The sequence below is a fragment of the Affinundibacterium flavidum genome (assembly GCF_014284175.1).
In the GTDB taxonomy this organism is placed as follows: Bacteria; Pseudomonadota; Gammaproteobacteria; order Burkholderiales; family Burkholderiaceae_D; genus Undibacterium; species Undibacterium flavidum.
Genome location: NZ_JACOGA010000027.1, coordinates 1 through 45633, shown reverse-complemented (window position 1 = coordinate 45633; position 45633 = coordinate 1). Strand labels below are relative to the sequence as shown.

Here is a 45633-nt window from a genome sequence, read left to right as displayed (position 1 = left end):
TCTACCTGATCAACCACTGACAATTTAAAGGCTAAGGTGTAATCTCTTTGACTCCTGCGTTCTGTCGATTTCATTGACGTTCCTTTCCATTACGAAGAAAACTGTCAATCTATTTCAGGACGGGTCACGGTAATTGAACAAAGCTGCATTACGCTTCGCAATGCTTTTGTTCTAATTTTTCCAAGACCCGGAAACATAACCACACGCCGGCCACGCCAAAAAAGATCACGCCTAAACCATACCCAGCAATCACGCCGCGTGCACCGAACCATTGCCCGCCCAACCAAACAAAGGGAATGACACCGATGGTCGAACGTCCCCAGTTGAGCATGGTGGAATATAAGGGATAGCCGAGATTATTAAAGGCTGCATTCGCCACAAACAGGCTACCGTTAAACAGAAAACTGCCGGCGACGAAGATGCAGAAAAATACGATCACATCCGCTGCGATACCTTGTGCGCCAAACGCCCGTGCGATCAAGTGGCTGGAAATTGCCAGCAAAAACCAAACGATCAGCACATAAAATAAAGTCAGCTTCAAGCTATCGCGCATCGTTGAGCGCAGGCGGTCAAATCGCTTCGCACCAAGATTTTGTCCTAGGATAGGGCCAATCGCGCCCGATAGCGCAAATAATCCAGCAAATGCCATCGGGATCAAACGCGAAACCACCGCCCAACCAGCCACTGCCTGATCGCCATACTTGGCGATGAAAGAAGTGACCGCGGCATTTCCGACAGGGGTGGCGATATTCGTTAAGATAGCTGGAATACCAATCGTGCCAAAAGCTTGCATGCCACGTTGAAAAACTTGTTTACATGGGGCGAGATAGAAATGATGAATCCGCAGTACGCTATACGTACCGATACCGCATAAGACTGCACGTGCGCAGACATTGGCGTATGCCGCTCCATCCAATCCCCACTGAAATACAAAAATAAATAAGGGATCTAAAATGGCGGTGGCAATTGCCGCACCTAAAGTGACAAACATCGCCCGCTTACCATCTCCCAAAGCGCGCAATATGGAGCTAAGCCCCATCCCCAAGCTAATCAAAGGAATCGATGGCAATACGAATTGGCAAAACCGTTTCGCCAGACTGGCTGTTTCTGCTTGCGCACCCAGCAGGCTGAGTAAGCCATCAAGTAGCGGATAAGTCACCAATGTGAGCACCAGACTGATGCCACTGATTAATATCAAAGAAGTCGCAGCGAGTTGCTTACTCAGATTGATATCGCCACTGCCGATTGCTCTTGATACGGTCGCTGTGGTGGCGATCGATAAGCCAATCGCAATCGACGTGTGAAAAAATAATAAGGTACTGGCATAACCAATGGCCGCCGCTAGTTCGGGTTTGCCTAACTGCGAGATATACAGCAGGTTTAATACGTCTACTAAGAAAACGGCAATCAAACCGATGGAGCCGGTCGCTGTCATATTGATGACATGTCGCATGGTCGAGCCATGGACAAATTTGCCTTGAATTGTGTGAGTACCAGTCATGAATCAATCTGCCTAAAACATCTGAACAAACGGCAGTGTAGCGGATTAATCCAAATTTGTTGCACGAACTGGCGGAATCACACCTACTTTGCGTCCCCGCTGTAGTGCTTGATTGATGCGCTCTAGCAAGCGTTGATTATCAGAATTGATACGCATTGCGAAATGATTGCTAACGATGGATATGGGGCGGGGCAGTACGCAAAACGGTTGCGAAGTGTCAGTATCGTTTGGCAATTTTTGTGACGCATAGTTACGGTTGATCTGGGCTTGCATATCCTGGTAGCTACTAGTGATCCCGTACCAAACCAATGCATCCATGCGTTTTGCCATTAATTTTTGTAGGCGTGAAATCCCCGCGCCCGTGTCATTTTCAATTTTGAATAGCGTATTCATTTGTGCATCGAATTCTTCGCCAGCACTGGTGCCAAGCACGACGCCGATCAATTTACCTTTGAGATCATTCAAACTATCAAACTTAAATTTGGCATCGCAGCGCGTAATTAACCAATTACCATTGGCATTAATGGGGTCAGAAAATATAAACTTTTTCTTACGTTCTGTCGTGATAGACATACCCATCAATACGATGTCGCTGGCGAGTGCATTGTCCATGGCGCGTTTCCACGGTACCCGTTTGACGTCAAATTGCAGATTCAAATCTTTTGCAATGTAGCGTAGCAATTCGAGATTTGGTTTTGCCAAAGGCACGGGCTTCCCATCGCGATCAAATTCTTCTATGGTCTGGAGATAGACGGTCTCCTGCGCTGCAGCATTATTGATAGACAGACCGAAAATCGTCGCGGCAATGACTACACGGTAGAGTGATATGCCGAATTGCCAGAGAGGAGACTGTGAACGCATAGGAATGTAAGTTGAGAACCACTTAACTGTTTTTGCCAGTTTCTCAAGCGATCTTTCTTATCAAAAATTCTTGTTGAATTTCTTGGTTGAGCTTGACGCTAAGCCGCGTCAATCTAAGTCATGCGTACAAGCTCAGTTTCTGAATCGATTGTAGCAAAGGCGTTTGCAGAAAACTGAGTTTTTCTTCTTCTCCAGCAAGTTTGCCTACAGATACTTCATATTTCACGACAATCTGTTGTTTCGTTCGCTGTCAAAATGACCCGAAGTTTGGAAAGATTCCGCCGATTTCGGGATAGATAGTTTTTGCTTTTAATTTCGGAATATAGTGGCAACTATTTTATATTTTTCAGTGTCAAAACATTGCCCCATATTTCACTCAGCGGTTCATTAAGGACAATCTATGCCAGCTTTACCGTCTCGCTTCACTCTTAATTTAATTACGTCTAGCCTGGTCTTCGCGACGGCGACCTCATTCACCGTGTCACTGGCGCATGCACAAAATAGTCCAACTGCGGCGAGCGCGGGTGTTTCGGCGAATGCCGGATTCGCTCAACATACGGCGGGCATGAAGAAGCAAAGTGGCTTGTTTGAGTTATGGACTCAGCCTGAACAAGCAAAAATTTTGATGGCGGTGCCCGAGTTAAACAAGGCATTTTTGCTAGTCAGTTCTCTACCATTTGCTTTGGGGTCGAATGATATTGGTTTAGATCGTGGTCAGGTCGGTAGTAGTAAATTGGTGCATTTTGAACGGCATGGTAAGCGTCTATTTTTGATGCAGGAAAATACCCACTTTGTCGCGGATTCGGTCAATGCGGATGAACGTGCATCGGTACGTGAGGCTTTTGCTGGCGCAGTGTTGTGGGCGGGCGATATTTTGGCGAGTGAAGATGGGCGTCACCTCGTGGATTTTTCTTCTTTTTTGCTTGCTGATCGGCATGGCGTTGTGGATAGTTTAACGCGTAGCCGTCAGGGTAATTATGCGGTGGATGACAAACGCAGCACGGTTTTGAGTCAACAAGCGAAAAGCTTTCCGGATAATACGGAATTGGAAGCGCTGCTGACTTTTGCTGGCAGTGGTGAAGGCCAATACGTGCGTCAAGTGGCAGCCGATGCCAAGAGTTTGCGCATACATCAGCACATCAGTTTGATACGTCTGCCAGAAGGCTATACAGCGCGCAGCTATCATCCGGGTTCGGGCGGCATCGACAGCGAGCGCATGGACTTTGCTACACCACTAGCCGATAGCATCAATGTGCAGTGGCAGTTGCGACACCGTTTAGAAAAAACTGATCCGTCAGCAGCAATCAGCCCGGTCAAGAAACCTATTGTGTATTACCTCGATCGTGGTGCCCCAGAACCGGTGCGTTCTGCATTGCTGGATGGCGCGCGGTGGTGGAGTAGTGCATTCAAAAAAGCAGGTTTTAAAGACGCCTACAGAGTCGAGTTATTGCCCGAGGGTGTCGACCCTATGGACATCCGTTACAACACCATTATGTGGGTGCATCGCGCTACGCGTGGCTGGTCTTACGGCAATGCGGTTTCCGATCCACGCACGGGTGAAATTATTAAAGGCGCAGTGACGCTGGGATCGCAACGAGTACGCCAAGATATTTTGATTGCGGAGAGTTTGCTCGCGCCGTACGGCAAAGCCAGTAGCGCAGAAAAGAAAAACGCGGCAGAACAAATGGCCTTAGCGCGTTTGCGTCAATTAGCCGCCCATGAAGTCGGACACACCTTGGGTATTGCGCATAATTTTGCACCTAGCCGCCAGGGAAATGGTTCGGTGATGGATTATCCGCATCCTATCGTTAGCTTGAATTCTCAAGGTGAGCCAGAATTAAAGAATGCCTATGGTGTTGGGGTGGGACCGTGGGATGATTTTGTGATCAAGCATTTGTATGCAAATTTCCCTGGGCAAGATGAAGCACAGGCTTTGGCTAAACTACGACAAGAAGCGAAAGCAGCAGGTCTGCAATATGTCGCCGACAGTGATTCGCGCTCGTCGGGTGCTGCGCATCCCAATGGTTTGCTATGGGATTTTGGTGCAGATTCGATTAAGACCTATGATCAATTAATGCAAGTGCGTCAACGTGCATTAACGAATTTCTCAACCGCCGTGTTGCCGCCTCAGCGTCAATTAGGCGAATTAGAGGCGCGTCTGGTGCCCGTGTATTTGCTGCATCGTTATCAGTTAGAAGCAGTGGCTCGTTTGATTGCGGGTGCTGACTATGAATACGGTTTAGCGGGCGATGCCAATGCAGGCAGAGTGCAAGCCGGCAGCAAGCCGGTTGCAGCTAGTGTGCAGCGTCAGGCATTGCAGAAAATGACTAGTAGTCTGCGTGCAGAGAATCTCGCTCTGCCGCAAAACGTCTTAGATATTTTGACGCCGCCATCGGAGGGCTATAGCCGTACACCAGAATATTTTTCTGGACGGATGAATGTGATTTTTGATGCGCTGTCGGCAGTAGAAGCGGGTGCTGCGCAAAGTAGTTTATTTTTATTTGATGCCGCGCGCTTTAATCGTCTGGCTTGGCAACATGCACGTGATACCCAACAGTTAGGCGTACAAGAAAGCTTGCAGATGGTGTTTGATCAAACCTGGAAACGTGACGCCATTCCGGCTTCCATCGTGGCTGGTGAAGCGGTACAGTTAGCCGCCAATTGGGTAGTGCTTGATGCCGTATTAAATCTGATCGATAGCGGTCGTTTGCATCCGCAAGTGCAGGCGGAAGTGCGTCAGAGCGTCCATGAACTTGCAGTATGGCTGCAAAAAAATCCGGGTAAAGGCAGTAATGCCAGCAGTCGTCGCCAGGCTGCAGAATTTGTCTTGTCGTATCTGCGTGAGCCGGGTAGCGTGAAGTTGCGTGCCTTGCCAGCGATACCACCGGGTGCGCCGATATAGTTGGATCAGGGGACAATCTGAAGGAGATTTGGCTATCGCGAAAATTCAGGCGTAGAATGGAATGAATAGTTCTAAACTTGTCTGGGAGCTCAAATGTCTGTGATACAGTTGGTATATGCCAGTCGTTTAGTCGGCGATGAATCGGTGTTGACGTCTATTCATAGTCATGCTGTCAGAAACAATACCGCACATATGATTACCGGGCATTTGTTGTATGCGAATGGCCGGTTTCTGCAAGTGTTGGAAGGCGAACCCAAACAAGTTCACCAAACATTTGAACACATCAAACACGATAACCGTCACCAGCACGTGACTTTATTGTTAGAGCAAACAATAGAGGAACGTGCGTTCATGCACTGGAATATGGGGTTTCGTCATCTGAGCGCCGATGAGCTGGATCAAATGCCAGCCTACAAGGCGTATTTTCAGGATGACTTTAGTGCCTTTAAAATTCAGCCGCAGATTGCTTTGGAAATTTTGCGCCATTCTTGCCGCTGAGTTTCGCTTAGCCCACACTATTTGTTCTGGATAAGTGCGATGTACGATTTTATTTTGAGAGATCGCTCGTGCAAACTGTCTTGCGCTTGCCATTTAGATAAATTCTCTTGTGCATTTTAGAGAATCTCACCTAGCTAAATCGTCGCCATTTTTAGTCAGCTTGTGTATTCTTGTCCGATCTTGCTATTTGTCTTGCTTTTTGAATAGGGTCGTATATGTCTAACGCACATTTTCCACACTTGCTGGAACCTCTGGATTTAGGTTTCACCCAATTGCGCAATCGCGTCATGATGGGATCCATGCATACAGGTCTGGAAGACCGCTTTTATCAATATGGCAAACTGGCAGAATATTTTAGAGAACGCGCACGTGGTGGCGTAGGCTTGATCGTCACTGGCGGGATTTCACCAAATCGTCGCGGCTGGCTGTTACCTTTTGGTGGCACGATGAATAGCCTCGGCGATATTTTTAATCACCGCAAAGTGACGCGCGCTGTGCATGAAGAAGGCGGCAAGATCGTAATGCAGATCCTGCATTCTGGGCGTTATGGTTATCAGCCCTTCATCGTTTCGGCTTCCGACAAAAAAGCACCGATTTCCAAATTCAAACCGAAAGCATTGACTGAAGCGGGCATAGAAAGCACGATACGTGACTATGTGCGTTGCGCGAAGTTGGCACAAAAATCTGGTTATGACGGCGTTGAAATTATGGGTAGCGAAGGCTACTTATTAAATCAATTTTTGTGCGTGCGGACGAATCATCGCACAGACCGTTGGGGTGGATCTATAGAAAATCGTATGCGCTTGCCGGTGGAAATCGTCCGTCGTGTACGAGCTGCAGTCGGGGCGAATTTTATTATCATGTATCGTCATTCGATTTTAGATTTGGTCGAAGGCGGGAATAGCTGGGACGAAGTGGTCGCGGTTGCACAGGCTTTGGAAAAAGCGGGCGTGACGATTTTTAATACCGGCATAGGCTGGCATGAAGCAAGGGTGCCGACGATAGTCACCTCGGTGCCGCGGGCGGCATTTGCAGCTGTTTCTGGGCGCTTAAAAGAAGCGGTGTCTATTCCCGTTGTCGCATCGAACCGGATCAATATGCCTGCGCAGGCAGAAGACCTGATCGCCAATGGTGTCGCCGATATGGTCTCGATGGCACGTCCGTTCTTGGCGGACCCTGAATTTGTGAAGAAAGCTGCCGAAGGTCGGGTTGATGAAATCAATACCTGTATCGCTTGTAATCAAGCTTGTCTCGATCATACTTTCTCCAATCAACGCGCCAGTTGCTTGGTGAATCCACGTGCTGCGCATGAGACTGAGTTGCAGTATCTGAAAAAGACCGTCGCGAAGCGTGTCGCCGTGGTGGGAGCAGGACCAGCGGGATTATCTGCTGCTACAGTGGCAGCAGCTTGTGGACACGATGTCAGCTTGTTTGATAGTGCTGACAGTGTTGGTGGACAATTCAAGATTGCGATGCAAGTCCCGGGCAAAGAAGAGTTTAAAGAAACCCTGCGTTACTTCAGCAAACGTTTGGAAATCACCGGGGTCAAACTGCATTTGGGCAAGCGCGTAACGCGGGAAGAATTGCTAGCACAGGGCTTTGATCATATTATTGTCGCGACTGGCATCACGCCACGCACGCCGAAAATTGAAGGCATCGATCATCCGAAAGTGATGTCCTACCTTGACGTGCTCCTACACAAAAAAGCGGTCGGAAAAAAAGTGGCGATTGTTGGTGCCGGTGGTATTGGTTTTGATGTGGCGGAGTATTTGTTACACGACGCCAATACACCATTACCGATACCGCTAGAGACTTGGCTAGGCGAGTGGGGTATTGATCTGCAAGCGAAACAACATGGTGGTTTGGTGCAGCCAATTGCACCGCATCCAATTCGCGATATCTACTTATTGCAACGCAAAGCCAGCAAGGTCGGTGCAGGCTTGGGTAAAACTTCTGGCTGGGTACATCGTGCGACTCTTCAGCGCAACAAAGTCAAGATGATGGCGGGAGTTGAATATCATAAAGTTGATGATCAGGGTTTGCATATCAGCATAGGCGGACAAGCGCAGATACTTGACGTGGATCATGTGATTTTGTGTGCAGGTCAAGAGTCCTTGACGGAATTGATGCCGACCCAAGAGAGTGCATCAGGCCCACGTTTTCATAAGGTAGGCGGCGCTGCTTTAGCGTCCGAATTAGATGCTAAGCGGGCGATTAAAGAAGGTGCCGAATTAGCTGCGTCTTTGTGAGGCGTGAAGTCAGGTTCGCAGTCAGCTTTTAAAAACAAAAAAGCCAGTCAATCGACTGGCTTTTTTGCACTCCTGAATCAGAAATTATTTTGCAGAAGCTTCCGCGGATGCTGAAGCAGATGCTTTGACTTCTGGTTCTTTAAATTTCGCACCACCGGCATTGGCCATGTGCACTACTGCGCGCGCAACTTCGATGTTGTCGAGGTCAGGATTGCCACCTTTAGCTGGCATCGCACGTAAACCTTCGACCGCATGTTTCACGACAGTGTCATAGCCTTGTGCAATACGTGGACCCCAAGCACCTGCATCACCAAATTTCGGTGCACCTGCTGCGCCAGTGCCATGACAAGCTGCACAAGCTGCTTTATACACGGCTTCGCCAGTTTGCAAGACTTTAGGACCATTTGCATCGACAAATGTAAAGCCTTCGTTTGCTACTGGGCTGATACGTGCTGCAATCGCTTCTGGCGTTTGGCTATTAGAGCCAGCGCCAACTGAGTTGCTGCTGGAAACAAATTTAACCAACAACACAATAATCAAAATAGGGACGATAAATCCGGCAAGAACGGCAACGATCAGTTGCTTAGGCGTCTTAATCGATGATTCGTGTTCGTCGTGGGCGTCGCTCATGGTTTCCTCAATGCAAAAATAATGTGAAGTTTGCTAGCCACGTATTAGGTTTGGCTTGGCGTAAAACATCAGATTATAGAGCTAAAGCGTGTGTTTTGGAATGAAAAATAGGCGTTCGCGTGGCTAGTGACCAGGTAAATATCCAAGAAATCAACAAAATTGCCAAGAATTGCTAAAGAGCTTGCACATAATTTGCGGTAGAATACGCGCCTCTTTTTGTATTTCTCATAGCGCCAGTAGCTCAGATGGATAGAGTACAGCCCTCCGAAGGCTGGGGTCGCACGTTCGAATCGTGTCTGGCGCACCAAATCTCAATTAGCTTGTGATGTCGTTATTTAGTTCTGGCGACACTTACTTCACCTGCAGTTTCATTTCTCTAACTCAATTGTGCTTAGGCCACCTGGGCTGATGACACGATGATGTTGCCAATATTTTACGGAAATTTGATATGAATGGTGAGCAATTTCACTAATGGCCGCGAATCATATTTTGGATGAAATACAAATTGATACTTCTGTGAAAATTTCCATAAATAAATTAAATTTTTCGCCAATTGCACCGATAAGTACTATACGGGTTAATCCGCTTGGGTCAATTCTTTTAATGATGACGAGTAGCAAACCAGATAGGTATTGGTGAATGAAATGAGTATCAATCAAGTTACCGCGGCTGTTTCACGTATCACGAATGTGACTAGTGCCGCTGCGCCTACCGATGCGCGCGTTGTGATTCGAGAGAATTTAAGCGTGGAAAAAGTGCATCAAGCGGATGCCGGTCATCAAGCTGGAGATGCGGTCAGTGATGCGGATTTGAAAAAATCGGTGGAAGCGATTAATCGGTTTTTCAACGAAAACAATAGCGTCAATTTAAACGTCGATCAGGAATCTGGCAGAGTAGTAGTGCGTATCGTTGATAGAGAAACCAATGAATTGATTCGTCAAATTCCCAACCAAGAAGTATTAGAGTTGGCAAAATCATTAGATCAAAAGAACGGTATGCTTTTGAATGAACATGCCTGAGTGTAGTCTCAGTACACGTGAAATCTAATAACATCTGGCTTGGATTGTGAAGCGCGAATTGTCGCAGTCTAAGTTGAGATGCTCAGCACACATGCTCGTTATTATCACAATCGGTGCTTAAATAAGTGCCATCAAAATTTGATCCGATCATCAAAGCACGGCAAAAATCCAAAATAGTTGTTATCCTTCGTTACTCTTCCAAATTACCCTTAGAAAATAGCCAGACTAGATAGCTGTTGATTGCTTGTCTGCCGTATTTCTATTCTTAGCATCCACTTAGTATTCAATTAATCATGACCGAAATTTCCCGTAGCCTAGACCCACAAGATTGGAGTGATTTACGCGCCAATGGACATCGTATGCTCGATGATATGTTGGACTACATAGAACATATTCGCGAACGTCCAGTTTGGCAAAACATTCCAGATCAGGTGCGTGGAAAATTTCAACAAGCTTTGCCGCAACAAGCAAGCGATCTGGCTGAGGTACATCAACGCTTCATGCAAGAAGTTTTGCCCTATGCCGTTGGTAATTCTCATCCGGGTTTTATGGGCTGGGTGCAAGGTGGTGGCACCCCGGTCGGCATGTTGGCAGAAATGCTGGCGGCTGGCTTAAATGCGAATCTTGGCGGACGCGATCAAATGCCTATAGAAGTAGAAAAACAAGTGACGCAATGGATGCGTGAATTGTTTCAATTTCCTGACAGCGCTAGCGGTTTATTTGTGACTGGGACTTCGATTGCGAATTTTATTGCCGTGCTGGTAGCGCGTACCAAAGCCTTAGGTCTTGCGAGTCGTCGACAGGGGCTTGCTGCTAGTCCGCAGCGCTTGGTGGCATATGCTTCGATAGGTGCGCATGCCTGCGTATCACAAGCGATAGATATGGCGGGTATAGGAATAGACGCTCTGCGTTTGATTCCGGTGAATGCGGCTTTTGAGATGGATATTGCGCAGCTGGAAGCGGCCATTGCGGCAGATCGCGTCGCTGGTTACACGCCGTTTCTGATTGCGGGTACCGCTGGTACTGTCGATGTCGGCGCGATTGATGATTTGGACGCAATTGCGAATGTAGCGCAGGCACAAGGACTTTGGTTTCACATTGATGGTGCCTATGGCGCATTAGCGATGTTGTCGGCCGAGATTGCACCGCGTTTGAAAGGCATAGAGCGCGCAGATTCTATCGCTTTCGATTTTCATAAATGGGCACAAGTCCAATATGATGCCGGCTATATTTTGGTGCGCGACGGGCAATGGCACTTCGATACCTTTGCAACACCCACCAGTTATTTAAAACGAGAAACCCGTGGCATCGCAGCTGGAGAGCGTTGGCCTTGTGATTTTGGTCCAGATTTATCGCGTGGTTTTCGCGCTTTGAAAGCTTGGTTCACAATACAAGTGTACGGCGTAGAACAACTGGGTAAGATGATAGAACATACTTGCGAACTTGCGCAGTATCTTCAACAACGCATACAGCAGGAAGCCGCTTTGGAATTATTAGCGCCGGTGAACTTGAATATTGTTTGTTTCCGCTATCGTGCGAATCAGCAAAGTGATGCGGATGATCTCAATCGCGATATTGTTTTTGAATTGCATGAATCAGGGATTGCGGCACCATCGACGACGAAAGTCAATGCGCAGTTAGCGATACGGGTAGCGTTGGTGAATCATCGCACTACGCGTGTTGATATCGATAAAATGATCGATGCTGTACTGCGATTTGGCGCTCAGTTGACGCAACAAAATCAATCATAAGTAGCGTATCGATTACAAACACATTTTGTGCCGGTTATTGACGATGCTTTTAAAACAGGGTGAGCTGCTCATCGCTGGGCTTGTCGCTGACGCTGATCCCCAAACCGATCAAGCGCACGGGGCGCTTGCGACGCTGGTAGCCGATCTGTAACAGATCGGCAAAAACTTGTTGATCAAGTTGACTGGCGCGACATTCGACCGTGGTTTGTTTGAAGTCATTGAAACGAATTTTGATATTCAATTTATTGATTTGTGATGTTTTACCAGTGCGCGCGACTTGTTTTTCCAGTTCGGCATAGAGCACTGGTAGCTCCGCGATGCAGTGCTCAAAATCGCGTAAGTCATGCGTATAGGTTTCTTCAACACTGATCGATTTACGCTCAGAACTGGCGACGACCGCGCGTTCGTCGATGCCACGGCAGAGTGAAAACAAACCCGCACCCAATTTTCCAAATTGCTGTAACAGATCTGGCAAGGACCAGTGTAATAAATCCGCACAAGTCTTAATGCCGAGTTGATGGAGCTTGGCTGCCGTGACTTTGCCGACACCAAACAATCTATCGACTTCTAACTGCGCCACAAAACCTTCCACTTGCTCAGGCAAGATCACATATAGTCCATCTGGTTTGTTCCAGTCACTGGCAATTTTGGCGAGAAATTTATTCGGAGCGACACCCGCCGAGACCGTGATGCCGACATCTTGAAAGATACTATGTCGTATTTCTTGCGCGATTCTGGTCGCACTGCCTTGCAATTGCGGCGTCAGGCTGACATCCAGATAGGCCTCATCCAAGGATAAGGGTTCAACCAAATCGGTATAGTCGCGATAAATGCTCAAGATCTGGCGTGACGCGACTCTATATTTGTCCATATTCGGACGCATGACGACTAAGTCTGGGCAACGCTTCAGGGCTTGCGAAGTTGGCATGGCAGAACGCACGCCAAATTTACGCGCAGCATAATTGCAAGTCGCAACCACGCCGCGCTGATCTGCTCTACCGCCAATGGCTAAAGGTACTTCGCGCAGACGCGGATCATCCCGCATCTCAACAGAGGCATAAAAGCAATCGCAATCACAATGGATGATTTTGCGTTGTACCGGTTTCATAGCGGAAATAGAAAATTCAAATACTGGTTATTTATCCAGTATTTTAACCGATGCTACAGCCCTCGCATATTCTTAGTATGCCTGGTATGCCAATTTAAACCGTCAACAGACCCTAGTACTTGTAACCAAAGCCAAACGTGATCAGGCTGCTAGTGCGTTTAAAGTTATTACTGGGTTTGCTGGTATAGCTGACAGCGGCGCTGGCATTGAGCGTCCAGCCATTCGCAACGACAGTCGCAAGGCCGATATCGAAGGTGCTTCGGGTACCGATGTCAGCGCTACCGGGATAAATAGACCAGCGTTGTTTGATGCTCGACGTGGCGCTCAACTTATGGGTAGACTCTTCACCGAGCAGCAATTCCACACCTTTCTTGCTACTCGGTGAGGGAGGAATAGTGGTACCAAATCGGGTGTCAGAATAGCCGATACCGGTAAACAGATCAAAAGAAGTTTCGTCGCTCTTAATCAGCTTAAAACCTGCACCAGCATTCAATGAATAGCGTGAATCGATGTTTTGAATCTTGTTGGTCTCCAATTCACTACCGCCAAAGAAGAAGCGTGACTCCGACAAGTTGTAGTCATAGCGACCACCCAGACGCAATAATTGTGCCGTGGTCGTTTTAATTTGATTCGCCGTGTTACTGCCATAGTTCATCACGGTGTAGACGCCTAATTTGTCTTCTTTGCTAGCTTTCACTGCATTCGCACTTAGATTGAATGTTTGCGCGATATTCGCGCTGGACGCGTAAGTGCCACCAACGGCCACACCGCCATGCCACAAACTATCCTGTAGTGTTTGTGCTTGCACCGAGCCGGCACCAATGCAGCCTACAAGGCTCATAGCGAAAAATGAAAGGGATAGACGAGATGTAGTGTGCGACATGAAAAAACTTCCTAAATTGAGGCGGTGTTGGTCCGCATTATGTTGGTCGGAATTATATAAGCGAACCTGAAGATTGAGGCGAGCGTCTTTCAGGCAAGATTTACTTAACGATGCTTGCGGTAGGCGAGTTGACATAAGTCGCACGCGAAAGTTCAGTAGTCAGCTTCCAGATTAGACTGGATGGTGAATTCGTCTTGTGTGTTCAGTGCAAAGAAAGAATGAAATAGCATTTAGTCTTAGCGACACTTAGACTTTTCTGTTTTACAATGTACCAACAGCTTCTATGTGGACCGCATAGAGATTCATCGTGAGAATTTAAAAAGAAAAGTGGTGATGCGATGTTGGAATATTTAAAGATTCTTTTGAGCCTGAGCTTACTGTGCTTAGGCGGTTGCGATCGCTTGGGATTACCTGATCCGGCAAAGGAAGCTGCGGCGCACGAAGCCGATGCACGAGCAACGGGTAGTGCCTGCCGTCATGCCGGGCGCGGAATTGAAGATTGCTATGCGCTCAATCCAGATGCTGCACGTGCTGCAGTGTATGCAGGCTGGAAGGAAATGAATGACTATATGCGTGAAAATAACATTGCCGAAGTTAAACCCAGTGTGAACGCCAGCAATTCTGCGGAAGCTTCCGCTGCCGCCTCGGCAGCATCTGAGCATGGCTCTGCTTCTGCAAGTGCCAGTGCAAAATAATATAAATCCAGGAGATAACATGCATCCAAATGCCCAACTGATTGAACAGTTTTATCAAGCGTTTCAAAAACTTGATGCGGCTGCGATGTGCGCTTGTTATACCGATGATATTCAGTTCTCAGATCCGGTATTTACCGACTTGCGTGGAAATGACGCGGGCGATATGTGGCGCATGTTAACTTCACGTGCCCAAGATTTTTCTTTGGTATTTGATCAGGTCGAAGCGAATGATACGGAAGGCAGTGCACATTGGGTTGCCAGCTACTGTTTTAGTCAGACTGGTCGCCATGTGGTGAATGACATCCACGCTAAATTTACATTCAGGGATGGAAAAATTTGTCGACATCGTGATCATTTCGACTTGTGGAAATGGAGTCGTCAGGCGATGGGGTGGAAAGGATATTTGCTCGGCCGTTTGCCCTTGGTGCAAAATAAGATTCGCCATCTGGCGGCCAAGAATTTACGGAAATTTTCTGAGAAAAAATAATTAGATAATTGCATGTGATCGTGATTTAGGTGTAGGGGGGAACAGTGGCAGTATTTCATCTCAACTCCTAAGTTGCCAGATCTACTAGTCTATTGCTGGCAGAGTGAACCAAAACAAGCTACCACGTCCAATTTCACTTTCAAAACCGATGGTGCCACCCATTTTTTCCACGAAGGATTTGGCGATACTTAGACCCAAGCCGGTGCCGCCTTGTTGTCGTGTATCTGAGCCATCTGCCTGTGCGAATCGTGTAAAAATGTGCTGTTGGAATTCAAGTGGAATACCGGCACCTTGATCTTCAATTTCAATTTTCCAATGCAGTGCCTCTCTGAGTAAACGTATTTTGACGACCGCGGCTTTGGGTGAAAATTTGGCAGCGTTTGACAGCAAATTGGCGAATACTTGCATTACACGTTCTGCATCGCCGCTCGCATTGGCTACTGTATTGGCTACGGCATTGGTAGCATGATTGCTGAGCAATTCGTAGCGGATGTTTAAGGCGTTGGCGTAGTTGGAATTTGCTTCAATCGCTTGTTGTGCGAGTGCATGTAAATCAAAAATTTCCGATTTGAATTCCATTTTTCCAGAGCTGATTTTCTCCATGTCGAGTAAGTCGTTCACCAGTTTTCCCAGACGTTGACTATTTCTATGCGCGATCTGAATCAGATGTTGAATTTTCGGCGATAAATTTCCAGCTGCACCATGTTCAAGTAAGCCCAACGCACCACGTATCGATGTCAGTGGTGTGCGCAGTTCGTGACTCACGACCGATAGGAATTCAGCCTTAACTTTGTCGGCTTTCTTCTGCGCCGTGAGGTCTAAGACAAACCCCACCCATTCAAAACTCGATCCTTCTAATTGTGCCAGACCTACCATCACGGGCACTTTGCTGCCATCGTGATTTTGTAGCTCTGCTTCAAATGGGTTGGTATGTCCGTGCTGTTGTAAACTCTGGAGAGCTGCTTGATGGGCTTCTATATACTTAGGTGAAGTGAGTTTCAACCAATCGACATGTTGACCGATTAATTCATCTCTTCGTACTCCTAATAGATTGAGGAAAACATCGTTGACCAATGTCAGGTGGCCGCTCATGTCGCCCTGGAATATGCCTATTAAACTAGAGTTGATTAAGCGACGCAGGCGCGACTCGCTGAGTTTAAGTGCTTCTAACATTAGTGACTTGTCGTGTACAGCTTGCTCCGCTAGACCTAGGGCATCGACTAAATCATTTTCAACTTTCTTGATTGCCGTAATGTCGCGCACACTGAAAACTCTGCCGACTAAGCGGTCACGTAAGAATTCTGGTTTGGATACACAGATGAAGTGGCGACCATCGATTAGGCTTAGGCTATTTTCGCTTTCCGCCTCGGGAAAGTCTTTTAGATGCGCGAGTACAGCAAAAAAATCATCAGAGTATTGCAGCTTACTCAGCACATGCTGCAACATCGAGCTTTCTTCACGAGCGACTATGAGTTCATCGCTCAAATCCCACATCGCCACAAAACGACGATTTAGATTGATGACTTTGCCATGTAGATCGACCGATAAAATTCCTTCTGCGGTAGCTTCGAGAGAGCTTTGTAGTTGTGAGGCAAGTTGGATTTGATCCTGCATCATGCGCCGACGACTGGTCAAATCTTCCGCGTGTATGATCCAATAAGCCCCGGTTTGATCATTGAAACCAGAGACCCGCTTTTCTATAGGGATGATGCGATTGTTCGCTGTTATCCACTCACTTTCGGCGACTCGGTCTCCATCAAGAGGAGGATTTAAGCTGAGGTCATCCCAAAAAAACAAATCTTGCAAGGCGCATTCTATGTTGCTGATATTTTCACCAATTAACTCGTCACGTGAACGGCCAAGTAATTCAGCACAGCGTTGATTGACCTCGATGATTGATAGGTCAGCAGCCAAGACGACCATAATAGCCCCGCTCGCATATTGCAGGAGATGATGCAACATGTGTTGATTAAGCATGGGGTGGGAATTAGTCATTCGTCGCGATCAATGTATTGTGAGTCTATTTGGCGCTTAAGGCGTGTTTTTGTTTTTATTCACCACGGGATTTTTGGTTTTTGAATCGATGTAGTAATTAACCCGTTTGCAAGGGTTGAGGTAATTAAATATTGCCTTAGGTAATACGCCTGGGCGAATGCTGGCACTAATAGATAGATCACTTCCTTCTTCGGCCAAATCCAGAATGATGGCATCTTCTTTGGGAATTTCAGCGTCATACACCAAGACCCGTGGCCGTAAAGGATTGCCGATATTGACATTCATGACTAAGCCAATGGCTTCATTAGATAAACGCACTATTGTGCCCGGCGGGTAGACACCTAAGCTCTTGATCATGGTTGCCATCACCGCAGGGTCGAATTGCGCACGACGGTGGGCATACATGGTTGACAGCGCTTCATGTGGTGTGAGTGAACGATTTGGATCGGTATGGTTGCATAAGTTATCGTACACATTGGCAATCGTGACGATACGCGTCGGCAGACGTATGCTGTCGCCTCTCAATTTTTGTGGGTAGCCGCTGCCGTCGATATGTTCATGATGATGCGCTATCACTTCAATTACTTTGGCTGATAGGCCTGCTTTCTTCCCGACATCAATGCCGTAGTAGGGGTGGAGCTCGTAAAAATGTTGCTCTGGTTTTGTTAGTGGCTCAGTCTTATTCAGAATTTTTTCTGGAACGTTGACTTTACCTAAATCATGAAACAGCGCGGCCATGCCAATTTCTTTAATTTCTGTCTTGCTGCATTTCATTTCATTCGCTAGCATCATTGCCAAGACCGACACATTCAATGCATGGAAATATAATTCTTCATTGGCATTACTTTGCTGAATCAAATGCATCACAGTGTCACTGGAATCGATAAACACCTCAGCGATATGATCGATCAGTTTTTCGGCTTCTTTTATGGTTGCTTCTGGTTGTGAAAAAATGGACTTATTGATGCTACGTACTACCGTAGCTGCATGCACAAATTTTTCTTCGCAACGCGCGAGTTCTTCTCTTTGTTTTGTCAGTTTTTCAAATCGTGCACGCTTCGCTTCGACGATACTATCAAATACTTTGCCTTTGGGTGCTGGACTAACGATGGCTTGGTCGACGCGATTCGCTGCATTGCTCGGCGTCATGTCTGACTTTGACGGGAAGTAACGGATATGCTTTATATTCAGTGCGAGTAAGTCATTGAGTTGTTGCTGATTCGTGATTTTGAAAGCATTCATCGAAAAAGAATGCTCGAACCAACTCAAGTCGAGTTTGATGAACATACCAATTTTGACTTGATCTATTGCAATCAATTTCGAGTCGTCGGACATGTCGCTATCATTCAGAGGGCATACTAAATAGAGTATCAATTGACGATAGCACAGGCATTTTTAGATTGCAAAAAAACCGTGTCGACCTGTGCATATCGTTTGCCTTAACTCAAAGAAAAGCTCTTGATCAAGGTGTGATCAAGGCTTGATTAAGGTTTGACTATTGGGATAGTTTTTCTTGTTTGGCCTTTTTAACCATATCTCGCACATCGGCCAGTAATTGTTTGGCATCATAAATGATGCCGTCTTTCACCGTGTATTTCACCCCGCCGACCTGATTGAGCTTGCCTGATTTATCCAAACGCATATGACCAGTACCATATAGCACTTTGAAGTTCGCCAGCGGGTTTTCATCCAAAATCGCCAGATCTGCTAATTTGCCGGGTTCTATCGTGCCTATACTTTGTTGTAATCCTAAGGCTTCTGCGCCCGATAAAGTGGCGGCTTTCATGACCTCTAGCGGATGGAAACCGGCTTCGCGTAAGAGTTCTAATTCTTCGATAGTACCGAAGCCATAGACTTTGTAAATGTATCCAGAATCAGAGCCGACGGTCACACGTCCACCACGGTTCTTGTAGTCATTCACGAAGCGCATCCACATCCTGTAGTTTTCTTTCCACGCGACTTCTTCTTCCGTACCCCAATCAAAAAAGAAGGAGCCATGCGAGTCAGGGTTGGCACTAAAGAACTTGCTCAAAGTCGGCAAGGTGTATTCGTCTTGCCAGTCGGCACGGCGTGCACGCATCAGATCGCGCGTTGCCTGATAAATGGTGAAGGTAGGATCGATGGTGAAATCGAGTTTTAATAATTCGTCCATCACGGCATTCCATTTGGCACTACCCGGTTTGGCAGCTTGCGCCCATAAACGACCTGCTTGCGCAAAGCGTTGTTGCTCGTTTTGGTAGTTGTAATCAGCTGGATAATTTTGCACGGTTTGTCCATCGAATAAAGCTTCGGGTAGCCCATACCAGTGCTCCATCGAAGTTAAGCCCCAACGCGCAGTATTTAATACGTTGACGCGAGCCACATCGATTTGCGCATGGTGACAAGCCGAGCGCATACCGACTTTTTTGGTTTCCTCTAAGGCTGCTTGCAAAATATCAGGACGGTAGCCAAAACATTTCAGGCCATCGGCGCCTTTTGCTTTCATTTCGCGTACCCACGCTCGCGCTTGTTCTGGGTCGGTGAATGGTTTGTTTTGCCCTTGTCCAAAAAATGGATAAGCAAGAATCCGCGGTGCCGTGATTTTATTTTCCGCACTGCGTTTTTTTTCGCTTAAGCAGAATTCTAGGCCGTTGCCGCAAGATGGATCACGTATTGTGGTGATGCCGTGTCCCATCCATAGTTTGTAAACATATTCGGCGGGCGTGCCTTGTTCGGCACCACCAATGTGACCGTGCATATCAACTATGCCTGGCATCACATAATGACCAGCGAGTTGTAGTTCTGTCCCACCTTCTTTGAGCTTTGGTCGGCCGCTGCGCACCGATGATGTCGGCGTACCAACGATTGCAACCTGCGTTATCTTATTGCCTTCAATCACAATGTCTGCCGGCCCAAATGCAGGGGCACCAGTACCATTAATTACAGTAACTTCACGTAAAATCAGCTGCGTATAAGGGCCTTGTCCGTCGTGTCGCGCTGGTGCTGGTGTGACTTTGAAGCTATGGTCGTCGGCAAGTACGGCGGTGCTACTCAGCAAGCATAAGGCAGCTAGTAGGTGTTTATAATTTTTATTCATCGTAGGATCTCCAGGATTTTTCTGAGGCGGCGTTGATGCGGCGCAGAAGTATGGAGTATCAAGCAGAAGTTTAGTTCCATCAAGAAATATAGGTGGGAGCACTATCTGGCTTTCCGGCTTGCAAGAACGATATGAGTAGTAGGTGAAATCCAGACGATAAGCTCACATGCTTCGCAAATTAGAGTAATATTTGAGACTTATTATTGTTTTTTTTGAGCTCGACGAGTCATGCCTGAAATTATTCCCCTCTTAAATACTGGTGATAGTGCCAAACGTGTTGATATTGTTATCGTCGCGGAAGGTTATACGCAGGCTGAACGTGATAAATTTGTTGCTGATGCGAATACCTTTATTACTACGCTTCTAGGGCCTGAGAATGCGCGCCTAAATGCGCCTTTTTCAACGTATAAGGGATTGTTTAACGCCACTGCTCTATTTTTTGCTTCCGCACAATCTGGTACCGACCAGCCCACTAGCAATGTGGAAGTGAATACCTATTTCAATGCTAGTCAACATGGCAGCGATGGCCGATTATTGTATGGTGATGGCTATAAGGTCGAGACTGAGGTGCAGAGTGCACTGGCAACAAATGCGCATGAATTAGTGATCGTGTTGGTGAATACACCACTATATGGAGGCGCGGGCGGATCAATTGCTTGGGCTTCTGCAGGTGATCGTCGAGCCTCTGAGTTAGCTTTGCATGAAATCGGTCACAGTTTCGCAGGTTTGCAAGATGAATATGTCGATTCAGCTGTTGCCAGAGATTTTCCTTTGAGTGCATGGTCATTTCGTGAAAGTGCTCATGTGACTGATTCACTCAGTCGCATTCCATGGCAGGATTGGATGGGATATTCGGACGGTGAGTTAGGAGTAATCGGTACCTATGAAGGTGGATATTACCGATCAAGCGGAGTCTGGCGTGCAACTCAAAGCTCTAAAATGTTGTATTTGGATGTGCCATTTAATGCACCTGAAAAAGAAGCGTTTGCATTGAAATACTATCAGGCGATAGGCGACTACTTATCCGTGACGTCTAATTTCCCTGGATTTTATGCTCCAGTGACGCCGAATGATGCTCTGTTTTCATATACATGGAAGTATGCAGATAGTGTGCTCAGTACGACGACGCAAGCCAAGAGTTTTGATGCCTATGGCTATTCTTATGGCTCTTATAATTCCGCTACTGGCGTAACTTTGACGACCATCGACAATACCGGGACTATCCGAAAAAACTTGCTTAGTACGCAGCAAGTCGAAACGATTAATTTTGGTGATACCTTAAAACAAATCAATGCTGTGAACTACATGGTTAGCGGCAGTGATGCGAATCAAATTTTACGATTTGCTGACGGTGATAATTTGATTGAAATTCAAAATACACTATCCCCAAATAAAATTTATTTTGATGGTGGTGCAGGAAGAGATGTTTTGAAATTCTCCGAATCACTAAGTACCATCTCAAAATTGCATGTAGATCGCTTAGATAGTGGAACTTATTTGCTTGGCATGCAACAGCCGGCCACGTGGGCTGTGCGGAATATCGAAAATCTACAATTTCAGGATTTTTCGATCAATTTGAATATTCATCAAAATGCCCGCACGATTGATAAATCCAGCCTGAAGTCCTTAGAAGACCTGTATGTCGCATTCTTTAATCGTATTCCTGACGCTGATGGGCTAAATTATTGGATTGATCAGCTTAAGGCTGGCAAATCTCTGGTGAATATTGGTGATTTGTTCTATGGGGCCGCGTTGTCTACACCAGAACTAACTGGCTATAGCTCAGACATGACATCCGAAAAATTTGTCAATACCATCTACGTCAATGTGCTGGGACGATTGGATGGTGCAGACCCTGAAGGCTTGGCTTATTGGCAGGAGCAACTCAGTAGTGGTAAGGATACGCCTGGCAGCTTGGTGTATTCGATTTTGAATCTCGCCCATGGATTTAAAGGATCCTCCACGTGGGGCTGGGTTGCCGATCTGTTAGATAACAAAGCAGCGGTTGCAGAAAAATTTGCAGTTGATTGGGGATTGAACTATCTCAGTACGGAGACTTCCATAATTAATGGAATGGCAATTGCCGACTTGGTGACTGCCACGGACACGCAAGCTGCTTTGACTTTGATTGGCGTAACCGAAGGGCAAATTATTTTTGGGTGATTGCGCATAAGCTAGTGTTGCATTTGTTGAAGTAGTAGAAGCGAAAGGCCGCAAGAAACTGAACCCCAAAAATTAACTACCGATTTTTGGGGTTTTTTAATGTGCTTCTTTATTTTCTATGTGCTAATTGACTTAGATGCCTCTAATACGACCAACTTCTTGAAGTTGGCGACCATTATTTTCTTTAAATGCGATTATCAATTCGGATAAAAATCATATCAAATTTTGATTGTTGTAACTTTGAACACCGGTGGAGCTCGCGCTTCAGTGCTAGGTTGTGACAAATTGAGGATCCTTATGAATCTAGGTGGCGAATAACACGAAGTCTATATAAACCATCGGATCAACGTTAGATTAACTAAGAAATACTCTATTAAAAGCACAATCTTAAGTGCATTTTCCGAGCATCACCGATACGTCAATTTATGATGTAACTATAATTGTTCATTGCGAAATAATTCTTTACGTACCCTTAATTACTTATCTATGCCTACAAGAGCCTACTAGATTGATAAATTGGGCTTATGACGCGAAGCAACTTCAGTTTAATATTTCGTATGCGCCCGCTTTGATTTGAATTTCATCAATAGTAAATATGGCGACCTATTTCGTTTTGATCCATTCAATTGAATATTGATTGAGACGGAGCTCCATCTTCGCACCGCGTATCTAATGTAATTTAGGTAAATCTCTCGATAGCAAAATTTCACCTAGCCACTAGGTTTATTCGGGCGTGCGCGTATTTTTCTGACCTGCACACTGAATCGGCTCACATAGCGCAGGTGTGACAGGCCACCGAAGAATGACAAAATCTGTTCTTTTGAAGCCAATTGAAGTAAGTACTGATTTCGTTTGGCAGTTATTGTCCAGTTTGATCGACGTGGCCTTATTAATTTATAAATAATGCACAGCATGAGGTAAAGCTGCAATTGAGGTCAACGCGTGGCGACCAAATCTAGGGAGGAACTCAAGAAAAGAGCCAAGTGAAAAAGTTTTTGTAGCGAAAAGGTAATTTAACATGACATTTTTGTTGTCTTTAAAATCTATCGCAATCGAAAATACTATGTATATAAAATCATTTTTTTTGAAATTAACGATATTAATTTACCATTTTTAACGGTGTGCTTTGCAAGAACGAAAATGTGTTTGTTGAAACGTTAATTGATGGCAATTGGCAATAAATAGACATTTGAATAAAAATTTCAATTTAGCAACATGTTGTTTTTTTGCACGCGTTTAGATGGTTAAAAGTTGTATCAATTAGTTATTTTTGTAAAAGAGCTTCCTTCGAATTATTGGTTTAAAATTCAATAAAATTGAAATTTTCCGAATTTAAGACGGAATTTTTATTGAAATAGATGTGAAAATAAGGAGTTGACGAGAAAAAATATCAACTAAGGAGATATTTTTTTTATATATATCTGAGTTCGGTAAGACTTTGATTTTCTATGACTTTGGAATCAAATTGACAGCATGGAGCGAAAAGTGTTCTCATCTTGGAGCGAATTTTTTTTCATACTAATTGATTTTGATCCTATTAAATGCAATAAAATTTTCGCAACATGAGTCTCCTTGTGAACTCAATACATATTTTTGTTTGATTTAGCAAAAAGAGAGTGGCCGTATGTTCAGAGAAGTATCGATTTCGCAAGCGGACTCGTTATAACTTCAATAAAACATGGTATCTAGTTAATAAATTTAAAAGGTAATTACATGTCGAAAAGAAATATGATCTTCAAGAAGAATTTAGTCGCGCATGCATTGATGCTTGCGTTTGGTGCAGGTGTGATGACTGTTGGCGTAACACCTGCTGTTATGGCGCAATCTAGCGCAGCGGGTAACATTTTTGGTCAAGCTCCAGCTGGCTCAACTGTGTCTATCGTTAGTCCAGATACAGGTTTGAAGCGTACTGCTGTTGTTGATGCTAGTGGACGTTTTAACGTGACGGCAATGCCAATCGGTCGTTACAACGTTGAAATCTCTAGTGGCGGCAAAGCTTTAGGCACTACATTGGTTGAAGTTGTTGCTGGTCAAGGTGTAGATGCATCTGTGTCTTCAACTGCATCAGCAGGATCGACAGCTGGTGTGCAGTCAGTGCAAGTTACTGCACGCCGTACCAAAATCGATATTTCCAATACAAATAATGGTGCAACTTTTACAGCTCGTGAATTGGCGGCAATTCCGGTCGCAAAAAGCGTTTCAGCCATTATTCAATTGGCACCAAACACAACACGTGGCGATACACGCTATGCAGCGGGTGACAGCTTCGGTGGTGGCGCCCCTTCAGAAAACGCGTTTTACATCAATGGTTTCCCGGTTACAAACCCACTGACACAGTTGGGTGCATCAGAGTTGCCATTCGGTTCTATCGCGCAAGCTCAAGTATTAACTGGTGGCTTCGGTTCTGAATTTGGTCGCTCTGTAGGTGGTGTGGTTAACATCACAACTAAGAGTGGTACGAATAATTGGGAAGTTGGCGCGACAAGTACAATTCGCACCAATGCCATGAGTGCCCGTGCAAAAGATGGTTACTATGCAGTGACTGGTGATCCATTGAATAAATTGACCGACGGCAAACTACGTTTGAGCCGCCAAGACAATGAAAGTAACAGCACATTGTTAGGCGCCTATGTTGGTGGACCATTGATCAAAGATACTTTGTTCATGTTCTTGTCGGTTGAGCAAACAAAGACTAACACTGAAGGTGCGAATGCTGCATTCAACGGCTCCACTAAGACATCGTCTACAGGTTGGTTAGAAAACAAAAATACACAAAATCGTTTCTTAGGTAAATTTGACTGGAATATCAATGATGATCATCGCTTAGAATTGACGATGATTGGCGACGATTCCAAGTCTAAACAGAAAACCTATGATTACACTTTCTTGGACGCTAGTGGTACACCAGTTTACAAGCGCGGAAGTAAATTATTTTTAGATGCAGAATATCGTAATGATTCAGGTAATTCACCGACAGTTGGTGCTGATGTTAGCATCTTACGTTATGTTGGTAATTTAACTAATAATCTGACGATGACTATTTCTACTGGTCAAAGTAAATCTAACCACGCACAACTTTTTGTTGCCGGTGGCTCAAGTCTGCCTGCAACCGCAATTGGTGCAAATGCTCAGGTTACAGGTGTAACTTATCCAGCAAACCAAAACCCATTGAATTTCTCAATTAGCCCAAAAGGGGCTGCTGATGAAGTTAAATCTAGCCGCTTCGATCTTGAATATAAATTGGGTGACCACACTATTCGTGGTGGTTTGGACGTAAATAAACTGTCTTCAGTCAATGCTGGTCAAATTACACCAGCGGGTGCTTCTTATACTTACTTGTATATCAAACCACCTGCGAATGGCGGCTCTGTTGATTTGGGTGATGGACATCAATATGTATTAGCTGGTAAAGGTGGCTATGCACCACAGGGTTATTATGTACAGAAGACGGTTTTCTCCACATCAACTAGTGCAGCATCTGATCAATCTGCACAATACATCGAAGATAAATATCAAGTTACGAAGAACTTGTTAGTTACTGGCGGTTTGCGTTTCGAGACTTTCTCTAACCGCAATGGTGACAACGAAACATTTATCGAACAAAAGAACAAACTTGCTCCACGTCTTTCTGCAGCATGGGACGTTAATGGAGATGCAAGTTTCAAAGTATTCGGTAGTGCAGGTCGTTACCACGTACAGATTCCAACCAATGTAACAATCCGTGGTGCGAGTCGTGCAACTAATACTGTGCAATATTTCTCTTACACAGGTGTTGATGCAAACGCACAACCATTGGGCTTAGTGGCTTTGGGAGATCCAACTTCAGCGAACAATGAATTGGGTCAACGTAAAGATGCACGTACGATTTCTGCTACTAACATGGAACCAACCTTCCAAGATGAAATTACTTTGGGCTTCGAAAAAGCGTATTCACCAGAGTTCAATTTCGGTGTTAAAGGCACGATTCGTCAATTGAAAGCAACTGCTGATGACTGGTGTGATCAACGTCCAGTGGATGCTTGGGCATTGCGTAATAAAGTTGATACTTCACATTGGGACTATGGTCTGGGTTGCGTAATCATTAATCCAGGTAAAGATGTGGATCTGTTGGTTGATTTCACAAATGGAGATGGCAAAGTAGGTAAAACTTTGACACCAGTGCATTTGACAGCAGCTGAAGTTGGCCTGCCAAGAGCAACTCGTTTGTACAAAGCAATCGACGTGTTCGCAGAGCATCCGCTGCGTAATGGCTGGTATGGTAAAGTCAACTATACTTGGTCACGTAGCACAGGTACAACTGAAGGCCAAACTAACTCTGATACAGGTCAAGCTAACGTCAGTATTACGGCAGTTTGGGATTTTGCTGAGTTGATGCAATATGCAGATGGTTTGTTACCAAATAACCGTACTCATCAATTGAAAGCGTATGGCTTCTACCAATTGGCTCCGGAGTGGACAATGGGTGCTAACTTCTTGGCAGCGTCTGGTCGTCCTAAGAGTTGCTTAGGTCGTGGTCCTACAGCAGAAGCAATTGCTATGGGTTATGGTTCTGCATTCCACTACTGCAAAGATGCAAGCGGTAAAGCTCAACCAGCGCCACGTGGCTCTTTCGGTACTTTGCCAACCGACATGCGTCTGGATATGAACATCGTGTATAAACCAGCGATTTTGGACGGTATTGCTCTGAAACTGGACGTGTTTAATATTACAAACCGTCAAGTTGCTCAGCAAGTTGAAGAGCGTCGTGAAACAGCTGCAGGTATTCGTTCTGACTATGACCGTGTGATTAGCTACACAACAGCTCGTCGCGCAGCATTGACAGTTGAGTACAACAAGAAGTTCTAATTTATGTTGAGTGCCGTGAAACGTAATTTCGTTTGACGGAAGATGGTTGAGCTAGCTTAACCATCTACACATCTACATACTGAAAACCCTCGCCCTGTGCGAGGGTTTTTTGTGCGTGAAGCATAGACGTATTCCTAGCGATGAACATCTCTGCAGTGAGTTGGTGCTGTTTGGACTAGACTCGCTGCATGGAACGAAATTGAAATCAAGCCTAACTATTACAAGCCCGGAACTAAAGATTGATCAAACTAAATATGTATATCCGGCTGCAACATGAATGGCGTGAAGTCAATATCATTGAATGCACGGTAACAGTGTTCGCCTGATTGACGCGGTGCTCATGATCGCTTTGACTGACTTGGCGTGACTCGATGCTCTTTAGCCTGAATATCTCAACCCAACCAAAACTGATCCACGCGCCATCTTACATAGCCGCCGAATGCACTATGAGACTGGGACATGAATATTGCGGTGGCAGTTCGGGTGAATATGCTAAATGAATTGGATAAATGCTGGAATTATCAATTTCCGATGATCTCGGATGTGAGTTTTAACTTTCTTTGCTTTGCTTGCGACGTGAAGGATCAAAGTAAAAAAGAGCTGAGGTGTTTCCTTCAGTGAACTTGCGATGAGATCGCAAGAATTAAAATATCATGTAGTTCTTGCTGGAAGCGATTGATACCTGTGCTTGGCAACCAGCTATCTCAACGGCAGTATAGTCATCGGATATTGTCAGCGTCATCATGAGTGGATGATATTTTCAATGAGATGCGCGTAGCAACTGACTAGCTACTACGCGCACGATTGAGCGCTTTGGATGCAGAAAATCGGTGGTTTATCCAACTGCCGATTGTTCAGCGTTATCAATCAAGTCAGTAGTAGCTTCGCTCTGGAAGACAGCTAAGTCAGTTTCGCCCAAAATTTTACTGGTAAGTGTGCCTGCAACTATCGACCCACTCACATTCAATGCAGTTCTTCCCATATCAATTAGTGGTTCAATAGAAATGAGTAAGCCCGCCAGAGCTACGGGTAAGTCTAATGAAGACAAGACGATCAGTGCAGCAAAAGTTGCACCGCCGCCGACTCCTGCAATGCCTATGGATCCAATGGCAATGATGCCGACCAAAGACGCTATGAAAGAAAATGTCATTGGATCGATTCCAACTGATGGCGCAATCATGAACGCTAGCATGGCGGGATAGATTCCTGCGCAACCATTTTGACCCATCGTCGCACCAAAAGAAGCGGCGAAATTGGCGATTCCTTCGGGTGTTCCTAAGCGTTGATGTTGAATCTGTACACTCATGGGAATCGCACCAGCGCTGGTGCGTGAAGTGAAAGCAAAAACTAACACAGGGAAGATTTTTTGCAGGTATTTTTTAGGGTTGAGTCCACAGCCTGTGACAATACCCAAATGTACCGCAAACATAATGAGAATTGCAGCATAAGACGCTAATACAAAATTAATCAGATTGAAAATATCGTCGCGATTCGACTTTGCAACTACTTGTGTGATCAAAGCAAAAACGCCATACGGCGTAAGACGCAAAATGAGTGTGACTAAGCGCATCACTATGGTCTGAGCGACTTCAATAAAGTGACTAAACGATTTAAAAATTTCAGGTTTTTTGTCGGCGATACCAGTTGCCGAAATGCCGATCAGAATTGCAAAGATCACTACCGCAATCGTGGAAGTTTTACGCGCTCCTGTCATATCGAGGAAGGGATTTTCTGGAATAAAGCTAAGTAACATGCCAGGCAAGCTAATCGCTTTTGCACTCGCAAGAGTACTTTCAAGGTATTGTCCGCGTGCAAATTCTACTGTCGTAAAATTGAGACCTAAGGTGGTTAGTCCAAACAACTTGGCCATAAAGAAGCCAATGAGCGCAGCGATTATTGTCGTAGTGAGTAAGGTGCTAATGGTAAGTGTGCTGATTTTACCTAAGGAACTAACATTTTTTAGCTTCAGAATGGCTCCGATAATTGATACCAGAATCAAAGGAATGACGATCATCTGTAGTAGCTTCACATAGCCAGTGCCAACTATGTCGAGATACGTATTTGTACTACTGATAATTGGCGAATCATTCCCATAAAAATATTGAAATGCGGCTCCTAATAATATCCCTAGACCTAATCCGGCAAACACGCGCTTAGAGAATGAAAAATGTCTATTTTGCAGCCAATACAATCCGCCACAGATACAGACAGCGACACTCAGGTTGATGATCAAGGGGAGAATTGGAATGCTCATTGATGTGCTTTTATAGATTGATGGGAGTGGGCATTCTAGCCCATAAACTTGATCAGATGCTACGTAGAATTTGTTGTTTGTTTATTCGGAAGCTTGCGAAAGAAAGCGTCGCTCTTGATTTAGCCCGGGGGCATTTTCTCAGCGAAATTAAGGAGGTTTTGAAATGCAGCACTGAAGTAAAGCTCATAGCTATCCTTTTCGACATAACCAAGATGCGGAGTTAACAACACATTTTCTTTACCGAGCAAGGAGTGCTTGGTACCTATTGGCTCGTTTTCAAACACGTCGATCGCAGCAAAACCTGGATGTCCCTGCGTCAAGGCCTGTTCGAGGGCATCGGTTTGGATGAGCTCGGCACGACTAGTGTTGACGAATAGTGCATCTTCCTTCATGGTCAGTAAATCATCTAAGTGTACGCAATGGCGAGTGTCATCATTGAGACGTAGGTGAAGAGAAATGATGTCAGAAGATTCAAAAAACTGTCGCTTGGAATCACATGCATTAAAACCATCTGTGATTGCTTGTTGGCGACTAATTTCACTTCCCCAGACCTGAATCGTCATTCCAAAAGCTTGAGCGAATTGAGCCACCAAGCGCCCTATACGACCATAGCCCCAGATCCCTAACCGGCGCCCTTTTAAAACTCGGCCTAAGCGGTTGTGCTGTGGGTAAAGGGATGCCGTCTGCCAGACACCATCTTGCAGTAGTTGTGTGTATTGCGGGATCTTTCTTGAGGACGCCATAATCAGAGCCCAGGCCAGCTCTGCTGGTGCAGTTGGGTCACCCACGCCCTCCACTACTGTAATGCCAAATTCCTTGGCGGCGATAAGATCGACATTCCCAGAAACTTTTCCAGTTTGAGAAATGAGCTTGAGATTCGGTAATTTACTAAGCAACGCACGATTCAGCATCGTTCTTTCACGAATTAATACCAGTGCATCGAAGGGAGCCAGACGTATGGCAAGTTGCCCGAGCCCCACGGCACGGTTATTAAAGACTTTGACCTCGTGTTCATGCAACATTCGAAAACAATCGAGGTCACGTACGACGTCTTGATAATCATCTAAGATCGCTATCTTCATTTGGCTGGTCTTTATGGTTTTAGTAAGTATATTTTCAAAAACAATTCCATTTTGACATGAATTGTGACGTAAAGTTCGCCAGATCGCGGCAGGTCGGTGTAGAATACGCTGCACGTAGCTTTTTGAATCTTCCGTTCCGTGCTTCTTTACCGGGCGAAAGCTTGGATCTCAGACCCCTTCTTTACCTTGTCTGTCTTCCTGATTCCGACAAAAAATGCCGCTATCGTGCTAGTTGTGTTGGAGCTCAGACTGGAACCAGAATAATACCAGTTGCTCACATTACTTGCCTCCCTAGCCGTTCTTGCCGTGCCGCTACACCGATTTTTTTATTGAAATGGCATTGGAGTTAGTATTATGAATCAACCTAGCATGCAAGGTGTTGCAGCACTCAATGTGCCCGCACACGTCAAGCACCAAAAATTAATTAATTGGGTCGCCGATATGGTGGCGCTCACTAAACCGAGTCAGGTTTATTGGTGCGATGGTAGTCAAGAAGAATATGACCGCTTATGCGCTCAAATGGTCGCCGCTGGCACCATGAAAAAGCTGAACGAAGCGAAACGTCCAAACAGTTATCTGGCTTGTTCCGATCCATCGGATGTGGCGCGCGTCGAAGATCGCACGTATATCTGCTCAGAAAAACAAGAAGATGCAGGTCCAACCAATAACTGGATGGCACCAGCAGAAATGCGTCAGACTTTAAATCCTTTATTTGATGGTTGCATGCAAGGTCGCACCATGTATGTAGTGCCATTTTCGATGGGCCCATTGGGTTCACCGATTGCACATATCGGTGTGGAATTGTCTGACTCACCGTATGTTGCAGTCAATATGCGCATCATGACCCGTATGGGTAAGGCCGTGTTTGATGTGTTAGGTACAGACGGCGATTTCGTACCTTGCGTACACACAGTTGGCGCGCCTTTAGCTGCAGGTCAAACAGATGTGGCTTGGCCATGCAATACCACCAAATACATTGTGCATTATCCAGAAACGCGTGAAATCTGGTCTTTTGGTTCTGGTTACGGTGGCAATGCCTTATTGGGCAAAAAGTGTTTCGCCTTGCGTATTGCTTCGACTATGGGTCGCGACCAAGGCTGGTTGGCTGAACACATGTTAATTCTGGGCGTGGAATCACCAGAAGGTAAAAAACATTATGTGGCCGCGGCATTCCCTTCCGCTTGTGGCAAAACCAATTTTGCGATGTTGATTCCGGCTATCAAAGGCTGGAAAGTGACTACTATCGGTGACGATATCGCTTGGATCAAACCAGGTGCGGATGGTCGTTTGTATGCGATCAATCCTGAAGCGGGATATTTCGGTGTCGCACCAGGTACGAATACGGCAACCAACTCCAACTGTATGTCGTCGTTGACTGCGAATACCATTTTCACGAATGTTGCTTTGACCGATGATGGCGATGTATGGTGGGAAGGCATGAGCAAGCAAGCACCAGAGCATGTGATTGACTGGCAAGGCAAAGACTGGACTCCAGAAATCGCTAAAGAAACGGGACGTAAAGCAGCGCATCCTAACGCGCGTTTTACCGTCGCAGCTACGCAGAATCCTGTACTCGATCCTGCCTGGGATGATCCGGCTGGTGTACCAATTTCTGCCTTCATTTTTGGCGGTCGTCGTTCGACTACAGTGCCTTTGGTCACTGAAGCGCGCAATTGGGTCGAAGGCGTGTACATGGCAGCGACTATGGGTTCTGAAACGACTGCTGCTGCGGTTGGTCAACAAGGCGTGGTGCGTCGTGATCCATTCGCCATGTTGCCGTTCATGGGTTACAACATGAGCGACTATTTCCAGCACTGGTTGAACATGGGCGAAAAAATTGCGGCACTGGGCGCGAAACAACCCAATATCTATTGCGTGAACTGGTTCCGCACGGATGCTAACGGCAAATTCGTATGGCCTGGTTTCGGCGATAATATGCGTGTCTTGAAATGGATGTTAGAGCGTATCGATGGCGCGACGACTGGGGCAGAAAATGTCTTTGGTATTAGCCCGAAATACGAAGATTTGACGTGGGACGGTTTGCATTTCACTTCAGAACAATTTGATCTAATCACCTCCATCGATAAAGATGCATGGAAAGCAGAATTAGATTTGCATACAGAATTGTTCGATAAATTGAAATATCGTTTGCCTGCAGCCTTAGAAGCAACGAAGGCGACTTTAGCGAGTCGTTTAGCTTAATTTTTTGAGGTATTTATGAAAAAGCGCGACACGATGCTCATCGTGTCGCGCTTTTTTTGTGCATCGCAACCATTTTGCTTAAATCTGGGATAATCTTGTCTTTCATCCCCATCTCCATTGCTTAAGCGGAAAGGCTGCTGATGAATTTCCTGACCTTAGATCTGAATTTGCTACGTGTGTTTGATACCGTGATGGTTGAGCAAAATCTGACTCGCGCCGCTGATAAATTAGCGATGACCCAACCGGCTGTTTCTAATGCCATCAAACGTCTGCGTTATTCCTTAAATGATGAACTCTTGATTCGCACCGCGTATGGCGTCAAGCCGACTCCGCGCGCGGAGATTTTATGGCCATCAATCCGCGAGGCCTTATCAACTCTTGAAGCAGCGATTGCGCCAACTAGTTTTGATCCCTCTAAAGCGGTTGCAACTTTCCGGATGGCGATGGCGGACTCGACCGCGGCATTATGGATGCCCACCTTGATTACCGCATTTGAGCGTGAAGCACCGCATATGAATGCACGTATGGTGCCATTGACGACACGTGAGCCAAGGCCATTATTAATTCAGGGGGACATCGATATTGCGGTTGGTTTTTTCCCCGGCGTCGTGGCGCAACTTTCTGGCGGTCAAGGCGCAGCTCGTAGTCCGATCCGGCATGAGCGTTTGTATTCGGGGCATTATGTCTGTGTGATGAGCAAAAATCATCCGCTTGCCAGTCAGGAATTAACGTTGGATAACTATTGCGCAGCGAATCATTGTCTGGTTAGTTTTTCTGGCCGTGCGCATGGTCTGATCGATGATGAGCTGATGACAATGGGGCGTGAGCGACGAATCTTACTCACCGTGAACCAATTTTTTACGGGTGGAAAAGTGGTAGCAAATTCGGATTTGTTGACTGTGTTGCCGTTTCACTTTATCGCCTCAACGGGTATGAGTGATTCTTTGGTGTGGAAGGAGCTTCCATTTGAAACGCCTGATGTTCACGTTGATATGTTATGGCACGAGCGTGACGCGCGTAATCCAGCGCATAAATGGTTGCGCGACCATTTTGTGAATATGACGCATGAAATGTTCGCGCCCTTGGCTGAGATGAAGAAGTCTGGTAATCCCATTTAAATTGATTGAGTGAATGACACATTATGTTTACAGGTATTGTACAAGGTGTTGCAAGCATCAAAAAAATCCATGATCGGACAGGATTGCGGACCATACAACTAGCATTCCCTGAAGGTTTTGATCACCAATTGGAGATCGGTGCCAGTGTGGCGACAGATGGCGTCTGCCTAACGGTTACCAGACTATTCGACAATGCCGCAGAATTTGACATCATGCAGCAGACTTTAGCGATTACTACCCTTGGTAGCTATGCAGAGAATGCGCAGGTTAATGTAGAGCGTGCGGCCAAAGAGGGCGCTGAAATTGGTGGGCATCCGCTATCTGGTCATGTTGATTTTGTTGCGCAGCTCGTGCAGATTCGTCAATTGGAGAATAATTACGTGCTCCGTATTGCGGTGTCAAAGGTGTGGATGCCGTATATTTTTGCGAAGGGGTATATCGCAATTAATGGTGCGAGTTTGACGATTGCAGAAGTCAATCGGGATGAGCATTGGTTTGAGGTTTGGCTGATTCCTGAGACCTTGCGCATGACGGTGTTCGGGCAAAAGCAAGTAGGAGCGATGCTGAATATCGAGATCGAGAGACAGACTCAAGTAGTGGTTGATACGGTGCGTAGCATGTTGCAAGAAATGCTGGGACCATTGATGCCAGCCTTGGATGCTTTATTGGCGCAACAGGGGAAATCGATACAAGATGTGCTGCCCAAGTAGATAAGTCTACATATAATCTCTATGGATGAAATGGGTTTTCCATACGCGATGTAAAGGACATTAATCCTTATTCTTGAAATGGTGCGCAACCCAGGCGCAGATTGCGGTGATCAGACTTACCAACACGACGATAATCCAAAAACCATTATCATTTTGTGCCCATGGAATCCCGCCGACATTCATTCCCATCAAACCAGTGGTGATGTTGATTGGCAGGGCGAGTACTGTGACGATGGTCAATACAAATAAGGAGCGATTATTTTGCTCGCCCACATGGGCAGCGACTTCTTCTTGTAATAAGCGGATGCGCTCTTGCAAGGATGCCATATCACTTAAGACCACAGAGAACTCTTCCGTGGATTGCCGCAATTCATGAACATCATTGTCAGCCATCCAGGCAGGTGGTTTTTGTAGCAAGCGAAATAGTGCTGCAGGTTCTGGTGCTAAGAGCCGTTGCAGACGTACCAATAAGCGACGTAATTCACCGAGATTGGCGCGTTTTCTGCTAAGGCGTTCCGCTAACAAGTGGTCTTCAACTTCATCTATTTTAGTGGTCGCATCTCTGACGATACCTGTTAAGACATCCGCCTGATCGCGCAGTAAGTGTGTCAGTAACTCCATCGTCGAATGGAAAATTTCTCCAGTATTGACCGCATTGCGTAAATGATCGACTGATTTGAGTGGCTTGCGACGTGCACTGATCATGATGCCATGGCTGACATGCAGCCATAACGTTGCCATTTCTGAAGGGTCAAAACTGAAATCGTGAAGCACATCATTGATGACTGCGATTAAATGCTGGTCAGCGTGTTCAATCCGTGTTGAACGGGATCCCTGATGTAGGGTTTCATAAAATTCTTCGGGCGACTGACTATTTTCGCGTAACCACCTTTCAGTTGAGGCATTCGCCAAGTTGAAGTGCAGCCATAGAAAATGAGATGGTTCCAGTTTTTGTGATTGATTTAAATAATGTAATACCTCGGTGGTGCGTACAGCTTTACCTGCATCCTCCCCAGTAAACAGATATCCACAAATTAACCCCGATTGGTCGGAACCATACTGCAAGTGTTCTTTATTCATAGACTAGTCTGTATGTGGGTATAGCAGGCTATTGTAAGTGTTTTACATGATATGAATATGACAGCGCCTGCAAAAATGTGGCGATCGGGGGGCGAAACCGAAAGGTCTTCGATTAAGGCTGAAATACCTGACCAGCTTTTAGTGGAAATCCCTGCAAAAAATCTTGTGCTGGCAAACGCTTACCACCGGGTTTTTGTAATTCAAGCACACGTAATACGGATTGACCATTATCACAGGCGATTAATACACCTTGCTGTCCGGATGCTTCGATGATAGTGCCGCTGGTGGCGCTAGTTCCTCCATGGTTGACTTCCGCACGCCAAAATTTAATCGTGGTGCCGTCTATGCTGGCATGTGCAGCAGGAAAAGGATTGAAGGCGCGAATTTTGCGAGCTATGATTTCTGCACTCAAATTGAAATTAATCGCGGCTTCTTCTTTACTAATTTTAGCCGCGTAACAGACACCTTGTTCTGGCTGCACTGTAGCGTCTAGTGAACTTGATTTTAATTTCTGTAGCGCTTCAATGATCATCTCGCCACCTAATGCCGCCAACTTGTCATGCAAACTGCCGGTGCAGTCTTGACTATCAATAGGAATGGCGCGCTTCAATAACATAGGTCCAGTATCTAAACCTTCTTCCATTTGCATAATGGTGATGCCTGTTTCGGCGTCACCCGCTTCAATCGCACGATGTATCGGTGCAGCACCGCGCCAGCGAGGCAATAAGGAGCCATGGATATTGATGCAACCTAAACGCGGAATGTTCAGACAGGATAAAGGTAATATCAGGCCGTAAGCGGCCACCACCATAATGTCGTGTGGCGTATTGCGCAGTAAGTCATGTGCTTCTTGAGCAATTTCAGGATATTTTCCATCCAGTCGCAAAGAGATCGGCTGTGCGACGGGAATTTGATGCGCCAATGCTAGCTGTTTCACCGCTGAAGCATGCATTTGCATGCCGCGCCCAGCAGGGCGATCTGGCTGAGTTAATACCAACGGCACATCAAAACCCGCATCAATAATGGCCTTCAATGCGGTAGCGGCGAACTCAGGTGTGCCCGCGAAAATGACTTTCATCGGCGATTAGCCTTTTTGCTGATTTCGCGTTCTTCTTTGAGCATCTTGGTCTTGATGCGATTGCGTTTCAAAGGTGATAAATATTCGACGAAGACTTTGCCTTTTAGATGATCCATTTCATGTTGAATGCAGACGGCCAATAAGCCATCAGCATGCATTTCAAAGGCTTTGCCGTCCAGATCTAAGGCGCGTACTTTAACTTCTGCCGGACGTTCAACTCCATCGTAGACACCCGGTACAGACAAGCAGCCTTCATCGTAAACCTTGCGTTCTGCGCTTTCCCAAATAATTTCAGGATTAATAAAAACGCGTAGTTCAGAATTGTCCTCTGAGGTATCGATAACAACTAATTGTTCGTGTACATCGACTTGGGAGGCGGCGAGTCCAACGCCAGGAGCGTCGTACATGGTTTCGGCCATATCGGCAGCAAGCTTTTTCAAGCGTTCGTCAAAAACGGTGACTGGCTTAGCAATTTTGTGTAAGCGAGGATCGGGATAGCGGAGAATATTTAATATTGACATAAGACAATTCACAACAAGCTAGAGGCGCTGCGCGGGTGTCGCATTTCACTTTTTGGGGGATATAAAAAACATCTTTCACGCGAAATCTTTTCAGTGACTCCACGCAATAGCTTGCTATCGTCGCGGTCAACTTTTTGATTCAATATGAAATCCTTTGTTTTTATATGACTCAATCTACGTGAAACACTACACTAGAATGCGGTTTCTCTTGCTAGTTCAAGGATTTATGGGCAGAATTTGATTCAAATTGGTAAGTTTGGCAAGAGCCTATACCCCACAAGAAGTTAATAAGATTTACTTCGGTAGAGCAAAGTGGCCAGCCATTCCCTAGAATCAGCGACCTGCATCGGAAAATTTCATGAAAAAGTTTAGCACAATCGCCCTCGCTTTTGCCTTTCCTCTCGCGGTTTCTGTGCCCGCACTTGCGCAAGAAGGGGTAAAAACACCGCCGCCAGCCTTAAGCAGCAAATGCAATTTCTTGCCAGACGCCCCGGATAAGCATGTGGTTGTGAAGGGCGATACTCTGTGGGGAATTTCTGGGAAATTTTTGCAAAACCCATGGTGTTGGCCTGAAGTATGGGGTATGAACAGGGAAGAGATTCGTAATCCGCACTGGATTTACCCTAAGCAAATCGTGTATTTCGATCGTGTGAACGGTCGTTTGCGTTTAGCCAATCCGGTAGAAGAAAGCGTGTCGGGTATTACTAAGCTTAGTCCGCAAACGCGTAGTGTCACCAATGGCGGATTGGATGCGATTTCTGCGATTCCCAATAATCTGATTGAACCATATTTGTCGCAGCCGTTGATTATCGAAAAAGATGAATTCGCTACTGCACCACGGATTGTGGCTGCACCTGAAGGCCGTGTGTATATGGGTAAGGGTGACAAGATTTATGTAAGAGGTGATCTAAAGAATGGCACGTCTTTCCAAGTATTTCGCCCTGGCACTGCATTGAAAGATCCAGACACACAGGCGATTATTGGTTATGAAGCAGTTTACATCGGTGCTGTAAAGTTAGAGCGCACTGCCAAAACGGAAGATGGCGTGGACTCTTTTAATGTAGTCACGTCCAAAGAGGAAATGGGTATAGGCGATCGTTTAGTACCAATTCCTCCTACGCCTATTATTAATTATGTTCCACATGCACCGGAGCAGGAAGTAAAAGCACGCGTCGTGGCAGTCTATGGCGGAGTCAGTTTTGCTGGTCAAAACAATATCATCAGTATCAATCGCGGCGCTAGTTCTGGAATAGATATTGGTACCGTATTAGAGTTGGGGCGTTACGGCAAAATCGTGCCAGATCGCACAAATGACAAAAAGCCTATTCGATTGCCTGATGAAATGTATGGTCAGCTATTTATTTTCCGAGTATTTAAGAATATTTCCTATGGTTTGGTCATGCAGGTTACCGACGTCGTGAGTGTTGGCGACATAGTGCGGACTCCAGAAAAGTAATTGGCTTGGAACGGCGATTGAATTCAAATAAAGATGATCAAGATTGGCATGACTGGTTACGCCTATCTGTGACTAAGGGAGTAGGTAACGAGAAGGCACGCAAACTGTTAGGTGTATTTGGTTTGCCTGCACAAATATTTCAAGCGAGTCTAAGACAATTGCTTGAGCATGTACCTGAAAAGCTTGCGTGCGCTATCTTGGCGCCACCAGATGATAGCTTCTACAGGCAAATTGAGCTGACTGCTGCGTGGTTGGATGTTCCTGGCAATTATTTGCTTAGTCTAGCTGACGCCGATTATCCGCAAAACTTACTCACCATTCCTGACCCTCCAATACTTTTGTACGTGAAGGGACGGCTCGATCTATTGAGCGCACAGACAATTGCAGTGGTGGGGAGTCGTAATGCTACCGCACAAGGTGTGGCGAATGCCGAGAAATTCTCCGAGTCCTTAAGTCAAGCGGGACTATGTATTAGTTCAGGATTGGCAGCGGGTATCGACACTGCTGCACATGTCGGTGCCCTCAAAGGTATTGGCTCCACAATTGCGGTTATCGGTACCGGTGCTGATATAGTTTACCCTGCACGGAACAGGCAACTTGCGCATGTGCTCGCTGAAAAAGCTTGTTTGGTTAGTGAGTATCCGCTCGGAATGCCCGCGATTGCCGCAAATTTTCCTCGCCGTAATCGAATTATTTCTGGCTTGGCGCAAGGTGTATTAGTCGTAGAGGCCGCCGCCCAGTCAGGCTCATTAATTACTGCCAGAATGGCTGCGGAACAAGGACGCGACGTATTCGCCATTCCAGGCTCTATTCATTCGCCGTTGGCAAAAGGATGCCATTTGCTGATCAAGCAAGGAGCCAAGCTAGTCGAATCGGCGCAGGATATCTTGGACGAAATCCGGATTCCTAATTCAATGTCGAGCGTACAAACATCGACAGTCGCGCCGCAGATAGATGTTGAGACTAACAAGTTACTGACGATTATCGGGTATGATCCGGTGCATATCGACGTACTAGCGATGCGTAGTGGTGATAATGTCATGACATTGTCAGCACAATTATTAGATTTGGAGTTGCAGGGACAGATTGAAACGCTACCTGGAGGATTAATCCAGCGTGTTAGTTAAAGTTAACTTGAGCATAATGCCTTGAATTAGGTACTGCAAAAATCCCTGACCGTCATGAATGAAGTGTATGTTTGATATTTTAGTTTACCTGTACGAAACCTATTACCGCCCCGATACCTGCCCAGATTCGATCGCTCTGGCGAAAAAGCTATCGGCGGTAGGATTTGATGACGATGAAATTATTGCAGCAATCGACTGGCTGAGAGGTTTGGCCGATATCACTAACCGTCTTGCTGTGGATAATGACGATGCGCCGATTGATGCGTCGATTCTAGTTCTCAGTCAGGGCTTTCGGGTTTATACAGAAGAAGAAAGTAGTATTCTCGGACCAGAGGCAATTGGTTATTTACACTATTTGCAAGATAATAAAATGTTGGACGCTCAGCAACGTGAAGTTTTGGTTGAGCGCGCCATGGCTGTCGATGAAGCACCTTTAAGTTTATCGAAATTCAAAGTTATTGTGTTAATGATACTTTGGAGCCAGGGGCGCGAGTCAGAAATGATGATGTTTGATGAATTGTTGTTGACGGAAGGCGAGATTGACCCGCGTTTATTGCATTAATATTTGACAAAATTGATGCTTTATTTGTGGCAATTACTGTGCTTCTATTGCCGTAGTTGATTCATTCCGTTTATTATTCCCCGCTGATATATAGCATTTCCCTTGTTGTTGCAGGCAAAATTGGCAGTCTTATCGATTTTTGTCGCAACAATTGCATAACAAGATTATAAAAAACGAAACCCCATATGACTAAAACCCTCATCATCGCCGAGAAGCCCTCGGTTGCGAATGACATCGCAAAGACCTTGGGTGGGTTCACCAAACACGACGATTATTTTGAATCTGATGACTATGTTTTGTCTTCGGCGGTAGGTCATTTGTTGGAAATCGCAGTTCCGGAAGAATACGATGTTAAGCGAGGCAAGTGGACTTTTGCGCACTTGCCCATGATACCGCCGCATTTTGCATTAAATCCAATTGCGAAAACGGAATCGCGGCTTAAAGTGCTAAACAAACTGATTAAGCGTAAAGATGTCTCCGCGCTCATTAACGCATGTGACGCGGGGCGCGAAGGTGAATTGATTTTCCGTTTGATCGCGCAGCATGCTAAAGCCAAACAACCGGTTAAGCGTTTGTGGCTGCAGTCGATGACCGCAGATGCGATTCGTAGCGGGTTTAAGAAATTACGTAGCGACGAAGAAATGCTGCCATTGGCCGATGCAGCCCGTTGCCGCTCTGAGGCGGATTGGCTGATTGGTATCAATGGCACCCGGGCGATGACTGCGTTCAATTCAAAAGAAGGCGGATTCTATTTAACCACGGTCGGGCGTGTGCAAACACCGACTCTATCCATTGTGGTTGAGCGCGAAGAAAAAATTAAGAATTTTGTATCTCGTGATTTTTGGGAAGTGCGTGCGGAATTCGTCTGTGCTGCCGGGATTTACGAAGGTCGTTGGTTGGATCATCAATTTAAGAAAGATGAAGTCGATCCAGAGAAAAAAGCTGAGCGCCTGTGGAGCAAGGCAGCGGCCGAATCTATCGTTGCGGCTTGTCGCAATAAGCAGGGAAGTGTGACCGAAGAGTCCAAGCCCGCAACACAAATGGCTCCAGCCTTGTTTGATCTGACTAGTTTACAGCGTGAAGCCAACTCTAAATTTGGCTTCTCAGCAAAAAACACCTTAGGTTTGGCGCAAGCCCTCTACGAAAAACACAAGGTATTAACTTATCCGCGTACTGATTCACGTCACCTGCCAGAGGACTATTTGCCTACGGTAAAAGAAACCGTGAGCAAGATTAGTGAAATCAACAATTTCCAACAATTTGCCGCAAAAATTCTGAACAATAATTGGGTCAAGCCGAATAAACGTATTTTTGATAATACGAAAATCAGTGATCACTTTGCGATTATTCCAACCGGACATTTGCCAAAAAACCTATCTGAGCCTGAGCAAAAGCTTTATGACTTAGTGACACGTCGCTTTATGGCAGTGTTTTTCCCCGCGGCTGAATACCAAGTGACGACACGAATCACCGAGGTTTCTGGACATCAGTTCAAGACCGAAGGCAAAGTGATGACTAATCCTGGCTGGCTGGCGATTTACGGCAAAGAAGCGCAAGACGAAACCGATCCTGAAAATAAAGGTAATTTGGTTGCAGTCGCAAAAGGCGAAAAAGTGAAGACGGAGAAAGTCTTCTCAAATGGCTTGGTAACAAAACCGCCAGCGCGTTACTCAGAGGCGACTTTGCTGTCCGCCATGGAAGGTGCTGGTAAATTAATTGATGACGAGGAATTGCGCGAAGCGATGTCCGGCAAAGGTTTGGGCACACCAGCAACACGTGCCGCCATTATTGAAGGCCTGCTCTACGAAAAGTATTTATTGCGTGAAGGCCGCGAATTAATTCCTACCGCTAAAGCATTTCAGTTGATGACCCTGTTGCGTGGTTTAGGCGTAGATGAATTGACCTCGCCTGAATTAACCGGTGAATGGGAAAATAAGCTGGCGCAGATGGAGCGCGGCAAAATCACCCGCGACGAATTCATGCGAGAAATCGCACAAATGACACAGATTATCGTCAAGCGTGCGAAAGAGTTTAACAACGATACAATTCCTGGTGATTACGCAACCTTGCACACACCTTGCCCAAATTGTGGTGGCGTGGTGAAAGAAAATTATCGCCGCTTCGCTTGTACGAAGTGCGAATTCTCCATGAGTAAAACGCCAGGTAGTCGTCAGTTTGAAATCGCTGAAGTGGAAGAGTTGCTGCAAAAACGTGAAATTGGTCCATTGCAAGGTTTCCGTTCGAAGATGGGGCGACCGTTTGCCGCAATCTTGAAAATCGTACGCGATGAAGAAATTAAAAATTTAAAACTGGAATTTGATTTTGGACAAAATCAAGATGAAGGTGATGACGGTGAAGATCATGATTTCTCACAGGCAGAGCCACTCGGCGCCTGCCCTAAATGCGGTAGCCATGTCTACGAATTAGGTCTGGCTTATGTGTGTGAGAAAAGTGTTGCTAAGCCAAAAGCCTGCGATTTCAGAAGCGGACGGATAATTTTGCAGCAAGAAATTTTGCCAGAACAAATGCGCAAATTGTTGGTCGAAGGCAAAACAGATTTATTGCCAGGGTTTATTTCTCAACGCACCCGTCGACCATTTAAGGCTTTCTTGGTTCGTGGCAAAGATGGTAAAACAAGCTTTGAATTTGAAGAGCGTAAAGCGAAAGCTCCCGCTAAAACATCTGCCAAGGCTGCCGTAAAAGAGAAGGCAGGCACGGAAGTTGAAGCGCCAGTAAAAAAAGCAGTCGCTAGAAAAAAGAAAACGAGTTAATTTAGTTACAAAAATTTTTCTTATTGAGGAGCTTGTTTGAACAAGGATCGTATGGATCAGAGTGTGTTGTTAACTAATGCTCGTGCTGAATTCATGCGCAGTTTCACTGAGGCTATGCAACGCACTTTACCGCGTTGCATAGAAGACTGTTTTGTGAAAGCTGACGATACTTATTCCTCGCTCGAGCAAGGCCGGCTGCTGGATGCACGAACTGTATTGGTCGAACAAAGGCCAAACATCCTCCAGCAAATGACTAATAGCATGGATCATTTGCTAGCACGAAGTTTCAAAACGACTTACAACACTTATCGTCCATCCGCCAATTTTAATACTGATAGCCTAACCTTAATTGATCCAACTGCCTTTGAAGGGGGCTTGCGATTAGAGGAAATTACCAGCAGGTTTCGCAGTGAAGCAGAAGATCAACTAAGAGATCTGAACATTCGCATCGCCCTGATTTTTGAGCAAGAAGTGACGAATGAGCGCGAAAATCCATTTCGCCCTTATCTCTTTTCGCGTTGCATCTCAACTACTGTTGATGGTCTTAGCGTCAATCCAAGTTTGGTTGATACGCTGGTTGAAAGGATTGCCGACAACTTTCTCAGTTTTGTTCCAACAATTTATTCCGCGGTTAATACCTACCTGGCGCAAAATGGCATTGCCGCCCAACTGCAACTGAAAATTCGTAAATCACCAACCGCACCGATGCCGCATGGCGCCGGTGCTAGCGAGACGTCTCAAGCTGAAGAGTCCGCCAATTCGGAATTCAACGAAGAGCAAGAGAATTCTGCTCAACCGCAAAAGCGAAGCAGTCAATTTGAGCAGTTTTTCAGTTCGGCGTTGAATCGAGCGTCGAATTTGATATCAGGAGCGAAACCGACGCAATCTCAGTCGCAATCTCAACCTCAATCCGAAACCGGTGAAAACAGTGGAATTACGCAGTCACAGTCACGTGCTGCGGAAAGTGATTTTCATCATGCCGCGACAGGTCCATTTTCATGGCTCAAAAATGGTGAATTGGTTGGTGATGCGATTAGGGGTTTCTTTGGTGGAAATGCCGCGTCCCGTTCGGTCGGGGGAAATGCGGGCGCCAATTGGGATAATTCTGAGCATCCGCAAAATTCTGCTTTCGGAAATTACACGCAAGATGAAGTTACACAGATTCCGGCAGACTCTGAATATGGTTCAAGTTCATCGGAATCCCGTGCCTCAGTTGGCCAGGGCCAATTGTCGGGCGCCATACCTGATTTCCAAAGAACTTTGACGCCTTCGGGCGCTGAGATGTTTGATGGGCGAGGAGGAGTGCGAAATCTGATTTTAGAGCAGAGAACCGCTTTAAATGAATTGACGTCAAACATCAATGAAAAAATGACGATAGATATCGTCGCCATGTTGTTTGAATTTATTTTGCGTGATACCCAGGTTCCGGCTGAAATCCGCGCTCAGCTAGGGAGGCTTCAATTCTTAGTGTTGAAGTTAGCCTTAAAAGATACGAGCCTGCTAACTCAAAAAGGACATCCTGCGCGTTTGTTGGTCAATCGCATAGGCTCAATTTCCCTTGGGTTAAAGCAAATTGACCCTACTGGCGTTGAAATCACCAAAGAAATTTGTCGGATCGTTGAAACGTTACTGCAGGATGAAAGTGAGAATCCACAAATATTTTCGCGGATGCTCGATGAGTTTGATGTATTTATTGCGCGCGAATTGCGTGCCGGCAATACCGGCACAGAAAGTGCCATCGAAGGTGCTGAACAAGTAAGAAACCGTACTCTGCGTTTCGCACATACTTCGGCGCAATTGCATGAAGCCTTGCTGGATTTGACGATAGATCCGTTTTTGCAAAATTTCTTTGAGACTGTTTGGGTATATGTCTTGGAGTTGGCGGATAGGGAAGATGTTAAGCGTGCGCACCGTCTTCGTCTTTTGGTTCCCGATTTGTTGTGGAGCATCATTCCCAAGTCAAATGAGGAAGAGCGAGCGCAATTGCTGGCGCTTTTGCCTATCATTTTAAGAACCCTGAAAGAGGGAATGGCGAGCATACAGTGCGAACCAGCGATACAAGAAGAATTAATGAACTGGTTAGTTGATGCCCACACAAAATCGATGCGTCTCAACCATAACAACACGCAGCAGAAGCAGGCATCCTTATCTGTCATTCACCAGCATTTTAATAATTTCTTCGCAGATCCAGATCTGGATAATTTCACGGCATTAGAAAATCCAGATCGTTCCGATGTGAATAAGTTCTTGGATGATGCGATCAAAGAATTAGATATCCGTGTGCAATTGTTGGATCAAGTGGTCGTCGATGAGTTGCCTTTAGATAGCGCCGAAGTCAATTTGCCGATAAGAGACCTGAGTGTCGATCCCGTCATGGAGCAACTGAAAGCGGGTGTCTCGGTAGAAATTAATTTGGGCGGGGAGCCAGGACAAGGTACGTTGAATTGGATTGATCCAGCCTTGACCAATTTAATTTTGACATTAGAGGGGCAAGAGCAACCATCTATGTTGAGCGTAAGGATGTTTCGGCGCATGATTGCTCATGGGCGTGTGAAGTTTTTGGAAACGGAGCCACTATTTGAACGTGCCGTTCAGTCCCTATTGAAGTCGGCCGATGTCGGTGACGTCGGCAAGCTAGCATAGACCGCATCATCTCTATAGGTTGTAAGCTGATTTCGTACGAACAGTAGTCTTGGAAGAAGTATAAGAAGCCATTCCGCATATGACTTGCGGAATGGCTTTTGTTTTGCTATAGTTCGCCTCCCGCAGAAATGCGGGGATGAAATAAGAAGTAATGCAAGGGTAATGCGTTGATTTTCTGATGTTTAAATCGAGAGAGTAGGAAGCGATTTAAATGAAATGTAAAGCAGGGGGTTGACGAGAATTTAGAAGTGCTGCATAATCTCGTTTCTCTGCTGCTGACGAACACAACGCTTCGTAGCAAAAACAAAATCCTTCGGGTGAGTTTGAGTAGAAAAGAATAAGATCTTTAACAATTAACAGTCAATA

At 45.8% G+C, this 45633-nt stretch carries 30 protein-coding genes and 1 tRNA gene; 18 read left to right on the top strand and 13 right to left on the bottom strand.

Annotated features, from left to right (window positions below; genetic code table 11):
• Nucleotides 1-148: 148 nt before the first annotated feature.
• Together H8K55_RS20395 and H8K55_RS20390 are read right to left on the bottom strand one after the other, a co-directional pair.
• Nucleotides 149-1501 (bottom strand): MATE family efflux transporter, encoded by a 1353-nt coding sequence (locus tag H8K55_RS20395; RefSeq protein WP_186943969.1) that lies wholly within the window; start codon nucleotides 1499-1501, stop codon nucleotides 149-151.
• Between the two features lie 45 nt (nucleotides 1502-1546).
• Nucleotides 1547-2362, bottom strand: coding sequence for a substrate-binding periplasmic protein (locus H8K55_RS20390; RefSeq protein ID WP_186943967.1), 816 nt, complete (start codon nucleotides 2360-2362; stop codon nucleotides 1547-1549).
• Nucleotides 2363-2762: 400 nt separating this feature from the next.
• Between H8K55_RS20390 and H8K55_RS20385 the strand changes: the two genes are divergently transcribed.
• The 3 genes from H8K55_RS20385 (at nucleotide 2763) to H8K55_RS20375 (ending at nucleotide 8011) form a co-directional block, all read left to right on the top strand.
• On the top strand, nucleotides 2763-5264 hold the full coding sequence (locus H8K55_RS20385) for a zinc-dependent metalloprotease (RefSeq protein ID WP_186943965.1): 2502 nt from the start codon (nucleotides 2763-2765) through the stop codon (nucleotides 5262-5264).
• Nucleotides 5265-5357: 93 nt separating this feature from the next.
• Complete coding sequence (locus tag H8K55_RS20380; protein ID WP_186943964.1) at nucleotides 5358-5762, top strand: BLUF domain-containing protein; 405 nt, start codon at nucleotides 5358-5360, stop codon at nucleotides 5760-5762.
• Between the two features lie 215 nt (nucleotides 5763-5977).
• A complete protein-coding gene (locus tag H8K55_RS20375) occupies nucleotides 5978-8011 on the top strand; it encodes an NADPH-dependent 2,4-dienoyl-CoA reductase (RefSeq protein ID WP_186943962.1) in 2034 nt (677 codons plus the stop codon).
• Between the two features lie 84 nt (nucleotides 8012-8095).
• On the opposite strand, the gene H8K55_RS20370 is transcribed toward H8K55_RS20375, so the two are convergent.
• Nucleotides 8096-8641 (bottom strand): c-type cytochrome, encoded by a 546-nt coding sequence (locus H8K55_RS20370; protein WP_186943960.1) that lies wholly within the window; start codon nucleotides 8639-8641, stop codon nucleotides 8096-8098.
• A gap of 230 nt (nucleotides 8642-8871) precedes the next feature.
• On the opposite strand from H8K55_RS20370, the gene H8K55_RS20365 reads away from it, so the two are divergent.
• From H8K55_RS20365 to H8K55_RS20355, 3 genes are all read left to right on the top strand, one after another.
• Nucleotides 8872-8948 (top strand) — tRNA-Arg (locus H8K55_RS20365).
• Nucleotides 8949-9285: 337 nt separating this feature from the next.
• Nucleotides 9286-9660 carry a flagellar protein FlaG gene (locus H8K55_RS20360; RefSeq protein WP_186943958.1) on the top strand — a complete coding sequence of 125 codons (375 nt, stop codon included), beginning with the start codon at nucleotides 9286-9288 and terminating at the stop codon, nucleotides 9658-9660.
• 293 nt (nucleotides 9661-9953) lie between these two features.
• Nucleotides 9954-11411: a pyridoxal phosphate-dependent decarboxylase family protein gene (locus H8K55_RS20355; RefSeq protein ID WP_230408741.1), complete on the top strand. Its 1458-nt coding sequence runs from the start codon at nucleotides 9954-9956 to the stop codon at nucleotides 11409-11411.
• Between the two features lie 49 nt (nucleotides 11412-11460).
• Here the strand turns inward: H8K55_RS20355 and dinB are convergent, their stop codons facing one another.
• Complete coding sequence (dinB, locus tag H8K55_RS20350; protein ID WP_186943956.1) at nucleotides 11461-12519, bottom strand: DNA polymerase IV; 1059 nt, start codon at nucleotides 12517-12519, stop codon at nucleotides 11461-11463.
• Nucleotides 12520-12631: 112 nt separating this feature from the next.
• Entirely contained in the window at nucleotides 12632-13402 is a 771-nt protein-coding gene (locus H8K55_RS20345; RefSeq protein WP_186943955.1) for a DUF481 domain-containing protein, read from the bottom strand.
• A gap of 338 nt (nucleotides 13403-13740) precedes the next feature.
• Here H8K55_RS20345 and H8K55_RS20340 point away from each other — a divergent pair, with 338 nt between their 5' ends.
• Together H8K55_RS20340 and H8K55_RS20335 are read left to right on the top strand one after the other, a co-directional pair.
• Nucleotides 13741-14097 carry a hypothetical protein gene (locus tag H8K55_RS20340; protein WP_186943954.1) on the top strand — a complete coding sequence of 119 codons (357 nt, stop codon included), beginning with the start codon at nucleotides 13741-13743 and terminating at the stop codon, nucleotides 14095-14097.
• A 19-nt stretch (nucleotides 14098-14116) separates the two neighbouring features.
• A complete protein-coding gene (locus tag H8K55_RS20335) occupies nucleotides 14117-14584 on the top strand; it encodes a nuclear transport factor 2 family protein (RefSeq protein ID WP_186943952.1) in 468 nt (155 codons plus the stop codon).
• Nucleotides 14585-14668: 84 nt separating this feature from the next.
• Here the strand turns inward: H8K55_RS20335 and H8K55_RS20330 are convergent, their stop codons facing one another.
• The 3 genes from H8K55_RS20330 to H8K55_RS20320 all read right to left on the bottom strand — a co-directional run bounded on the left by H8K55_RS20330 (nucleotide 14669) and on the right by H8K55_RS20320 (nucleotide 19655).
• On the bottom strand, nucleotides 14669-16546 hold the full coding sequence (locus H8K55_RS20330) for an ATP-binding protein (RefSeq protein ID WP_186943950.1): 1878 nt from the start codon (nucleotides 16544-16546) through the stop codon (nucleotides 14669-14671).
• A gap of 69 nt (nucleotides 16547-16615) precedes the next feature.
• Nucleotides 16616-17914, bottom strand: a complete 1299-nt coding sequence (locus H8K55_RS20325) for an HD-GYP domain-containing protein (RefSeq protein WP_186943949.1) — start codon at nucleotides 17912-17914, stop codon at nucleotides 16616-16618.
• Between the two features lie 160 nt (nucleotides 17915-18074).
• On the bottom strand, nucleotides 18075-19655 hold the full coding sequence (locus H8K55_RS20320; protein ID WP_186943948.1) for an amidohydrolase family protein: 1581 nt from the start codon (nucleotides 19653-19655) through the stop codon (nucleotides 18075-18077).
• A 228-nt stretch (nucleotides 19656-19883) separates the two neighbouring features.
• On the opposite strand from H8K55_RS20320, the gene H8K55_RS20315 reads away from it, so the two are divergent.
• On the top strand, nucleotides 19884-21818 hold the full coding sequence (locus H8K55_RS20315; protein ID WP_186943947.1) for a M64 family metallopeptidase: 1935 nt from the start codon (nucleotides 19884-19886) through the stop codon (nucleotides 21816-21818).
• Nucleotides 21819-23531: 1713 nt separating this feature from the next.
• A complete protein-coding gene (locus tag H8K55_RS20310; protein WP_186943945.1) occupies nucleotides 23532-26663 on the top strand; it encodes a TonB-dependent receptor in 3132 nt (1043 codons plus the stop codon).
• Between the two features lie 835 nt (nucleotides 26664-27498).
• Here the strand turns inward: H8K55_RS20310 and H8K55_RS20305 are convergent.
• Nucleotides 27499-28917 carry an L-cystine transporter gene (locus tag H8K55_RS20305; protein ID WP_186943943.1) on the bottom strand — a complete coding sequence of 473 codons (1419 nt, stop codon included), beginning with the start codon at nucleotides 28915-28917 and terminating at the stop codon, nucleotides 27499-27501.
• Nucleotides 28918-29036: 119 nt separating this feature from the next.
• Complete coding sequence (locus tag H8K55_RS20300; protein ID WP_186943941.1) at nucleotides 29037-29999, bottom strand: D-2-hydroxyacid dehydrogenase family protein; 963 nt, start codon at nucleotides 29997-29999, stop codon at nucleotides 29037-29039.
• A gap of 354 nt (nucleotides 30000-30353) precedes the next feature.
• On the opposite strand from H8K55_RS20300, the gene H8K55_RS20295 reads away from it, so the two are divergent.
• The 3 genes from H8K55_RS20295 to H8K55_RS20285 all read left to right on the top strand — a co-directional run bounded on the left by H8K55_RS20295 (nucleotide 30354) and on the right by H8K55_RS20285 (nucleotide 34029).
• Nucleotides 30354-32201, top strand: coding sequence for a phosphoenolpyruvate carboxykinase (GTP) (locus H8K55_RS20295; protein ID WP_186943939.1), 1848 nt, complete (start codon nucleotides 30354-30356; stop codon nucleotides 32199-32201).
• Between the two features lie 140 nt (nucleotides 32202-32341).
• Complete coding sequence (locus H8K55_RS20290) at nucleotides 32342-33319, top strand: LysR family transcriptional regulator (RefSeq protein ID WP_186943937.1); 978 nt, start codon at nucleotides 32342-32344, stop codon at nucleotides 33317-33319.
• A gap of 23 nt (nucleotides 33320-33342) precedes the next feature.
• Nucleotides 33343-34029 carry a riboflavin synthase subunit alpha gene (locus H8K55_RS20285; protein ID WP_186943935.1) on the top strand — a complete coding sequence of 229 codons (687 nt, stop codon included), beginning with the start codon at nucleotides 33343-33345 and terminating at the stop codon, nucleotides 34027-34029.
• A 60-nt stretch (nucleotides 34030-34089) separates the two neighbouring features.
• Here the strand turns inward: H8K55_RS20285 and H8K55_RS20280 are convergent, their stop codons facing one another.
• The 3 genes from H8K55_RS20280 to def all read right to left on the bottom strand — a co-directional run bounded on the left by H8K55_RS20280 (nucleotide 34090) and on the right by def (nucleotide 36708).
• Nucleotides 34090-35109 (bottom strand): transporter, encoded by a 1020-nt coding sequence (locus H8K55_RS20280; protein WP_186943933.1) that lies wholly within the window; start codon nucleotides 35107-35109, stop codon nucleotides 34090-34092.
• Between the two features lie 112 nt (nucleotides 35110-35221).
• Entirely contained in the window at nucleotides 35222-36187 is a 966-nt protein-coding gene (gene fmt / locus H8K55_RS20275) for a methionyl-tRNA formyltransferase (protein WP_186943931.1), read from the bottom strand.
• Nucleotides 36184-36708, bottom strand: coding sequence for a peptide deformylase (def, locus tag H8K55_RS20270; protein ID WP_186943929.1), 525 nt, complete (start codon nucleotides 36706-36708; stop codon nucleotides 36184-36186). The genes fmt and def overlap by 4 nt, the downstream gene beginning before the upstream one ends.
• Nucleotides 36709-37066: 358 nt before the next feature.
• Here def and H8K55_RS20265 point away from each other — a divergent pair, with 358 nt between their 5' ends.
• The 5 genes from H8K55_RS20265 to H8K55_RS20245 all read left to right on the top strand — a co-directional run bounded on the left by H8K55_RS20265 (nucleotide 37067) and on the right by H8K55_RS20245 (nucleotide 45267).
• The gene (locus H8K55_RS20265; RefSeq protein ID WP_186943927.1) at nucleotides 37067-38164 is read left to right on the top strand and encodes a LysM peptidoglycan-binding domain-containing protein; all 1098 of its coding nucleotides are present in this window, start codon (nucleotides 37067-37069) and stop codon (nucleotides 38162-38164) included.
• Between the two features lie 17 nt (nucleotides 38165-38181).
• A complete protein-coding gene (dprA, locus tag H8K55_RS20260; protein WP_222612559.1) occupies nucleotides 38182-39291 on the top strand; it encodes a DNA-processing protein DprA in 1110 nt (369 codons plus the stop codon).
• Nucleotides 39292-39358: 67 nt separating this feature from the next.
• On the top strand, nucleotides 39359-39853 hold the full coding sequence (locus tag H8K55_RS20255; protein ID WP_186943925.1) for a Smg family protein: 495 nt from the start codon (nucleotides 39359-39361) through the stop codon (nucleotides 39851-39853).
• Between the two features lie 185 nt (nucleotides 39854-40038).
• Nucleotides 40039-42624 carry a DNA topoisomerase III gene (locus H8K55_RS20250; RefSeq protein ID WP_186943923.1) on the top strand — a complete coding sequence of 862 codons (2586 nt, stop codon included), beginning with the start codon at nucleotides 40039-40041 and terminating at the stop codon, nucleotides 42622-42624.
• Nucleotides 42625-42660: 36 nt separating this feature from the next.
• Complete coding sequence (locus H8K55_RS20245; protein ID WP_186943922.1) at nucleotides 42661-45267, top strand: DUF1631 family protein; 2607 nt, start codon at nucleotides 42661-42663, stop codon at nucleotides 45265-45267.
• The last annotated feature ends 366 nt before the right edge of the window (nucleotides 45268-45633 follow it).

Coding starts and splice junctions, on each gene's coding strand:
- H8K55_RS20335 (WP_186943952.1), top strand. CDS start 14,117: ATGCATCCAAATGCCCAACTGATTGAACAGTTTTATCAAGCGTTTCAA.
- H8K55_RS20320 (WP_186943948.1), bottom strand. CDS start 19,655: ATGAATAAAAATTATAAACACCTACTAGCTGCCTTATGCTTGCTGAGT.
- H8K55_RS20370 (WP_186943960.1), bottom strand. CDS start 8,641: ATGAGCGACGCCCACGACGAACACGAATCATCGATTAAGACGCCTAAG.
- dinB (WP_186943956.1), bottom strand. CDS start 12,519: ATGAAACCGGTACAACGCAAAATCATCCATTGTGATTGCGATTGCTTT.
- H8K55_RS20315 (WP_186943947.1), top strand. CDS start 19,884: ATGCCTGAAATTATTCCCCTCTTAAATACTGGTGATAGTGCCAAACGT.
- H8K55_RS20310 (WP_186943945.1), top strand. CDS start 23,532: ATGTCGAAAAGAAATATGATCTTCAAGAAGAATTTAGTCGCGCATGCA.
- H8K55_RS20300 (WP_186943941.1), bottom strand. CDS start 29,999: ATGAAGATAGCGATCTTAGATGATTATCAAGACGTCGTACGTGACCTC.
- H8K55_RS20340 (WP_186943954.1), top strand. CDS start 13,741: ATGTTGGAATATTTAAAGATTCTTTTGAGCCTGAGCTTACTGTGCTTA.
- H8K55_RS20265 (WP_186943927.1), top strand. CDS start 37,067: ATGAAAAAGTTTAGCACAATCGCCCTCGCTTTTGCCTTTCCTCTCGCG.
- H8K55_RS20355 (WP_230408741.1), top strand. CDS start 9,954: ATGACCGAAATTTCCCGTAGCCTAGACCCACAAGATTGGAGTGATTTA.
- H8K55_RS20395 (WP_186943969.1), bottom strand. CDS start 1,501: ATGACTGGTACTCACACAATTCAAGGCAAATTTGTCCATGGCTCGACC.
- H8K55_RS20380 (WP_186943964.1), top strand. CDS start 5,358: ATGTCTGTGATACAGTTGGTATATGCCAGTCGTTTAGTCGGCGATGAA.
- H8K55_RS20305 (WP_186943943.1), bottom strand. CDS start 28,917: ATGAGCATTCCAATTCTCCCCTTGATCATCAACCTGAGTGTCGCTGTC.
- H8K55_RS20330 (WP_186943950.1), bottom strand. CDS start 16,546: ATGTTGCATCATCTCCTGCAATATGCGAGCGGGGCTATTATGGTCGTC.
- H8K55_RS20345 (WP_186943955.1), bottom strand. CDS start 13,402: ATGTCGCACACTACATCTCGTCTATCCCTTTCATTTTTCGCTATGAGC.
- def (WP_186943929.1), bottom strand. CDS start 36,708: ATGTCAATATTAAATATTCTCCGCTATCCCGATCCTCGCTTACACAAA.
- H8K55_RS20255 (WP_186943925.1), top strand. CDS start 39,359: ATGTTTGATATTTTAGTTTACCTGTACGAAACCTATTACCGCCCCGAT.
- H8K55_RS20385 (WP_186943965.1), top strand. CDS start 2,763: ATGCCAGCTTTACCGTCTCGCTTCACTCTTAATTTAATTACGTCTAGC.
- H8K55_RS20290 (WP_186943937.1), top strand. CDS start 32,342: ATGAATTTCCTGACCTTAGATCTGAATTTGCTACGTGTGTTTGATACC.
- H8K55_RS20295 (WP_186943939.1), top strand. CDS start 30,354: ATGAATCAACCTAGCATGCAAGGTGTTGCAGCACTCAATGTGCCCGCA.
- H8K55_RS20360 (WP_186943958.1), top strand. CDS start 9,286: ATGAGTATCAATCAAGTTACCGCGGCTGTTTCACGTATCACGAATGTG.
- H8K55_RS20325 (WP_186943949.1), bottom strand. CDS start 17,914: ATGTCCGACGACTCGAAATTGATTGCAATAGATCAAGTCAAAATTGGT.
- H8K55_RS20285 (WP_186943935.1), top strand. CDS start 33,343: ATGTTTACAGGTATTGTACAAGGTGTTGCAAGCATCAAAAAAATCCAT.
- H8K55_RS20375 (WP_186943962.1), top strand. CDS start 5,978: ATGTCTAACGCACATTTTCCACACTTGCTGGAACCTCTGGATTTAGGT.
- H8K55_RS20280 (WP_186943933.1), bottom strand. CDS start 35,109: ATGAATAAAGAACACTTGCAGTATGGTTCCGACCAATCGGGGTTAATT.
- H8K55_RS20390 (WP_186943967.1), bottom strand. CDS start 2,362: ATGCGTTCACAGTCTCCTCTCTGGCAATTCGGCATATCACTCTACCGT.
- fmt (WP_186943931.1), bottom strand. CDS start 36,187: ATGAAAGTCATTTTCGCGGGCACACCTGAGTTCGCCGCTACCGCATTG.
- H8K55_RS20250 (WP_186943923.1), top strand. CDS start 40,039: ATGACTAAAACCCTCATCATCGCCGAGAAGCCCTCGGTTGCGAATGAC.